Annotated in this window: 54 protein-coding genes and 1 pseudogene (2 of these 55 running past the window's edge); 35 read left to right on the forward strand and 20 right to left on the reverse strand. The window is 57.3% G+C overall.

Annotation, left to right across the window (positions count from 1 at the left end):
- Together proW and BK667_RS12930 are read right to left on the reverse strand one after the other, a co-directional pair.
- Positions 1–759, reverse strand: the 5' portion of a protein-coding gene (gene proW, locus BK667_RS12925) for a glycine betaine/L-proline ABC transporter permease ProW (RefSeq protein WP_123597828.1). The gene continues 207 nt to the left of window position 1, outside the view; only the first 759 of its 966 coding nucleotides appear in the window; the start codon lies at positions 757–759; its stop codon lies beyond the left edge, outside the window.
- Between the two features lie 46 nt (positions 760–805).
- A complete protein-coding gene (locus BK667_RS12930) occupies positions 806–1843 on the reverse strand; it encodes a quaternary amine ABC transporter ATP-binding protein (protein ID WP_123508352.1) in 1038 nt (345 codons plus the stop codon).
- A 448-nt stretch (positions 1844–2291) separates the two neighbouring features.
- On the opposite strand from BK667_RS12930, the gene BK667_RS12935 reads away from it, so the two are divergent.
- Positions 2292–3254, forward strand: a complete 963-nt coding sequence (locus BK667_RS12935) for a LysR family transcriptional regulator (RefSeq protein ID WP_185058209.1) — start codon at positions 2292–2294, stop codon at positions 3252–3254.
- Positions 3255–3307: 53 nt separating this feature from the next.
- On the opposite strand, the gene BK667_RS12940 is transcribed toward BK667_RS12935, so the two are convergent.
- Positions 3308–4543, reverse strand: a complete 1236-nt coding sequence (locus BK667_RS12940; protein ID WP_123508397.1) for an aromatic ring-hydroxylating oxygenase subunit alpha — start codon at positions 4541–4543, stop codon at positions 3308–3310.
- A 594-nt stretch (positions 4544–5137) separates the two neighbouring features.
- Here BK667_RS12940 and BK667_RS12945 point away from each other — a divergent pair.
- Genes BK667_RS12945 through BK667_RS12955 form a run of 3 tightly spaced genes read left to right on the forward strand, consistent with a single transcriptional unit; the run spans position 5138 to position 8902 of the window.
- Positions 5138–6049, forward strand: coding sequence for a dihydrodipicolinate synthase family protein (locus BK667_RS12945; RefSeq protein WP_123508351.1), 912 nt, complete (start codon positions 5138–5140; stop codon positions 6047–6049).
- Positions 6042–7559: an aldehyde dehydrogenase gene (locus tag BK667_RS12950; RefSeq protein ID WP_123508350.1), complete on the forward strand. Its 1518-nt coding sequence runs from the start codon at positions 6042–6044 to the stop codon at positions 7557–7559. Before BK667_RS12945 ends, BK667_RS12950 begins: the two co-directional genes overlap by 8 nt.
- The gene (locus BK667_RS12955) at positions 7556–8902 is read left to right on the forward strand and encodes an NAD(P)/FAD-dependent oxidoreductase (RefSeq protein WP_123508349.1); all 1347 of its coding nucleotides are present in this window, start codon (positions 7556–7558) and stop codon (positions 8900–8902) included. The genes BK667_RS12950 and BK667_RS12955 overlap by 4 nt, the downstream gene beginning before the upstream one ends.
- 41 nt (positions 8903–8943) lie before the next feature.
- Here BK667_RS12955 and BK667_RS12960 read toward each other — a convergent pair whose 3' ends face one another.
- Both BK667_RS12960 and BK667_RS12965 read right to left on the reverse strand, forming a co-directional pair.
- A complete protein-coding gene (locus BK667_RS12960) occupies positions 8944–9699 on the reverse strand; it encodes an SDR family NAD(P)-dependent oxidoreductase (protein WP_123508348.1) in 756 nt (251 codons plus the stop codon).
- Between the two features lie 12 nt (positions 9700–9711).
- Complete coding sequence (locus tag BK667_RS12965; protein ID WP_123508347.1) at positions 9712–10479, reverse strand: SDR family NAD(P)-dependent oxidoreductase; 768 nt, start codon at positions 10477–10479, stop codon at positions 9712–9714.
- Between the two features lie 232 nt (positions 10480–10711).
- On the opposite strand from BK667_RS12965, the gene BK667_RS12970 reads away from it, so the two are divergent.
- Together BK667_RS12970 and BK667_RS12975 are read left to right on the forward strand one after the other, a co-directional pair.
- The gene (locus BK667_RS12970) at positions 10712–11419 is read left to right on the forward strand and encodes a TetR/AcrR family transcriptional regulator (RefSeq protein ID WP_123508346.1); all 708 of its coding nucleotides are present in this window, start codon (positions 10712–10714) and stop codon (positions 11417–11419) included.
- Entirely contained in the window at positions 11409–12185 is a 777-nt protein-coding gene (locus BK667_RS12975) for a pyrroline-5-carboxylate reductase family protein (RefSeq protein WP_123508345.1), read from the forward strand. The genes BK667_RS12970 and BK667_RS12975 overlap by 11 nt, the downstream gene beginning before the upstream one ends.
- A gap of 35 nt (positions 12186–12220) precedes the next feature.
- On the opposite strand, the gene BK667_RS12980 is transcribed toward BK667_RS12975, so the two are convergent.
- Positions 12221–14257 carry an NADH:flavin oxidoreductase gene (locus tag BK667_RS12980; RefSeq protein WP_123508344.1) on the reverse strand — a complete coding sequence of 679 codons (2037 nt, stop codon included), beginning with the start codon at positions 14255–14257 and terminating at the stop codon, positions 12221–12223.
- A 210-nt stretch (positions 14258–14467) separates the two neighbouring features.
- On the opposite strand from BK667_RS12980, the gene BK667_RS12985 reads away from it, so the two are divergent.
- Positions 14468–15457 (forward strand): isopenicillin N synthase family dioxygenase, encoded by a 990-nt coding sequence (locus BK667_RS12985; RefSeq protein ID WP_123597829.1) that lies wholly within the window; start codon positions 14468–14470, stop codon positions 15455–15457.
- Between the two features lie 119 nt (positions 15458–15576).
- On the opposite strand, the gene BK667_RS12990 is transcribed toward BK667_RS12985, so the two are convergent.
- The 3 genes from BK667_RS12990 to BK667_RS13005 form a co-directional block, all read right to left on the reverse strand.
- A complete protein-coding gene (locus BK667_RS12990; RefSeq protein WP_123597830.1) occupies positions 15577–16473 on the reverse strand; it encodes an NAD(P)-dependent oxidoreductase in 897 nt (298 codons plus the stop codon).
- Positions 16474–16582: 109 nt separating this feature from the next.
- Positions 16583–16963, reverse strand: coding sequence for a hypothetical protein (locus tag BK667_RS12995; protein ID WP_123597831.1), 381 nt, complete (start codon positions 16961–16963; stop codon positions 16583–16585).
- Between the two features lie 304 nt (positions 16964–17267).
- On the reverse strand, positions 17268–18146 hold the full coding sequence (locus BK667_RS13005) for a LysR family transcriptional regulator (protein ID WP_123597832.1): 879 nt from the start codon (positions 18144–18146) through the stop codon (positions 17268–17270).
- Between the two features lie 204 nt (positions 18147–18350).
- Here BK667_RS13005 and BK667_RS13010 point away from each other — a divergent pair, with 204 nt between their 5' ends.
- The 8 genes from BK667_RS13010 to BK667_RS13045 all read left to right on the forward strand — a co-directional run bounded on the left by BK667_RS13010 (position 18351) and on the right by BK667_RS13045 (position 24294).
- Positions 18351–18776 carry a VOC family protein gene (locus BK667_RS13010; protein WP_046054868.1) on the forward strand — a complete coding sequence of 142 codons (426 nt, stop codon included), beginning with the start codon at positions 18351–18353 and terminating at the stop codon, positions 18774–18776.
- 113 nt (positions 18777–18889) lie between these two features.
- Positions 18890–20149 (forward strand): cation:dicarboxylate symporter family transporter, encoded by a 1260-nt coding sequence (locus BK667_RS13015; RefSeq protein ID WP_123508339.1) that lies wholly within the window; start codon positions 18890–18892, stop codon positions 20147–20149.
- 110 nt (positions 20150–20259) lie between these two features.
- Positions 20260–20841: a TetR/AcrR family transcriptional regulator gene (locus BK667_RS13020; protein ID WP_054045933.1), complete on the forward strand. Its 582-nt coding sequence runs from the start codon at positions 20260–20262 to the stop codon at positions 20839–20841.
- A 57-nt stretch (positions 20842–20898) separates the two neighbouring features.
- Complete coding sequence (locus tag BK667_RS13025) at positions 20899–22005, forward strand: alkene reductase (protein WP_123597833.1); 1107 nt, start codon at positions 20899–20901, stop codon at positions 22003–22005.
- A 79-nt stretch (positions 22006–22084) separates the two neighbouring features.
- A complete protein-coding gene (locus BK667_RS13030; RefSeq protein WP_123597834.1) occupies positions 22085–22828 on the forward strand; it encodes an SDR family oxidoreductase in 744 nt (247 codons plus the stop codon).
- 72 nt (positions 22829–22900) lie between these two features.
- Positions 22901–23281 (forward strand): nuclear transport factor 2 family protein, encoded by a 381-nt coding sequence (locus tag BK667_RS13035; RefSeq protein WP_123508396.1) that lies wholly within the window; start codon positions 22901–22903, stop codon positions 23279–23281.
- A 67-nt stretch (positions 23282–23348) separates the two neighbouring features.
- Positions 23349–23735, forward strand: coding sequence for a nuclear transport factor 2 family protein (locus BK667_RS13040; protein WP_048728942.1), 387 nt, complete (start codon positions 23349–23351; stop codon positions 23733–23735).
- A 118-nt stretch (positions 23736–23853) separates the two neighbouring features.
- Complete coding sequence (locus BK667_RS13045; protein WP_123597835.1) at positions 23854–24294, forward strand: SRPBCC family protein; 441 nt, start codon at positions 23854–23856, stop codon at positions 24292–24294.
- A 112-nt stretch (positions 24295–24406) separates the two neighbouring features.
- Here BK667_RS13045 and BK667_RS13050 read toward each other — a convergent pair whose 3' ends face one another.
- The 4 genes and pseudogenes from BK667_RS13050 to BK667_RS13065 all read right to left on the reverse strand — a co-directional run bounded on the left by BK667_RS13050 (position 24407) and on the right by BK667_RS13065 (position 28538).
- Positions 24407–25219: an oxidoreductase gene (locus tag BK667_RS13050; RefSeq protein WP_123597836.1), complete on the reverse strand. Its 813-nt coding sequence runs from the start codon at positions 25217–25219 to the stop codon at positions 24407–24409.
- Positions 25220–25501: 282 nt separating this feature from the next.
- Entirely contained in the window at positions 25502–26500 is a 999-nt protein-coding gene (locus BK667_RS13055; protein ID WP_123597837.1) for an NADP-dependent oxidoreductase, read from the reverse strand.
- Between the two features lie 97 nt (positions 26501–26597).
- Positions 26598–27385 (reverse strand): annotated as a pseudogene (locus BK667_RS13060) (SDR family NAD(P)-dependent oxidoreductase).
- Between the two features lie 52 nt (positions 27386–27437).
- On the reverse strand, positions 27438–28538 hold the full coding sequence (locus BK667_RS13065) for an alkene reductase (protein WP_123597838.1): 1101 nt from the start codon (positions 28536–28538) through the stop codon (positions 27438–27440).
- Positions 28539–28706: 168 nt separating this feature from the next.
- Between BK667_RS13065 and BK667_RS13070 the strand changes: the two genes are divergently transcribed.
- Together BK667_RS13070 and BK667_RS13075 are read left to right on the forward strand one after the other, a co-directional pair.
- Positions 28707–29306: a TetR/AcrR family transcriptional regulator gene (locus tag BK667_RS13070; RefSeq protein ID WP_123597839.1), complete on the forward strand. Its 600-nt coding sequence runs from the start codon at positions 28707–28709 to the stop codon at positions 29304–29306.
- A 95-nt stretch (positions 29307–29401) separates the two neighbouring features.
- Complete coding sequence (locus BK667_RS13075) at positions 29402–30013, forward strand: dTMP kinase (protein ID WP_123597840.1); 612 nt, start codon at positions 29402–29404, stop codon at positions 30011–30013.
- Positions 30014–30020: 7 nt separating this feature from the next.
- On the opposite strand, the gene BK667_RS13080 is transcribed toward BK667_RS13075, so the two are convergent.
- The gene (locus BK667_RS13080; protein ID WP_123597841.1) at positions 30021–30425 is read right to left on the reverse strand and encodes a winged helix-turn-helix transcriptional regulator; all 405 of its coding nucleotides are present in this window, start codon (positions 30423–30425) and stop codon (positions 30021–30023) included.
- Between the two features lie 48 nt (positions 30426–30473).
- Here BK667_RS13080 and BK667_RS13085 point away from each other — a divergent pair, with 48 nt between their 5' ends.
- Entirely contained in the window at positions 30474–31289 is an 816-nt protein-coding gene (locus BK667_RS13085) for an SDR family NAD(P)-dependent oxidoreductase (protein WP_123597842.1), read from the forward strand.
- Here BK667_RS13085 and BK667_RS13090 read toward each other — a convergent pair.
- On the reverse strand, positions 31235–31630 hold the full coding sequence (locus tag BK667_RS13090; protein ID WP_259698021.1) for a LysR substrate-binding domain-containing protein: 396 nt from the start codon (positions 31628–31630) through the stop codon (positions 31235–31237). The genes BK667_RS13085 and BK667_RS13090 overlap by 55 nt on opposite strands.
- Here BK667_RS13090 and BK667_RS13095 point away from each other — a divergent pair.
- Together BK667_RS13095 and BK667_RS13100 are read left to right on the forward strand one after the other, a co-directional pair.
- A complete protein-coding gene (locus tag BK667_RS13095; protein WP_123597843.1) occupies positions 31559–32473 on the forward strand; it encodes an NAD(P)-dependent oxidoreductase in 915 nt (304 codons plus the stop codon). The genes BK667_RS13090 and BK667_RS13095 overlap by 72 nt on opposite strands.
- Complete coding sequence (locus BK667_RS13100; protein WP_123597844.1) at positions 32463–33221, forward strand: SDR family NAD(P)-dependent oxidoreductase; 759 nt, start codon at positions 32463–32465, stop codon at positions 33219–33221. The genes BK667_RS13095 and BK667_RS13100 overlap by 11 nt, the downstream gene beginning before the upstream one ends.
- A 262-nt stretch (positions 33222–33483) precedes the next feature.
- Here the strand turns inward: BK667_RS13100 and BK667_RS13105 are convergent, their stop codons facing one another.
- The 4 genes from BK667_RS13105 to BK667_RS13120 form a co-directional block, all read right to left on the reverse strand.
- Positions 33484–33990, reverse strand: a complete 507-nt coding sequence (locus BK667_RS13105) for a cupin domain-containing protein (protein ID WP_123597845.1) — start codon at positions 33988–33990, stop codon at positions 33484–33486.
- A gap of 168 nt (positions 33991–34158) precedes the next feature.
- Positions 34159–35202 (reverse strand): alpha-xenorhabdolysin family binary toxin subunit B, encoded by a 1044-nt coding sequence (locus BK667_RS13110; RefSeq protein WP_123597846.1) that lies wholly within the window; start codon positions 35200–35202, stop codon positions 34159–34161.
- A gap of 27 nt (positions 35203–35229) precedes the next feature.
- Positions 35230–36429: an alpha-xenorhabdolysin family binary toxin subunit A gene (locus tag BK667_RS13115; RefSeq protein WP_123597847.1), complete on the reverse strand. Its 1200-nt coding sequence runs from the start codon at positions 36427–36429 to the stop codon at positions 35230–35232.
- Between the two features lie 201 nt (positions 36430–36630).
- Positions 36631–37539 carry a helix-turn-helix domain-containing protein gene (locus BK667_RS13120; protein ID WP_123597848.1) on the reverse strand — a complete coding sequence of 303 codons (909 nt, stop codon included), beginning with the start codon at positions 37537–37539 and terminating at the stop codon, positions 36631–36633.
- A 161-nt stretch (positions 37540–37700) separates the two neighbouring features.
- Here BK667_RS13120 and BK667_RS13125 point away from each other — a divergent pair, with 161 nt between their 5' ends.
- The 13 genes from BK667_RS13125 (at position 37701) to BK667_RS13190 (ending at position 53819) form a co-directional block, all read left to right on the forward strand.
- Complete coding sequence (locus BK667_RS13125) at positions 37701–39059, forward strand: glutamine synthetase family protein (RefSeq protein ID WP_123508304.1); 1359 nt, start codon at positions 37701–37703, stop codon at positions 39057–39059.
- A gap of 161 nt (positions 39060–39220) precedes the next feature.
- On the forward strand, positions 39221–40309 hold the full coding sequence (locus tag BK667_RS13130) for a polyamine ABC transporter substrate-binding protein (RefSeq protein WP_123508303.1): 1089 nt from the start codon (positions 39221–39223) through the stop codon (positions 40307–40309).
- A gap of 14 nt (positions 40310–40323) precedes the next feature.
- Complete coding sequence (locus BK667_RS13135) at positions 40324–41610, forward strand: NAD(P)/FAD-dependent oxidoreductase (protein ID WP_259698024.1); 1287 nt, start codon at positions 40324–40326, stop codon at positions 41608–41610.
- Positions 41611–41814: 204 nt separating this feature from the next.
- Positions 41815–42411, forward strand: coding sequence for a paraquat-inducible protein A (locus tag BK667_RS13140; protein ID WP_123597850.1), 597 nt, complete (start codon positions 41815–41817; stop codon positions 42409–42411).
- The gene (locus tag BK667_RS13145) at positions 42408–43064 is read left to right on the forward strand and encodes a paraquat-inducible protein A (protein WP_123508301.1); all 657 of its coding nucleotides are present in this window, start codon (positions 42408–42410) and stop codon (positions 43062–43064) included. The genes BK667_RS13140 and BK667_RS13145 overlap by 4 nt, the downstream gene beginning before the upstream one ends.
- Entirely contained in the window at positions 43045–44700 is a 1656-nt protein-coding gene (locus BK667_RS13150; protein WP_123508300.1) for a PqiB family protein, read from the forward strand. The genes BK667_RS13145 and BK667_RS13150 overlap by 20 nt, the downstream gene beginning before the upstream one ends.
- A gap of 17 nt (positions 44701–44717) precedes the next feature.
- Entirely contained in the window at positions 44718–45266 is a 549-nt protein-coding gene (locus BK667_RS13155; protein WP_123597851.1) for a PqiC family protein, read from the forward strand.
- A gap of 415 nt (positions 45267–45681) precedes the next feature.
- Complete coding sequence (gene pmrG / locus BK667_RS13160) at positions 45682–46317, forward strand: lipopolysaccharide core heptose(II)-phosphate phosphatase PmrG (RefSeq protein WP_123597852.1); 636 nt, start codon at positions 45682–45684, stop codon at positions 46315–46317.
- Positions 46318–46477: 160 nt separating this feature from the next.
- Positions 46478–48202: a lipid IV(A) 4-amino-4-deoxy-L-arabinosyltransferase gene (arnT, locus tag BK667_RS13165; RefSeq protein ID WP_123597853.1), complete on the forward strand. Its 1725-nt coding sequence runs from the start codon at positions 46478–46480 to the stop codon at positions 48200–48202.
- 139 nt (positions 48203–48341) lie between these two features.
- Positions 48342–49844, forward strand: coding sequence for an ArnT family glycosyltransferase (locus BK667_RS13170; RefSeq protein WP_123597854.1), 1503 nt, complete (start codon positions 48342–48344; stop codon positions 49842–49844).
- Positions 49845–50154: 310 nt separating this feature from the next.
- Positions 50155–51168, forward strand: a complete 1014-nt coding sequence (locus tag BK667_RS13180; protein ID WP_123597855.1) for an iron ABC transporter substrate-binding protein — start codon at positions 50155–50157, stop codon at positions 51166–51168.
- 3 nt (positions 51169–51171) lie between these two features.
- Positions 51172–52770 (forward strand): ABC transporter permease, encoded by a 1599-nt coding sequence (locus BK667_RS13185; RefSeq protein WP_123597856.1) that lies wholly within the window; start codon positions 51172–51174, stop codon positions 52768–52770.
- Positions 52767–53819, forward strand: coding sequence for an ABC transporter ATP-binding protein (locus tag BK667_RS13190; RefSeq protein ID WP_123597857.1), 1053 nt, complete (start codon positions 52767–52769; stop codon positions 53817–53819). The genes BK667_RS13185 and BK667_RS13190 overlap by 4 nt, the downstream gene beginning before the upstream one ends.
- Before the next feature lie 6 nt (positions 53820–53825).
- On the opposite strand, the gene BK667_RS13195 is transcribed toward BK667_RS13190, so the two are convergent.
- The gene (locus BK667_RS13195; protein ID WP_123508292.1) at positions 53826–54764 is read right to left on the reverse strand and encodes a site-specific integrase; all 939 of its coding nucleotides are present in this window, start codon (positions 54762–54764) and stop codon (positions 53826–53828) included.
- Between the two features lie 374 nt (positions 54765–55138).
- On the opposite strand from BK667_RS13195, the gene arnB reads away from it, so the two are divergent.
- Together arnB and arnC are read left to right on the forward strand one after the other, a co-directional pair.
- The gene (gene arnB / locus BK667_RS13200) at positions 55139–56287 is read left to right on the forward strand and encodes a UDP-4-amino-4-deoxy-L-arabinose aminotransferase (protein WP_123597858.1); all 1149 of its coding nucleotides are present in this window, start codon (positions 55139–55141) and stop codon (positions 56285–56287) included.
- Positions 56284–56539, forward strand: partial view of an undecaprenyl-phosphate 4-deoxy-4-formamido-L-arabinose transferase gene (gene arnC, locus BK667_RS13205; protein ID WP_123508290.1) — the 5' end (the start) only. 764 nt of this gene lie beyond the right edge of the window; 256 of the gene's 1020 nt are visible here — the first part of the coding sequence; the start codon lies at positions 56284–56286; the stop codon falls past the right edge of the window. The genes arnB and arnC overlap by 4 nt, the downstream gene beginning before the upstream one ends.

The raw sequence follows: 56539 nt of genomic DNA on the forward strand, positions 1-56539 counted from the left end.
GCGACCGATCCCGCGCAGCACCATCATTCCCAAGCCACCCACCGAAATCATCGAGGCGATGACCACCATCGACAGTGACAACATCAATGACTGGTTCAGGCCGGCCATGATCGTCGGCGCCGCCAACGGCAGTTGCACGCGCCTCAGCATTTGTCGCGGGGTACAGCCGAACGCACGGGCGGCCTCGACCTTGTCTTCCGGCACTTGTCGAATGCCCAGATTGGTCAGCCTGACCAGCGGGGCGATCGAAAAGATGATGGTGACCAACACCCCCGGCACGTTGCCGATACCAAACAACATGACCACGGGCACCAGATAAACGAATGCAGGCAGTGTTTGCATGGCGTCGAGCACCGGGCGCAGCAGCATCTCCAACCGGTCACTGCGGGCGCACAAGACCCCAAGCGGTATGCCAATGACCGCGCAGAAAAACAGTGAAGTGAGCACCAGAGCGAGGGTGATCATCGCGTCATTCCAGACACCAATTACGCCCAGCAGCGTCAGCGTGACAAAACAGAGGATGCCTATTTTCTTTCCACCCACCTGCCAGCCAAACAACGTGGCAACAATGATAAATATCGATGGGGGAATGGACAGCAAGCCAAACTGAATACCATTGAGTACTTGGTCGATTGGCCATCTGATCGAACGGAATATATCGCGGAAGTTATGAACCAGATAATTAAGGATAACTTCTACCCATTGGCCCAGAGGAACGTTGATAGATTGAAACGGGTCTAGAAGATTGAATTCGTTCATGCTAATCACCTGAATGTCTGAGCCTGGCAAGCCAGCAAGTAACGCCTTAGTGGCGGCTCATTGTCTGGAGCAATAGGCTCTTGGAGATCGTGCCTTTGAACACTCCCTGGCGATCCAGCACGGCAACCGGATTAACCGCATCTGCAACAATGTGGAAGATGTCTTGAAGTAGCACATCATCACGCAGCGTAGGCGTGGCTTGATCCTTCGCGTAAGGGTGTTCCGCACAGATCCTGGCAACGTCGCCAGCCTTCAGGATCTTTGATGCATCGAAACCTTTGAAGAATGCCCTGACGTAATCATTCGCCGGGTGACACAGCAGCTCCTGGGGCGTGCCGATCTGCACGACCCGGCCGCCTTCCATAATCGCAATGCGATGGCCGATTCGAATCGCTTCGTCGATGTCGTGTGAAATGAAGATGATCGTGCGGTGTTGCTCTGCTTGCAGGCGAATCAATTCGCCCTGCATTTCGCTGCGAATCAGCGGGTCGAGTGCCGAGAAGGCTTCGTCCATCAGCAGGATGGCCGGGTCATTGGCCAGCGCTCTGGCCAGGCCGACCCGTTGCTGCATACCGCCCGACAATTGATGCGGATAGCTGTAGGCGTGTCCGTCGAGGCCCACCTGTTTAAGGGCTTCCAGCGCACGAAGATGACGCTCGCTTTCTTCGACCCCCGAGATTTCCAGGCCGAACGCCACGTTGTCGATCACGCTCATATGAGGCATCAGCGCAAATGACTGAAACACCATGCTCATGTCTTTGCGTCGAACACTCAAAAGATCCGCGTCCGATAGACCGGTGATTTCCTGGCCATTGAGATGGATAGTGCCCGAGGTCGGTTCGATCAGTCGGTTGAACAACCGAACCATGGTCGACTTCCCGGAGCCGGAAAGTCCCATGATGACGAATATCTCTCCGCGTTTTACTGAAAAACTGGCGTCAAAAACACCGACAACTTGGCCCGTCTTGCTGAAGATTTCATTCTTATCCGCGCCGCGGGCGAGCATGTCCATGGCGAGTTTTGGTTGCGTGCCAAAAACTTTATAAATGTTTTTTACCGAGAGTATCTCGTCACCAAGACTCATAACCCCTCCTGCTGCAATTACGACATAAAATCAAGACTTTGCGGTACGTATCTTGATCAGTTAAGACGGCGCGTGTGAGGGCAGTCAAGCTGAGAGAAGGGACGGGAATTAGTCATTGTGACTTTCCTCATTATTATGTGATGTTTATTGTTTTTCTTTTGTCGGCGCTGAATTGAACAGTTCCTTGAGGTCCAAGTTATTACCTAATAAGGTCAGCGTCTAACAACATTTCTTCTGACCTATCAATAACCCTATGTTATCGATTGCGAACAGACTGGCATTTCCGTTTGAACAGCATCGTTTTATGCACTCAAGCGCTGTTTCCCGCTGTCGTAGACGCTTTGTTTCAGCTACTCTCGGGCTTGCGCTGTGGGTGGAACCTTGCCGCTGATTTCATCTCTCAAGGCCCTTCCAGGGGCCCCTGACCAGGCATTCAATACTCTAGGTTATGGTTAAGCACATCGATCCAGATATGACGCTGCTGAAAATGCCGTCGCTCAAAGCGGTCAAGTCATTCGTTGCCGCTGCCAAATACCAGAGTTTCACCCGTGCGGCTGAAGCACTGTGTGTGACCCAGGCAGCGATCAGTCGGCAGATACGAGAGCTTGAGGCGTACCTCGGAGTGGACCTGTTCAAGCGAGTGGGGCGGGCGGTCGAGCTGACGGAAGCCGGTTCGATATTTTTCGATGCCGCACAGTTATCTTTCGTGAACATCTCCCAGGCCGCCGAGCGGATTCGCACCAACAATGCCGGCAAACGCACGTTGACGCTGTGCTGTTCCCCCGCGTTTTCAGCCCTCTGGCTCGCCGCCAAGCTGCCGGGTTTTTTCACCAAGAACGCAGACATCGACCTCAACCTGGTCACCACTCAAAACTTCCTGTCGATGGAGCCGGGTGTCACTCCGGACATTTTCATCACCAAAATGGCCAGGGTTCAGGATGGCTATCGGAGTTATCCGCTGTTTCATGACGTCATCTATCCGGTGTGCACGCCTCGCTATAAAGATGAGCACCCAGAGCTTTCCAGCCTGGAGGGTTTGCGCGACGGGGTGTTGCTGAACCTCAGCCCCTATGGCAGATCCCAGGTGGCAGAGCACGTCGATTGGGGCGTCTGGCTGGCTTATCACGATGTCGATATCGAAAAACGCCCCCACGACAGCCCGCACGTTTTCAACGCGAATGACTACAACCTGGTGATCAGCATGGTGTTGACCCATCAGGGCGTCGCCCTCGGCTGGAATCACCTGGTGGCAAACCTGATCGCAAATGGCACGTTGATTCGGCCGGTCGAGGAGGAGGTGGTCCTGCATGAAAGCCAGCACTACCTGACTTTTCGCGAAGACCGAATCAATGACGATGCTTGTTGCCGGCTTAGGGACTGGATTCTTGCGCAGTTCTCCCGAAGCGATTAGACGGGGATGCCAGCGGTGGCCCTGCAGGGTTCTCACCGCCGGCAAAGGCGCACTTAGCCGACCGACCTTAATGTGATCGTGTCGTTGAGTTGCTCAAGCATCGTCTTGCAGTACCAATCATCAAACTGGCACACGCCAATTTCGCTGGCCACCGACAGCGGGCCAGGCTCGAAAGCCGGCGAGTTGACGCCGACCTGAGCGCCTTCCACCAAAATGCGGTCCTGGTCATTGGTGGCGAGCCAGACTTTGGTCAGTCGATCGATGTCGTAGTCGACGCCTTCCTGCGCGGTCTTTTTAACAATCCATTTGGTGGTGACCATCGTCTCGTTCGGCCCGATCGGCAGAACACGGAAGCTCAATGCGTGATCGCCGAGGAAGTGGTTCCAGGTTGAGGGATAGTTGAAATACAACAAGGCGCCGATATTGGCTTCGCCGGTGGTGTCCAGGCGACCGGCTACCGCAGGCTTGCCGTCCATGGTGTAGCTGACGGCCCCCGAAAACAGTGGGATGCGGGTCATGCGGAACCGGCCCTTGTCGTCCATGACCAGCCGACTCGGCAGGCCGGCCGCTTCGCAGCGGTCCCAATGTTCCTTGAGTTCGAGGTCTTCATCGCCACCCGCGCCGCCCACTGACGGGTTGTCGACGAAGGAGTGCATCAGTTCCGGGTGAGTGAAGTCGCAGTGGTAACACTCGCGGTTGTTCTCGAATACCAGTTTCCAGTTGCCTTTTTCGATGATGTTCGACTCGAACGCGACTTTGCAGTCGTCCAGGTAATGCGGCGCCACGAAAGGGGTGACGGATTTCCTGAATGACGAAAAGTCCGGGGCGATGTCCGCCACGCACACATAGATGTAGGTCTCGACGACCTCGCAATGCACCGGTTTCAATCCAAGCTGGGACTTGTCGAAATCGTCCCCCATGTTGCCGGCGAACAACAATTTACCGTCCAGCTCATAGGTCCATTTATGGTAAGGGCACACGAGTTTGGCGACCTTGCCGCTGGCTTCCGGGCACACCTTGGAACCGCGATGACGGCAAGCGTTATGGAACGCCCGAATCTGTTTATCGGCGCCACGCACGACAGCGACAGGGTAGTCGCCCACTTGCAGCGACAGGTACTGGCCTGGCTTCTCCAGCTCGAAGGTGTGTCCGGCGAAGATCCAGCTTTTGTGCCAGATCTGTTCCAGGTCCTGCCGGTAAACGTCCGGGTCGCTATAAAGGGCACCTGGCAGCGCGTAGTCAGGCTTGCGCTGCGCAATAAGATTTGAAACGGCCGATTTAGTGCTCACGGTCAACACACTCCAGATTACCAAGGGGGCGACATATCCAGCCTGCTCAGCGTGATGAGGCTGAAGGTCACTTGTTTCGTTTATTTGTCCATGTGTGCATGTATAGCAATATTTTTATATCCGCTTATTCGAGCCCGATCAGCAGATTCAAACTAATGAGATGGGCGTGCGGAAAAACTTCGCCGTTTATTCGTTGATAAAATATCGCTGTTGTAAGGCTACGACCCCAATCATCTATCAACAAGAAACTTTTACGCTGAGCAATGCATAAACAAATGTTATCGATTGAGGTTGCGGCTTCGGCACCTGTTTTATAAGTGATTGAAATTAAACGTATAAAAATCAGGCAGGGTTTGGCACTCTGATGTTTAAACACCTGCAAGCAAGAAATACACTCTATTGACCACCTTCCTGCCCCATGCCAGTCTGGATTCAAGAGTTATTCCTGCCAGTCGGTAAACCACTTCGGATCTACGGACATCATGACGCTTTATTGAAGCCTATGAACGGCGCGATAAAAGTACCGTCGTTATTCCCGTGTCTGAATATTGGCAACGTTGATCTTCCATACAACCCACATTCGGAGCATTTATCTTGAAATTTGAAGGTATCTATACGCCAGCAGTTACCCCCTATAAACCCGACGGGGAGATCGACTGGAGTGTGTATTCGGAAGTTTTGGAGTCGCTGATTGAAGCGAAGGTGCACGGCATTATTATCGGCGGCTCGACCGGTGAATATTATGCGCAGACGTCGGAAGAACGGACTGAGCTCGCGGCCTACGCCAAAGATGTCATCGGTACTCGTGTGCAACTGATCGTTAGTACCGGGGCCATTCGCACCGAAGATGCCGTCCAGTACGCGAAGGACGCCAAGGCGATCAACGCCGACGCCATACTCGTCACGTCGCCGCCTTACGCACTGCCAACCTCCCGGGAAAACGCGATCCACGCGCTGACCATCGACCGCGCCGCCAACTTGCCGATCATGCTTTACAACTACCCGGGCCGCATGTGCGTGTCGATGGATGAGGAGTACCTGACCCGCGTGAGCGAGTCGCAAAACGTGATTGCCATTAAAGAGAGCTCCGGCGACATGGGCCGGGTGCATTTGCTGGCGCGGCAGTTTCCGAATATCGGACTGTCATGTGGCTGGGATGACCAGTCGCTTGAGTTTTTTGCCTGGGGCGCCAGGAGCTGGGTGTGCGCCGGTTCCAACTTCCTGCCCCGTGAGCACGTAGCGCTTTATGAAGCCTGCGTAATCGAAAAGAACTTCGACAAGGGCCGTCAGATCATGTCGGCGATGATGCCGCTGATGAATGCCTTGGACGGCGGCAAGTTCGTGCAGTCGATCAAGCACGGTTGCGAAATTGCCGGGTTGAACGTAGGCGACGTGCGCTTGCCGCTGCAGCCACTTGAAGCCGAAGAACAGCAAAGCCTGGCCTCAGTCATCGCCGAACTTAAACGCAATGTAGCCAACATTACTTCGGGAGCCAGCCATGGGTGATCTTCTCAGCAAAGCCGAGTATGCCGCCCTGGCGAAAGACATTTCGCTGCCCTCCAAGGCGTTTATCAACGGCGCGTTCAGACCGGCGATCTCGGGCCAAACCTTCGCGACGCACAACCCGGCGACCGGTGCGTTTTTGACGGACGTCGCGGCGTGTTCGGCCGAGGATGTGGACCTTGCGGTGAGTAATGCCAAAGAGGCGTTCGAGGATGGACGCTGGCGCTCGATTTCCCCTCGGGAACGCAAAGCCGTCCTACTGAAATTTGCCAGCCTGCTGGAAAATCATCAGCACGAACTGGCCGTCCTTGAGAGTCTCGACAGCGGCAAACCTGTGAGTGAATGCCAGTTGGTGGACGTGCCGGACACCATCCACACGCTACGCTGGCACGCGGAATTGATCGACAAGATTTACGACAACACCGCTCCGGTGGGCAGCGACGCGCTGACCCTGGTAGTCCGCGAGCCCATCGGCGTGGTGGGCTGCGTATTGCCGTGGAATTTCCCGCTGTTGATGCTGGCCTGGAAAATCGGTCCGGCGCTCGCGGCCGGTTGTTCGGTCATCGTCAAACCGGCCGAGCAAACCTCGTTGACCACCTTGCGCGTGGCCCAGCTCGCGTTTGAAGCCGGGATTCCCGCCGGCGTGTTGAACATTGTGACCGGCACGGGCAAGGAGGTCGGTGAGCCGATTGGCTTGCATAACGACGTGGATATGGTGAGTTTCACCGGCTCAACCGCGACCGGCCGCCGATTCCTGCATTACGCCGCCGATTCGAACCTGAAACGCATCGTGCTGGAGTGCGGCGGGAAAAACCCGGCGGTAGTGATGGATGATGCGCAAGACCTGGATCTCGTCGCCCAGCATGTGGTCAACGGTGCGTTCTGGAACATGGGCGAAAACTGTTCCGCGACTTCGCGCCTGATTGTGCATGCCTCGGTCAAGGATGAACTGCTGGAACGCATGGGCGCCTACATCCGCGAGTGGAAAATGGGCGACCCGCTCGATCCGGAAAACCGCGTCGGGTCACTGGTCAGCCCGGAACATTTCGCCAAGGTGAAGTCGTACCTTGAGCACGCGACTGCCGGGAATCTCAGCGTCGTGTACGGTGGCGCCACCCAGGACGGCGCCTTTGTCGAACCGACCGTGATTGACGGTGTGGAGCGCAATAGCCGGTTGTTCCAGGAAGAAATCTTCGGCCCGATCCTGTCGGTCACCACGTTCAATACGCTCAGCGAAGCGATTGCCCTGGCCAATGACACGCTATACGGCCTGGCGGCCTCGGTTTATACCGGCAGCTTGCGCCGGGCGATCAAGTTGTCGCGGGAAATCCGCGCCGGCATCGTCACCGTGAACTGCTTTGGCGAGGGCGATGCGTCGACCCCGTTCGGCGGCTACAAGGAATCGGGTTTCGGCGGTCGGGACAAATCGATTTTTGCCCATGACCAGTACACCGAAATCAAAACCATCTGGATCGATGTGTCTGATCGGTCGGATGAAGAGACCGAAAAATGAGCACCCATACCATCAAGCGCCTGCCGGTCGACACCGGGGTCTCAGGTTGGGAGGCGATTTCCGTTCGCACTGCGCCCGTGCGCAGGCTTGATGGAAACGTGATGGCGGACTGGCTGATTATTGGTGCCGGTTTTGCCGGCCTTTCCGCTGCGCGCAGGCTTTCGCAGCTGCACCCCGGTGACCGCATTGTGGTGGTCGATGCGCATGAAGTGGCCAAGGGACCGGCCGGCCGCAACTCGGGTTTCATGATCGATGTGCCGCACAGTCTGTCGTCCGGTGAATACTCCGTGGCAAGCGGGTCGGCCACGGCGCTGGAGATCACGCAAAATCGCTTTGCGATCGAGTTCGCGGCCCAGGCGGCACGCGAGTACGGGATGTCAGCCGAGACGTTCGACCCTTCAGGGAAGATCAACGCGGCCGCCACCGAGCGCGGATTGAAACTGAACGTCAATTACGCTCACTCCCTTGAGAGTATTGGCGAAAAGTACGAGATGCTGGATGCCGCGCAGATGCGTGAAATCACCGGCTCGACCTATTACCACGGCGGGATCTACACCCCCGGCGCGGTGATGATTCAACCCGCGCAATACATCCGGGACCTGGCCGCGGGACTGGCCGGGAACATCACGCTGTATGAGTGTTCGCCGATTGTTGAATTGTCGAAGCAAGGCAGCGACTGGGTGGCTCGGTCGCCAGACGGGTCAGTGCATGCACCCAAGGTCATACTCGGGGTTAACGGTCACATTGAAGATTTTGGCCACTATCAAGGACGCTTGCTGCACGTCTTCACTTACGCCTCCATGACGGCAGCGTACAGCGACGAGGCGTTCGGCAAACGGGTGTCGGGCAAAGCCAAGTGGGCCTTGTTACCGGCGGATCCCATGGGCGCGACGGTGCGCAAGATCTCTGCGGACGGTCAATCGCGCATCGTCATCCGGACCAAGTTCACCTATGACCCGACGATCCAGGTAACGCCAGAACGTGTGGCGGCGGTTGCCAAGGAACAGCGGCATTCGCTGGATGCGCGCTTTCCCGAGCTGCAATCCACGGCATTGGAGTTCAGCTGGGCAGGGCGTCTGTGTTTGAGCCGCAACAGTGCCGCTGCGTTTGGGGAGATTGAAGAAAACCTTTACTCGGCATGCTGCGAAAATGGATTGGGTACCGTCAAGAGCACCCTGGCAGGGGTGATGGCGGCGGAGTTGGCGTCGGGTACGCGGTCGGAGTTTCTGAACAGTTTCAGTCACGCACCAGGACCCAGCAGGCTGCCACCCAAACTGATCACCAAGTTGGGGGTGAGTTCGGTGATTCGCTGGCATGAGTTCTGGGCCGGGCGGGAAGGTTAAGGGGAGGGGGCGAACGCCCCCTCCGTTTGCAACTTATGCGTTCAAAACGGCAACGGCAGTTTCGCGGTGCGGCCGCCATCCACCACCAGCACTTGGCCGGTGATGAAGGCCGATAACTCGGAGGCGAGGAACACCACGGCGCCGCCAATGTCCGTCGGCATCCCGGTGCGCCCGACCGGATGAAGTCGCAGCAAGGCCTGACGCGCCGCTCGCGGATCAGCCTGGGTGGCGAGATACGCATCACTCAACTCGGAATTGATCCACCCGGGGGCGATGGCATTACAGCGAATGCTGTCCCGCCCAAGATCGACCGCCAGCGCCCGGGTCAATCCGTGGATGCCGGCCTTGGAGGCGCAATAGGCGGCATGTTCAGGGTTAGAACCGATCCCTTCGATCGACCCGATGTTGATGATGCTGCCTGCGCCTCGGCGCCGCATCTGAGGCACGAGCGCCTTGCACAGAAATGCCGGCGCCCGCAGATTGACCGCCATCATGCGATCCCAATCCTGCTCGGTCATGTCATCGATGGTTTTCTCGAACATGAACCCCGCGTTGTTGACCAGCACATCGACGCCGCCGAGTTGCTCCTGAGCGACTTGCGCGATCAATCCCGGGGACTCGATCGAGGCAAGGTCGGCCTCGACGAAATGCACGCGGGGGTGCTTGCGTAATTGCGCGTCCAGCGCCTGGCGCTGAGCGATCAGCACCGAAGCTCCCGCTTCAAGCAGTTTCTCGGTAATCCCCCGGCCAATGCCTCGGCCGCCCCCGGTCACCACTGCATTTTTACCCTTGAGCATCGCGCGTTCTCCTCAACCTGATACCGGCTTGGCGCCGGTGACTTCTACGGTTTCACCGGCGATGTACCGGGCTTCGTCGGACGCCAGAAACGCGATGACATCGGCGATATCCTCGGGCTCGGCGATACGCCCCAGTGGCACGCTCTTGTTCAACTCCTGCACGGCCTTGTCCGGGTCCAGGCCACGCCGCTCAAAGCCGCTGCGGATCATCGGCGTATTGATTTCGTGGGGGCAGACAGCGTTCACACGGATGCCCAACGGCGCACAGTCGCGGCCCAGGTTCTTGGTCAGCGCCGCCACCGCCCCTTTGCTGGTGCAATACGCCACGTGGGCCGGGCCGGGGTAAATGCCCCAGACCGAAGAGGTATTGACGATCGTGGCGCCGGGGCGATTTTTCATGTGCGGTATCGCTGCGCGGCAGATGAAGAACACGGCGTTCAGGTTGACGCCCATGGCGTCGAACCACATTTCGTCAGTGGTTTCCTCAATGGTGCCCCGAGGAATAATGCCCGCGTTGTTCAATACGATATCGATCCCCGAAAAGACATCGACGGCCGTTTGGACGATGGCTTCGCAATATTCTTTGCGGCGCAGATCGCCGGCCAGATAGTGCACTTCGGCGCCGAGTTCTCGGACCTTGGCGGCAATTGATTTGCAACCGGCTTCGTCAAGATCAGACAGGAAAAGCCTGGCGCCTTCACGGGCAAACAGTAACGCCAGCGCCTGTCCCACACCCCCAGCCGCGCCTGTAACGATCACCACCTTGTTATCGAACTTCATGGCACCTACCTATTATTGTTTTTCGGTAGAACCATTATTTGGTTTCACGGCTTCATAGCGTCTAGCAACTTTTTTACCGGGCCAAAGATAACGTGCTGTTATCCAAAAAGAGGGAATTGCAGTCGAGAGGGAGGATCAGCGTCCAAAAAATGTACGCCACTGTACATGGCGTGTACGCCACGGATACTGAGGTGTAGAGTGGCGAAGAATTTTCAAAAGAAGGTGCACGCGGATGTCGCAGGCAGCAAAGGCGAAAACCAAAGGGCAGGATGCAGGCTGGCGCGGCTCCGTCGATGTCTGGCTGGACGCCGCCTACGATGCGCTCAAAGAGTCCGGTGTGGATGCGGTGCGGGTGATGCCGCTGGCCAAACACTTGAACTTGTCACGTACCAGCTTCTACTGGTTCTACACCGACCGTGAACAATTGCTCGCGGCACTCCTGGCTCGATGGCGCGACAAGAACACCGGCGGCATGGTTAACCAGTGCGAGAGCTACGCGGAAAGTATTTCCGAGGCGATCCTCAATATTTTCGAGTGCTGGGTAAACCCTGATCTGTTCGATTCCCAGTTTGAATTTGCGGTGCGCAGCTGGGCCTTGCAATCAGACGAGGTCAAGGACGAAATCGCCCTGGCGGACGAAACCCGGATGAATGCCCTGGCCGCCATGTTCCGACGGTTCGGCTACGAAAACGAGGCGGCGGACGTGCGCGCCAGGACCATCTACCTGACGCAGATCGGCTATATCTCCATGAAGACCACTGAAGACATCGTCGTGCGTTTTCGACGGATTCCCCAGTACGTGAGCGTGTTTACCGGCAAGGCACCCAAGCGCCGCGAGCTGGACCGTTTTTTTGGGAAGTTCGGCTACGCGGAAAAAGAGCCGGGCGTCTTTGTTCCCTTGGTCGATACCTTCGAAGAGTCGACTGCCGATGGCCAATAGAACCCTGGGCGTCATCGGCGGCACCGGTTGGCTGGGGCGCGCCATCGTCGAGGCGCTGCTCGAACAGCATCTTCTGAAGCCTGACGACGTATTGATCTCGAATCGCTCCGGCACAAGCACCTTCGGGCCGGATGTGCGTCTGCTGGCGGATAACCAGCAATTGGTGGACCTCAGTAATGTCGTGGTGCTGTCTATTCGGCCGGAGCAATTTCGTACACTGCAGATCAACGCCAGCGGCAAAGTGGTGATTTCCCTGATGGCGGGTGTCACTGCGACGGACATTCGTGCCGCCAGCGGTGCAGCAGTGGTTGTGCGCGCCATGCCCAATGCCGCCGTGGAAATCCGGCAATCCTTCACGCCTTGGTACAGCGCCGGACCACTGGATGAGCGCGACCGTGCCTGGGTGCAGCGTCTGTTTGAGTGCGTCGGCACGGCGAGTGAAGTGCCGGATGAAGACTGTATCGATTACCTGAGTGCGTTGTCCGGGACCGGGCCGGCCTTTCCGGCCATGTTGCAACTGGCGCTGACCAATCAGGCCGTAGCCGCCGGGATTCCACTTGCCATCGCACAACAGGCGGCACGCGGCGCAGTGGTCGGGGGAGGGCAGATGCTTGCCCGCCACGATCCGCAGCAACTGATCGAGTCGTTGATGGCTTACCGTGGGGTGACGGCAGCGGCATTGCAGTCGATGGCGGATGAAAATATCGAAGCCGTCATCGGCCGGGCCGTGGCGGCGGGTGCTGCAGTGGCGCGGCGCGGGATGTAGCGAGGTGCCCTGATCGCCGGGATCAGGGCATCGCTTCAAATGTCTTTCAGCAGTCGCAGCGCATCGTAAATGGCTGCGTGGGTATTGCGCGCCGAGACGGCATCGCCGATCCGGAACAACTGGAAACGCCCCTCGGGGTTGGTCACGATGTTCTGCGCTTTGCCGGCAATCAGGCTGTGCTGCTCGACCGCCCCGTCATTGCTGGAATGGGGTCGCAGGTCGAAGTACAGATCATCCAGGGGCAGGGTGCCGTGGTTGATCACTACCTGATCGACCACCCGCTGCTTGTGCACCTGGCGGTAATCGCTGCCGAAGTGGGCCACCAGTTGGCCGTCGCGCTTTTCAACGGAATCCACCCGGTACGTAACCGTAAAGGTGACGTTGAGGTCTTGCAGGCTGCGCATGTAAGGCACCAGGTTCATGGCCATCACCTCCGGTGCAAACGACCGGTCAGGCGTGACGATCTCCAGTTTCGCCCCACTGTTGGCAATGACCTCGGCGGCCTGTAGCGCCGCGTGGTCGCCGGCATCGTCGAAGATCAGTACGTTTTGGCCGGGTTTGATGTCGCCGGAAATAATGTCCCAGGCCGACACCACCAGTTCATTGCCATGCTTGAGCACTTCGGTGTGCGGCAAACCACCGGTGGCGACGATGACCACGTCCGGTTCCTCAGCCATGACCGTCGAGGCCTCGGCCCAGGTGTTGAAGTGAAACTTCACGCCCAGCCGTTCGCACTGCGCCATGCGCCAGTCGATGATGCTGATCATCTCGCGACGACGCTCGCTCAGGGCGGTCAGCCGAATCTGTCCGCCGGGTTGGTCGGCCACTTCGAACACCGTAACGGCGTGACCGCGCTCACCGGCCACCCGTGCCGCCTCCAGTCCCGCCGGCCCGGTGCCGATGACGACGACCTTGCGCTTGGTCGCTGCCTTGGGGATTTCGTGGGGCATGGTGGTTTCGCGCCCGGTCGCGGCATTGTGGATGCAATACGCGGCGCCGCCCTGGTAGATGCGATCCAGGCAGTAGTTTGCCCCCACGCACGGACGGATTTCTTCTTCACGCTTTTCGATAATCTTGCGCACGATATGCGGGTCGGTCATGTGCGCGCGGGTCATGCCCACCATGTCGATCTTGCCGGAGGCGATGGCATGCCGGGCGGTGGCGACGTCGGGGATCTTGGCCGCATGGAAGGTCGGGAAACCTGTCGCCGCGCGGATCTCACCGGCGAAATCCAGGTGCGGCGAGTTGCGCATGCCCTGGATGGGAATCACATCGGTGAGGCCGGCATCAGTATCAATATGCCCGCGCACCACGTTAAGGAAATCAACCAGACCGCTGTCCTTGAGCATGTGCGAAATCGCGATGCCTTCCTGCGCGCCAAATCCACCGGGAAGATCCTCGTCCCCGGTGTAGCGCACGCCGAGCAAAAAGTCCTCGCCGCATTGCTTGCGGATGCCGCGCAGGATATCGAACGTAAACCGCAGACGGTTTTCCAGGGAACCGCCGTAGGGGCCTTCAAGATCATTGGTCAGCGGCGACCAGAACTGATCCATCAAATGCCCGTAGGCCTGGAGTTCCAGGCCATCCAGCCCGGCTGCTTTCATGCGCTCGGCCGCATCGACGTAATCCTTGATGATCCGTTCGATATCCCACTCTTCCATCTTCTTGGGAAAGGAGCGGTGCGACGCTTCGCGACGGTGAGACGGCGAAACCACCGGCAGCCAGTCGGCCTTGTCCCAGCGGGTGCGCCGACCCAAGTGGGTCAGTTGGATCATCACCGCAGCGCCGTGTTCATGGCACTCATCGGTTAAATCCTTCATCCAGCCGACCACTTCGTCCTTGTACGCCAGGATGTTGTTGAACACCGGCGGGCTATCGCGCGACACCGCAGCGGAACCAGCGGTCATCGTCAGTGCCACGCCAGCCTTGGCACGCTCGACGTGATACGCCCGATAAAGCTCCTTGGGCATGCCATCGACCGGATAGGCCGGTTCATGGGATGTGGTCATGATGCGATTGCGCAGCGTCAGGTTTTTGATTTTGTAGGGTTGCAGCAAGGGATCGCTGGACATGTATTGCGCTCCTCGAACAGAACATCATGCAGGGTTTGACATGACGGTAAGTCGAATGTTCATGAGTGTCAATCATGATGTACACCTGTGTACATTTTGCTTGCGTGCCAAAAAATCCAGGACTAAGATCCGGCAAAACATGGATTGAAGAGGGCGCAGCCGTGCTTTCTCAATCTTCCGCCTGATGATGTGTTGGAAAGGAGTGCATACGTGACTGAGTTATTCGATAGCCGTCTGGCCAGCAAGCAAACCGCGTTTACCGAGATTCCAATCATCGATATCTCGTCGCTGCTTAATGGCGAGAATCCGCTTCAGGTGGCCCGGCAAATTGGCGATGCCTGCGAACAGGTCGGGTTCTTTTACATAAAGAACCATGGCATCGAGCAGCCATTGATCGATGAGATGTACCGGCTCACCAAAAGCTTCTTCAAGTTGCCTTACGAAGAAAAGAACCGGCTGAACATCGTCAACTCCGGGCCGACGCTACGCGGCTATATTCCGATGTATGCGGAAAACGTCGATCCCGCCAACACCCGGGATTTCAAGGAGTGCTTTGATTGCGGCGCTCATTACGAGGAGGTTTCGCCGTTTTTCGGGCCGAATCTGATGCCCTCTACGTTGCCGCAATTCCAAGCGGTTGCCGAGACTTATCACAGCGCTGTGCTGTCGCTCGCCAGAACACTCATCGGCGGGATCGCGCTGAGTCTGGACTTGCCACAAAATTACTTTGAACAGCGTCAACGCAAACCCATCACGATCCAGCGAATCCTGCGTTACCCACCGCAGATGGGAAAGGTGACCCAGGAGGAAATCGGTATTGGGGCGCACACGGACTACGGTTTCCTGACCGTCCTGTCTCAAGACGCCGTCGGCGGTTTGCAAGTGCGCAATCGTGCCGGCGACTGGGTGACGGCTCCACCGGTTGAAGGCACGTTCATCGTCAATATTGGTGACCTGGTGCAAACCCTCACCAACGATCGCTACACCTCGACCATGCATCGCGTGATCAACACCAGCGGTCTGGAACGCTATTCCATTCCGTTCTTCATCGATCTGGATTTCGATGCCGTCGTTGAACCGGTGCCCACCTGCGTCAGCGAGGCGTTACCTGCGAAGTACGCCGCCTACACCTGCGGCCAGCATAAATTTAAACGCTTCGTCGATAGCTATGCGCACCTGCAGGACGTTGCGGCGGTGTGATTGCTCTTTTGCTTATTGCCCGTCTGCCGTGCTTGAGCGGCGGACGAGCAATAAATCGCGGTGGCAAGAGGGGGTGATGACACTTGGTTCCTCTTGCTTGATCGCCCCGTAGGATCGGCTCAATCAGGTGCTGTTTGTCCCGCCGCTGCCAATGTGCGCCTTTCCTCGACTTCGGCCAGTACGGCGAGATCCTTATCGCCTTCACCATGGGCGATAGCATCCAGCAGGTTGGCGCGGATCAGGTCTGCTGTCGGCAGCTGGATCGATACGTCGGCAGCGGCGGCGAGGATCAAGTCGACGTCTTTGAGCCCAAGGGACGCCTTGAAAGCGGCCGGTTCATATCGGCGCTCACCGATCAGGGCGCCGTAACCTTGATAGACCGGGCCGGTGAAGATAGTGGTCGATACCAGATCGATCAGCGCGGCGGAGGGCAGATCGTGACGGGTCACCAACACCGCCGCTTCACTCATGGCTTGTACCGCCGACACCAGCAGGAAGTTGGTGGCCAACTTCATGGCGTTGGCGCTCGAGGCTTTATCACCCAGGCGCCAGGTTTTTCGCCCGATCAGATCAAGAAGCGGTTGGACACGATCGATAGCCGCCTCCGGTCCGGCGACCAGGATGTTGAGTTGAGCCGTGGCCGCGACGTTGGGGCGACCCATCACTGGCGCGGCGATGTAGTCGATGCCCTGGGCTTCATGCAGGGCGGCCAGCTCCTCGGCGAAGGCCACGGCAATCGTCGCCAGGTTGACGTGAATCAGCGGCCCCTTGAGCTGGGCCAGCAACCCGGAGTCCAGTAACACCGCACGCAGTGCCTTATCGTCGGCCAGCATGCTGAACACGATATCTGCGGTGAAGGCCTGGGTCGGGGTCGCCGCGGCGTGGGCGCCAAGCTCGACCAGTTTCTGCGCCGGTTCCGGTGAGCGATTCCACACCCACACTTCGTGACCACTTTTCAAAAGATTGGCAGCAATCGCCTGGCCCATGCTGCCAAGCCCCAGGAAACCGATTTTCATAAGTTGTGCTCCTTGTCTGCGAGAGTCCAAATGAATCAGCCGAGATGATCGTTCATAACACCAGAAGCTAAAACGTCACAGTCTCGGCTTTGCGGATGTAAGCAGGCAATCAATACCGCTGATATTTCGAGCCGAACTCAGGGCGGTTTTCTGCGACGACCACACCGGTGTGCGCTGCATTGCCTGGGCTGAACAGCGCGACACGTTCGCGCAGCACTTGCAGGCGATCGGCGCCGCCTTCGGCGACACGATTCTGGATCAGGCGATCCGAACCACCCTCGGCGACACGATTCTTTTGCAGGTTTTCAGAGCCATATTCCGCAACGCGATTCTGTTGCAGCCGATCCGAACCACCTTCCACCAGCAGTTGCTGGGCCGAGCTGTGGGCGGCAGCGCCCAAGGTGTTGGCCGAGGCCAGGTTCGACAGGCCGAGGCCGCCAATCAATGCTAGACCGAGTACCAGGGACGAGACTTTCGAGAAGTTGAACATGGGTGATGCTCCGTGCGTTTAGTTTGAGTGGGTCGGTAGCTGCTGCTATCCGGTGAACACAGTTAAACGCTCGGGTGTATCGGTGATGTGTGCGTGGACGCCGCGAAATCGGGTGTTGCGTATCTAGCGCGGGGTTTTATACAGACGGATACAAATCTGTTACCCACACCTCAAAGCCAGAGGGGAGGGCAGGGTCATTAACTTCGCCTCGTTGGCCGGTGTGAACGGCTTGCAGGATACGCCCTTACAACATGGCGAAGGAGGCGGTACGTGCCACCAAGTCAGGCCTTTTTCCTGTGTGGATTTATTCAGAACCGGTCCTGACTTGCTCACTGATCAGTTGGGCCAGTATCCGTACCGGTTCGGTGAAGCTCTGTCGAGACCTGTGTACGAGCCCGATATCACGGTGGAAGGTGTGCTGTCCGAGATCGAACGCTCGTACACCTTCGGGCCATTCCTGATCGGTTGCGGTCTGCGGCACCAGCGCTACACCGACGCCGTTCTCCACGAGCTTGATGATCGCCTCCAGTTCATCCAGCTCGCAAACTTCGCGTAAGGTGAAATGCATCTGCCGAAGGAAGCGATCCACCTGCCGGCCCCCGAAGGATGATCGGTCGTACCGAATGAATGGTTGGCTTGAAAGCAGTTTTGACCAATCGTCTCCCGGCACGTCGCGCGGTACGATCAGCCGGTAGGGTTCAAGCGCCAGGGTCGTCCAGCGTAGATCGCTCTGGAGCGAGAAGGGTGGGCGAATGATGGCGGCCATGTCGATCTCGCCGGCATCCACGAGGTTCACCAACTCCATCGATAGCCCCGGAATTACGCGGGTTCGGCACTGCGGGCATTGTTGGTGAAACCTGGCCAGTGCATCTGGAAGATAGGATCGCTGTACGGAAGCGATGGCACCGATGTTCACCAGCACGCTCGCAGGAAGTCCGATCGTGGTTGAGCCCAGATTGTCGTAAAGCCGAAGCAGCTCTTGCGCTTGCAGGAGTATTTGATGGCCCATCCTGTTCAGGTGGGCCGAGCGTCCCTTCCTGTCGAATATCTCGAAGCCGAGCTCGGCCTCCAGACGCTGAATCTGGGCGCTCACCGCTGCCTGGGTGAGGCCGATTTTGTTCCCGGCAGCGGCAAACGTACCTTCCCGTGCAACGGCGATGAGTGTTTTGAGTTCTTTGATCATTCACAAATATTAATTGTGTTTCTAAGAAAATTATATTGATTTTTTTGTTTTGTGAGGCGCCCTACGATGTACCTGTCCCCCGGCAACAGCCCGAACCTAGGAGCCGATGTCGGTGGGACGACGGAACTTGAAGCGTCGCGAAAAACCAACGGCCAACATTCATGAGTTCCGTCCTTTACCAACAAAAACTGTATTGGAGTTCTGATGAGCCTCTCGCCTTTCCACCTCGCAATCCCCGTTTACAACCTCGCTGGCGCGCGCACGTTTTACGGCGAAGTGTTCGGCCTGGAAGAAGGTCGTTCCAGCAACCAGTGGGTCGACTTCAACTTTTATGGCCACCAGTTGGTTATTCACGAACACCCAAAAACCGCGTCTCAGGAAAGCGTCCATAGCAACCCGGTAGACGGCCACGACGTACCTGTTCCGCACTTCGGCATCATTCTGGGCTGGGAAGAGTGGGAAGCGCTGGCCGAGCGCCTGAAGTCCTTTGGCACTGAGTTTGTGATCGAACCCTACATTCGTTTCAAAGGGCAGGTCGGCGAGCAAGCCACCATGTTTTTGTTTGACCCTTGCGGTAATGCCCTTGAGTTCAAGGCCTTCAAGGATATGAGCCAGCTTTTCGCCAAGTAAGAACCGTGTTGGCACAACAGCGTTGTGCCATTTGAACTCAAGTGAGCTGGAAGCTCATGAATCTAGCAACTGCCTATTAATGCAGTCCTTTCATTCCAACAAGAAGGCTAGACATGAAACGTATTCCCTTGGTGTGGCAAATCATTGCCGGGCTGTTGCTTGGCGTGCTCGTCGGTTGGTATTTCAATACCCATCCGCAGTATCAATTGTGGGTTAGCGCGGAAATCCTGAAACCGCTGGGCGATATCTTCATCAAGATGATGAAGATGGTCGTTGTTCCGATCGTGTTTTGTTGCATGATCCTGGGCATCGCAGGAGGCGGAGATAACAAGTCATTTGGTCGCATGGGCATCAAGTCGCTGGGGTACTTTTTTGCGATAACCGGCCTGGCGATTGTGATGGGGCTGTGTTTCGCGAATGTATTCGCGCCTGGCACAGGCACTGATATTTCCGGCATTACGCATAGCGCTGCGTCCATCACGATGGAGCCTTCGAAGGGCGCTCTCGTGATTGTGCAGAACATCGTTCCGGACAATGTCTTTGTGGCGATGTCGGAAGCGAAGTTGCTGTCGGTGCTGTTCTTCGCTGTCCTGTTCGGCATGGCATTGAACTCGCTACCCAGAGAGAAAAGCGCGCCAGTGGTCGCGGTGGTTCAGGGTATTTCCGATGCGATGTTCAAAGTCGTTTCAATCGTCATGGCTTACGCGCCAATAGGCGTGTTCGGCATGATCGGCGCTACCGTCGCAACCTTCGGCTTTGCCTCGCTATTGCCTTTGCTCAAGCTGATTGGTGTGGTCTACCTGGCACTGATTGTCTTTGCATTGGTGGTACTTGGCGGTATTTGCTATCTGATCGGCGAGAACATTTTCAAGCTGATCAAGTATTTCCGGAATGAGCTGATTCTTGCGTTCTCGAGTGCCGCATCGGCAGCGGTCATGCCGCAGTTGATGAGCAAGCTGGAGAGCTATGGAGTCCCGCGCCGAATCGTCAGTTTTGTGGTGCCGGTGGGGTATGCGTTCAATCTGGATGGTGCATCGATTTTCCTGGGCGTTGCGACGATTTTTGTCGCTCAGCTTTATGGCATTGACCTGTCGCTGTCTCAGCAGATCTTGCTAGTGGTCACGATGGTGCTGACCTCCAAAGGTGCTGCAGGGGTGCCTGGATTCGCCATCATTATCTTGTCTGCGACGTTGGCCTCTGCCGGTCTTCCATTGGAAGGGGTAGCGCTTATCGCGGGAATCTTCAGGATTATCGATAGCGGAACCACCACGCTGAACGTGCTGGGTAATGCCATTGCACCCTTGGTAATCGCCAAATGGGAGAGGGCGTCCCTTGAGCCTTCACGAGTCAATCAGGCAGTGCAAAAAGCATAACAATCCGCAAGAAGGCGTTCGACAGGAAACGCTAACGATTGAGTCGGTTCATTAGATGCAGGCAGGAGTTTCTAGACGACCGGTCTAGTTTTGTGTAGGCTGCCTTCCCTATGAAGAAACCTATCCAAGACATGCGACAGCACATCATCGATGTGGCCAAGTCGCTGATGACCAACAAGGGTTACACCGCCGTGGGGCTGTCGGAAGTGCTGACAACCGCTGGCGTACCCAAAGGGTCGTTCTATCACTACTTCCGCTCGAAAGAAGAATTCGGCCAGGCGCTGCTCGAAGAATATTTTCAGGAGTACATCGGGCGCGTCGATATCGTCATGGCCGCAGAAGGAACAGGAGCGGAGCGGCTGCTGGGCTATCTGCACTATTGGGCAAAGACGCAAGCGTTCGATCATCCCGAGGAGAAATGCCTGGTGGTGAAACTGGGCGCTGAAGTCTGCGACTTATCGGAAGACATGCGCACGGTGCTGGAGGAGGGCACCGCGCTGATCATTCAGCGGATCATGCGTTGCGTCGAGCAGGGCATGGCCGATGGTTCCATCTCGCAGACTCAGGACGCGGCGATATTAGCCGAATCGCTCTATCAGCTATGGCTGGGCGCCTCGCTGTTGGTCAAGGTCAAGAAGACCATGGCCCCGTTTGAAACCGCACTGATCACAAGTAAACGCCTGCTGGCCTAGGGGCGTTTTTTTTAACCAATTTACTAGACGACCGGTCTAATATTTGAGGTATTCAACATGATTGATAACAGTCATAACACCGACCTTTTTTCGCCCACGCGGATGGGCGCCTTGCAACTGGCCAACCGTATTGTCATGGCTCCAGTGACACGCAGCCGGATGGCGGAGGACGGCGTGCCGAATGAACTGCACGCCACTTACTACGCCCAACGTGCCGGCGCAGGCCTGATCATCGCCGAAGCCACGAACATTTCTGCCCAGGGCCGCGGCTATGCCATGACGCCAGGTATCTGGTCGGAAGAACAGGTGGCAGGCTGGAAAAAAGTCACTGACGCGGTACACGCAGCAGGCGGCAAGATCGTCAGCCAGCTATGGCACGTTGGTCGCTTCTCCAGCGTCGAGCTACAGCCAAACGGCGAGGCACCGGTCGCTCCCTCGGCAATCAAGGCCGAAGGTACGACCTACACCAACAATGGCATGGTCGAAGTGTCCATGCCTCGGGCGCTGGAGACTTCAGAGATCCCGGGGATCATCGAGCAGTACCGGCATGCGGCTGAAAATGCAAAGCGAGCCGGTTTTGACGGTGTGGAAGTCCATTCTGCCAACAGCTATCTGCTCGATCAGTTCCTGCGTGATTCCACCAACCAGCGCACTGACCCGTACGGCGGGTCCATCGAGAACCGGACGCGGTTGACGCTTGAAGTCACCGAAGCCGTGGTCGCGATCTGGGGCAGTGACCGGGTCGGCATCCGCCTTTCGCCGGTGACACCTGACGCAGGTAATACGCCCCCTGACAGCAACGTCATGGCGACTTACGGCTACCTCATTCAGCAGTTGAACAGATTCAACCTGGCCTATCTGCACTTCGTCGAAGGCGCCACCGCCACTTCTCGCACCGTTCCGGAAGGGGTGGATCTGGACGCGCTGAGTGCGCAGTTCGAAGGGCCGTTCATTGGTAACAACAACTATGACCTGGATATGGCGCTGGAACGCCGGGCGCAAGGCCGGATTGACGCGGTAGCGTTCGGTCGTTTGTTCATTGCCAATCCAGACCTTGTAGAGCGCCTGCGTCGTGGAACCGAACTGACCATCGCGCCACGTGAGAGTTATTACGGCGGAGGCGCCAAGGGCTACACCGATTGGCCAACGGCCAACGCCAACTAATGAGAGGTTCCCCTTGCGTCGACTCGGCGCGGGGAGGCTCCGTCGCGAGCGCATTTCGCCGCACAAGAGGTACTCAAATATGAATTATCTGCAAAACAAGGTCGCCATCGTCACTGGCGCATCTTCCGGCATCGGCGCAGCCACCACTCGTGCACTCGCGGCACAGGGTGTCCGCGTAGTAGCGGCAGCACACGATCAGCATGGGCTGGAAGCGTTTGTTGCAGAACTGCGTGAGTCAGGCAGCGATGTGGTTGCCTTCACCGCAGACGTTACCCATCTGGATCAAACCAAAGCGCTGGCGAAGTTTGCACAAGACACCTACGGCGCCGTGGACATCTTGGTCAACAACGCCGGCCTGATGCTCTTTTCCAACTGGGTCGATCTGGCCGTGCAGGATTGGGAAAAGATGATCGATGTGAACATCAAGGGCTACCTCAACGGTATTGCGGCTGTATTGCCGTACATGCTTGAACAGAAATCCGGGCAGATTCTCAACATGGACTCTGTTGCAGGTCATCAGGTCGGGCCGGCGGCGGGTGTTTACAGCGCAACCAAGTTTTTCGTCCAGGCCATGACCGAATCCATGCGCAAGGAGTTGGGCGTGCAGCATGGCATTCGCGTCAACACCGTCAGCCCCGGCGTGATCAATACCGGTTGGGCGGACAAGGTCAGCGATCCTGAAGGGCGCAAGGCTGCTCAGGAGCTGAACCGGATTGCCATTGCGCCTGACGATATCGCCCGCGCTGTGATTTACGCGCTCAACCAACCGGGAAACGTCACCGTCAACGATCTGATCATCTCGCCGACACGCCAGGATTGGTGATTGTTGGTGGGCCATGCCCACGCCCATCCAGAGCTGATGGGCAATCGGAAATTTCTCAATCAGGAGTTCATCATGAGCCATCCAACTTACGTCCAGGAATACAACGCGATCGTCGACGTGCTGAGCCAATACAACGAAGGCGGTGCCAAGGCTGACAGCGCTTTGATGAAGCCTGCGTTCAACGAGCAGGCCACCATGTTTGGGGTCGATGGCGACAAGCTCGTCGGCGGTGCGATCCAGAATCTGTACGACGTCATCGACAACGCTTTCCGCCCATCTCCCGAAGCCAAAGCCGCGATCGTTCGCATCGACATCGTGGGCACTGCCGCCAGTGCTCGCGTCGATACCGACAACGTTTCGGGATTTCGTTTCACCGATTTCTTCAACCTGCTGAAGGTAGACGGCAAGTGGACGATCGTCAGCAAGATTTACCACACCCATCCGAGCGCTTGAGCACTCGAGCACTCGAGCGCCTCTGGCGAGGTGTGCTGTACCTCGCCTCTAATAAACGGAGAGAACCATGTCCAAGAACATCAAGGCAGTACCGACTTCCGAGTACAACGCTGTCATCGCTACCGCCAATCAATACGTTGAAGGTCTGCGTGTGGGCAGTGCAGAAGGCGTTGCGCAAGCATTCCATAAAGACGCCGTGATGTACGGTTTCACAAACGGTGAGCTGCTTGGCGGCCCGATCAAGAATCTGTTTGATTTCGTTCAGAAGAACGGCAGTGCCCCAGAAATTACGACTCGGCTCGACATACTGGCGATCACACCCACGACAGCCGTGGTGCGTGTCGATATGGAAAAGGATGCGATCGGCGCCGACTACAACGACTACCTGACCCTGATCAAAATCGACGGCACCTGGAAGGTCATCGCCAAGGTTTATCACCAGTTCGAAGGTTGAGCGTGCACCGATCCCGGTTGAATCAAAGCCGGGATCGGAGCTCGTTCATCATCGACGGCGCTGGCAAAAGCCGAAGTTAGCTATTTTCAAAAACAGATCATTTGAAGGGAGATACACGATGCCGATGGTTGAGTTTTCCGCTGTCCTGGACAGCGATGCAGGACACGCCTGGGGCGTATTGAAGAAATTTGGTGAGATACATAAATGGCATCCCTCGATTGTCGAAAGCAGCATTGAGGACAACCAACCCGATGGATTGGTGGGCTGTATTCGCAAACTCACGTTGGCCGATGGCGCAGTTGTCAGGGAGCGCCTGTTATCGGTCGATGATCGCAATACAACGCTGTCCTACCGCTTCGAGGAAGCTCCATTGCCGCTGGATAACTATGTGGCCACGGTAAAATTGGCCGCTCTTACTGGACAGTCCAAGACGTTCGTCCATTGGTCTGCAAGCTTCGATCTGCAAGATCTGAAGACCGCAGAACAGTACCAGGAACTTATTCGAGGACTGATCGTGGATGGCCACAACAGTCTTCAGTTGTTTCTTACTCAGCGCTGAGCATTCAGGCAGGCTCCTGATAGCGTCGAGTCCTGGCTGGCCAGGTGATTTGGTTTGAGTAAAGAAGGGCCTTTGATGGCCCTTTTTTGGTTCAACTTTTACTGCGCCAGCGTCAAACCGGTAGGCGAAATTGTTTGCGCAAGGCTTTATCAAAAATCTTTGCGGGGGCAAAACGGCGCAGCAGACTGATTTGTCGCGCGGCCTTGCCCGCAGTGTAGCGATGCTGAGGCCGGACATCGGTCGCCGCTTTCACGACAACAGCAGCCGCGACTTCTGGAAGGTCGGCTTTAGGCATCACATCGCCTAGCAGTGCCTTGAACCCGGCTCGAGCCTGATCGTATTCCTTCAACTTCGAGTCCGGCTCAATGCCGTTTTGATCGAAGACTGTACGCACGAATGCCGGCTCGATAACCGATACTCGAATATTGAAGGCACGAACTTCGTGATCAAGAGATTCCGAGTAGCCCTCTAAAGCATGTTTGACCGCCGAATAATGAGCGGAGTAGGGCGCAGGTACTAACCCTAGAATCGATCCGATATTGATGATGCGCCCTTGTCCACGTTGCCGCATCGACGGCAACACCGCATTGGTCATGCGGATAACTCCAAACAAATTCACATCGAACAGTGCCTGCACCTGCGGGATCGAGAATTCCTCTGCGCCCCCAAGTAAACCAACACCCGCATTATTGACCAAGAGATCGATCCGCCCGGTCTGCGCGAGTACGGTGGAAACGAGCGCACTGACAGATTGATCATCCGTCACATCGCAACTGAGCATGGAAACCTGCGTTGGACTGTCACCAGCCTTGCGACTCGTGCCAAACACGGTATACCCGGCTCGTGCCAGAGCTTCAGCAGTAGCGCGACCAATACCGGATGATGCACCGGTCACTATCGCGGTTTTTTCGGAAGATGTTTTCAATTGATACTCCAGTGTGTCCGTGAGTTGCTTTCGGCGATAGCAAGCAGCTGGTTCGACGCTATTGCTCCAGCATTAATTTTCGCCAGATTATTGTTGAAGGCGCTGGCGCAGCGGGTTGGGACTGCAACTCAACTTTTCCCGGTGGTGAAGTCGGGTTAATACAGGACACTTCTGATAAGTGACCTTCACGTATAACTGAACCAGGAGTCTCGTCCGGCAGGCTGGTCGAGTTACAGATCAATAACTCGACGCAGCAGCGACCGTTTTTGGGTACCTGCTTAGTCATATGAGCTTGATGACCACTTTACCTTTGGCTCTGCCCCGCTCGACGTAGCTCAATGCCTCAGCCGTTGACTCAAACGGGAAGGTTCGGTCGATCACAGGTGTGATAACTCCAGACTCGACAAGCGCAGTGATTTTCTTCAATTGAGCACCGCTCGCACGCATGAATACGAACGCATATCTGACGTCCTGTTTGCGCGCTTTTCTGCGGATGCCGCTGCTCAACAGACGCATTACCCAACCCAGTCCCCAGAACAGCTTTTGCTCTTGTGCGAACTCTGGTGTCGGTGGACCCGAGATGGAGATAAGTTGGCCACCAGGTTTGAGAATGCTGAGTGATTTTTCCAGCTCGACAGGGCCGAGGCTGTTCAATACGACGTCGTAGTCGCGCAAGACGCTTTCGAAGTTTTGCTGCTTGTAGTCGATGACGACGTCCGCTCCCAACGCCTTGACCCAACCCACGTTACTTGTGCTGGTCGTCGTCGCAACGAAGGCGCCAAGATGCTTTGCAAGCTGGATGGCAATTGTGCCGACGCCACCGGAACCCGCGTGGATAAAGACTTTTTGCCCCTTTTCCAACCGGGCTGTTTCAACCAGCACCTGCCACGCAGTCAGTGCAACCAAGGGGAGGGCAGCAGCCTGTTCCATGGAGATATTTTTGGGTTTCAGCGTAAGAGCACTTTCATCCACCGCAATCAATTCGGCAAAGGCGCCAATGCGTGATTGAGGAGGGCGGGCATAGACCTCGTCACCGGCCTTGAAGTTGTGCACGCCTGATCCCACGCGAACGACGACGCCGGCCAAGTCATTACCCATAATCAAAGGGAATGAGTACGGCAGGATCAGTTTGAATTCACCTTTGCGGATCTTCGAATCCAGCAGATTGACGCTGCTGGCATGCACCTCAACCAGGACATCGTTAATTCCAAGTTGAGGTACCGGTACCTCGCCAATACGTCCATGACTCTTGCCGTAACGGTCGATCAAGAAGGCTTTCATGATTCAGTTCTCATGGTTTTAATGGGATGGCAGCCTGGCTGTGCCACGCATCCACCTAATGAAAAACCCGGCAGGATCAGCATCTGCTGCATGACAATCACGCCTCGGCTTGATAGCGCTCGGCGACTGCAGATTGGCGAATCTCTGAAAGCAAACCTTGGCGGGCAGCCTGCAGAGCATCCCAACGAGCGGCGTCTTGTAACGGCGGAATGGTCACCGGCTCGCGACGATCAAAACCGACCAGCGCGGCATCGACCAGATCGCCCACGTCCATGATTTCGCTGAGGGTATTGATGTCGATGCCCGCACGTTCCCAGATTTCCGTGCGAGTGGCCGCTGGCAGAACAGCTTGCACGTAGACGCCTTTAGGCGAGAGCTCAAGGCTCAGTCCTTGCGATAGAAACAGGACAAATGCCTTGGTAGCGCCGTAGACGGTCATCCCGAATTCCGGTGCCAGTCCAACGACGGAGCAATGTTGATAATCGCGCCACTACCTGCTTGTGCCAGGCGCGGGGCGATTGCGCTGGCGAGTCGTACCAGTGCAGTGGTGTTGAGCGCGACCAGGTTGGTAACGCTGTCGGTGGATTGTTCGATGAAACTGCCGGATTGGGCGGCTCCCGCATTATTCACAAGGATGCCAATGCTGGCGTCATCGCGCAGGCGAGCTTCGACAGTCGTCAAATCAGTGATTTGAGTCAGATCAGCTTGAATAACGTCAATGGCCACGCCGAATTGCTCACGTAGCCGGGAGGAAAGTGCGTCTAACCGTTTTTTGTCGCGGGCAACCAACACCAGATTGTGCCCGCGTTGGGCAAAGCGCTCGGCGTAAGTGGCGCCAATGCCCGTCGAGGCGCCGGTAATGAGTACGGTTTCAGGGATGCTCATAAATAGATTCTCTTGAATGGATGTCGATAAGCGATTCAGTCTCTGTGACTGTTCAGCCCTGTGCGGCGCTGGACTCGGCAAGCGTCGGGTAGTCGATGTAGCCCGCTGCGCCACCGCCATACAGGGTTGCAGGATCGAATGCTGATAAAGAGGCAGCTGTTTTGAGTCGTTCAACCAAATCAGGGTTGCCAACAAAGGGACGCCCAAAGGCGATGAGATCCGTCTTATCTTCGATGAGTTTCGAGGTGGCCAGATTCAGGTCGTAGCCATTGTTGGCGATGTAGGTATTTTTGAAGCGTTGACGCAGGGAGCCGAAGTCGAAGGGCGCAACATCACGCGGGCCGCCGGTTGCGCCCTCGACCACATGGAGGTAAACGAGGCCCATGGCGTCGAGTTGATCGACAACGTAGTCGAATTGCGCTTGCGGTTCGGTGCTGGAAACACCGTTGGCAGGGGAGACAGGTGAAAGACGGATACCCGTTCGTCCAGCACCGATCTCGTTCACCACAGCCGCAGTGACTTCAAGCAACAAGCGAGCGCGATTTTCGACCGAACCACCGTAGGCATCAGTGCGAACGTTGGCACCGTCCTTGAGGAACTGATCCAGCAAATACCCGTTTGCACCGTGGATCTCTACGCCGTCAAACCCCGCAGTGATGGCGTTCGACGCTGCCTGGCGAAAGTCGTTTACGATCCCAGGAAGTTCGCTGATATCAAGGGCTCGCGGTTCCGAAACATCCACAAAGCTATTGTTAACGAATACTTTAGTCGTTGGACGCAGAGCAGAAGGGGCTACCGGTGCTGCACCGTTCTCCTGCAGGCTCGTGTGGGAAACACGCCCGACATGCCAAAGTTGCAGGAAAATTCGTCCGCCTTTTTCATGTACGGCTTCAGTGACTTTGCGCCACCCATCTATCTGCGCCTGCGTATAAATTCCGGGCGTATCTTGATAGCCCTGTCCTTGCTGCGAGATCTGGGACGCCTCGGAAATCAGCAGGCCTGCGGACGCTCTCTGGCTGTAATAGGTCGCAGCGAACTCGCTCGGTACAAAGCCCTCACCAGCACGGTTACGGGTCAACGGCGCCATTACGATTCTGTTGGAAAGTGTCAGCGAGCCGAGTGTGTAGGGCTCAAACAACGTCTTATCGTTCATATCGTTTCCATAATCGTTGATCAATGACGGCGTCGTGCGCCGTGCCCGCGAAGATTCGCGATGACGGGATTTATGATGTCGCTCGAACTCAAAACTGTCAACGCTTTTGATTACGATCAACATCAGAGTATGATGCGGGCATTGTTTTGAGATGCAGAGGTGCACGAAATGAAAATTACCAAGACGCAGTCACTCGCTAACCGAGCTCATATCGTCGAGACGGCTTCCGAGCTATTTCGTGACCGTGGCTACGATGGCGTGGGGGTGGCGGAACTGATGGCTGCAGCCGGTTTTACGCAAGGAGGTTTTTACAAGCATTTCGGCTCAAAAGCCGATTTGATGGCAGAAGCAGCTGAAAATAGCCTTTCAAAATCCCTCTCGAGTACCTGCGATCTGGACGTTACCGGATTTGTAAATCTGTACGTGTCGAGGGATCACAGAGACGGCAGGGGAGTGGGTTGTACCATGGCAGCACTGTGTGGTGACGCTGCTCGTCAGTCGAGTGAGTTGAAAGCGACCTTTGCCGACGGAATAGAAAACACGCTGGCAGCGCTCGAAGAAAAGTACAAGGTTGGTCAGGACACGCTGCACGAAGGAGCGCGAGCAAAGATGATCGACCTGCTAGCGCATGCGATCGGTGCGGTCATGTTGTCGCGCGCTTGCCCGGATGATTCTTCACTCGCTGATGAAATACTCGAAGTTTGCCGCGCCGAGATAATCGCGTCATTGCCGTTGTCTTCAGCTAATGATCCGCAGGAGAGCACCTGACGACAGGCTCATAAGTGGCTGTAATCCCGGTTTTGAGACCCGGTAGCCAGAAACCGGGTTAGAGTGTTCATCAATTATCAATCGTTATGTGAAGAATGAATCGACCGCTGTTTGTTTCTCTGGATGGCCCCAAGGGTGCCGGCAAAACCACACTGTTGGAAGCCGTTACGAAAGTACTGAGGGCTGACAACAAAAAGGTGATCCGGCTTAGCGAGAGTAAAAGCGATCCCTACAGGGGTGAAACAATGGCCCTCGTTAACCAGCTCGTCAGAAACCCCAGCAGGGATCTGGAGTTGAGGGTTTGTGAGCGCTTTGCGGACAGCCGTGCCTGGATTTCCCAGCAGGTACTGACTCAACAGCCACCCGACAGCATCATCCTGATTGATCGCTGGTACCCGTCTGATGCTGCGTTTCGCCGGATAGTCCCGTTTGCAGAGATTCTACAGTTGAACATTGATAGAAACGTGCGAGTGCCAGACCTGCATGTCGGGGTTGTCACCGACCCTGAAATCTCATGGGCGAGGGCCGCGGCACGATCGCGTGGGCTGAGCAGTACGGTGATCCACAAGCTGGAAGAACATGTCGTTTGCACCGAGGCGTTCGAACGAGCGATTGCAGACCACGGCTGGGTGTTGTGCCGTAATGAAGGAACGATCGAAGACGCAACGATGCAGGTGGTTTCTGAGATCTACAAAGTCCTTCGATAAGACTTGTTCAAATTTCCTCTGACGACTCGTCAGCTTCGGGTGGATGGCTTGTCGAAAATCTGCGCGCCGCAATGAGAACCGGAAGAAGCTGGCGCCCCATTTCCGACATCTGATACTCGACACGCAAAGGCTTCTCACCGAAGTCGATTCGCTCGATCAAGCCATCGCTGGCCAGTTCGCGCAGATGAGCAGTCAGCATCTTCTGGGAAACGCCAGGCAGATCGCGCTTCAATTGCAGTGTGCGGATCGATGGGTCGGCGTAGAGCCTGAACAGAATCGGCAGTTTCCATCGACTCTGGATCATTTTGATCACCCGAGCCACGTGCCAGGCCGAACCCTCGGGCCCAAGACAAATCTCACGTTGCTCCTGGGTGATAGGCACATAAAAGTGCGTACTGGTTTCATCCATCATCTCTATTTACCTTGCGACGTTGGCAATACGTGAATAGGGGGTAGGTACATGGACTTGCAACTGAGCGGTAAGAACGCGCTGATCACCGGCAGCAGCAAAGGCATTGGCGAAGCGATTGCCAGAAAACTCGCTGCTGAGAAGGCAGTCGTCATCGTTCACGGGCGCGATAGAGCTCAGGCAGAACGAGTGGCCAGCGACATTATCACGCTGGGCGGCAGAGCCTTTGTGGTGGTGGGTGATCTGACGGACGATGACCAGGTCCGGCAACTGGTCGACACCGCGCAACAACTGGCGGGGCCAATCGACATCGTGGTCAATAATGCCGGCGGCTCGGGCGGCACAAAAGACAGCTGGAATACTACAGGGCCTGAAACCTGGACGGCTGCTTATGATCGGAATGTGCTCGGAGCCCTGCGGGTCACCACGCGCTTACTGCCCAAGATGCAGGAAGCGCGTTGGGGACGCGTCATCAACATCTCCAGCCTTGCTGCAACGATGCCGCCACCCACTGCGCCTGACTATTCCGCGGCCAAAGCCGCTATGAACGCAATGACGGCTTCCATGGCGAAAGCATTGGCCGCAGATGGGATAACGGTCAACGCCATTTCTCCCGGCACGATACACAGTGCCGCCCTTGAGGCTCGGTTTCGTGAGGTTGCGCAAGAACGTGGCCTGACGAATAAAGATGCGCCATGGGAAGAAATCGAGCGCTTGGTCCTGCCGATATTTGCTCAGGTTCCTCTCGGCAGAGTCGGTCGTCTGGACGAAATCGCGGCCGCGGTGGCGTTTCTGTCCAGTCCGGTTGCTGGCTACATAACCGGTGTCAATTTACGTGTTGATGGGGGGCTTTCTCCGGTTATCTGAGTACCGATCATTTCTCCCGCGAGATCGGCTAGGGCGCGGAGCCTATCCATGTGCCTCATGTCGTGGTGATACCCCATCCAGATATCACGTCCGGGTGGTGCATTGCCAACGTCTACCAACTTCAGACTGGACAATTGGTCGCCTAACGCGCGTGGCAAAACTGCGACACCTAATCCGCGGCTGCACATCTGCGCCTGTACGGTGCGGCTGCCTCCCGTTGCAACCCCGTCTCCCCGCACACTTGATCCCTCTACGAAGAGGGGCTTTACATGAATATTGGATTTGTAGGTGTCGGGAGCATGGGGCAAGCCATGATTCCGCTGCTCGTTCAGGCGGGCCATCGGGTGAGTGCATGGAATCGCAGTGCCGACGCGCTCTGCGGGTTAAGTGAAATCGATGTGCTTGCGTGTGCGGCGACTGCATTTCAACAGCCGGTGGTCATCAGCATGCTCGCCGATGACACGGCGGTGCACGAGGTATTGCTGGAGTCAGCGGCACTGAAAACAGCCTGTGCAGGCTGCATCCATATCGTCATGTCGACGCTGTCGCCGGCGTTGATGGAGCAGTTGCAAAAAGAACATGACGAGGCGGGGCTGATGCTCATCGCCGCGCCGGTTTTCGGCATACCTGCTGTCGCGGCCAAGGGTGAACTGAACATTCTGGCGGCCGGACCTGAAGCCGCGATTGATCGCGTTCAGCCACTGTTTGAAGTGCTCGGTAAAAAGACCTGGAGGCTGGGCAATCAGCCCGTGCAGGCCTGCATCGCAAAAATCGCGGGCAACATGATGATCGCCCAGTCCATCGAATCATTGGCCGAAGCGAGCTTACTCGCTGAGCAATATGGCCTTGGCGCGTCAGCATTTATCGAAGTCGTCACCCAGACCCTGTTCGCTTGCCCCAGTTACCAGCGCTATGGGCAAAACATCGTCACCGATCACTACGAACCAGGTTTCAAGCTCTCCCTTGGCTTGAAGGATGTGAACCTTGCGTTGCAGGCAGCCGAGGGGAGGGGAGTCAGCCTGCCCGCCGCGCGCGTGGTGCGTTCGAGAATGGAAGCGGCCGTAGCGGACGGACTGGGTAACAAGGATTGGTCTGTGTTTTCAATCATGGGCAAACCTCCTTCCAGTGCCAAATTTTCAACTAACCATCAATGCGTTACTCAGGAGTCAAAACATGTCCGGTAAATTTATCAACCAAGTAGCAGTCGTCACGGGTGGCTCGACTGGAATCGGCTTTGCGATTGCCCAAGCACTGTTGGCGGAGGGCGCTAAACGCGTCTATATCACCGGACGCTCGGCGGCAACGTTGGACGCTGCGGTTACCGCACTGGGCGAAAATGCCGTGGCGGTGGTGTCTGATGTCGCTCGGCAAACTGATCTCGATTCGCTTAAGGCATTGGTCGAAGGACGGGATGGTCAACTCGATATGGTGTTTGCCAATGCCGGTATATGCGAAAAAAATCCAGTGGGCGAAACGACTGAAGGCGCTTACTACAACATGTTCGATATTAACGTTAAGGGCGTATTTTTCACTGTTCAGACGCTGTTGCCGTTAATGAAGGATGGCTCGTCAATCGTTCTGACTGCCTCCATTTGCTCCAGCAATGGGATGGAAGGTCTGAGTCTTTATAATGCTTCAAAGGCTGCGGTGCGTTCATTTGCACGTACTTGGGCCAATGAACTCAAAAGCCGAAAAATGCGCGCGAACGTGCTCAGTCCTGGCTTTACCAGAACACCGTTAATGGACAACGGGCTGAAGATGGACGAGAGCCAGATCGAAGCACTCAAAAATCACGTAGGACAAATCGTGCCGCTGGGCTACATGGCCCAACCGGAACAAATAGCGGCGTCCGCACTTTTCCTTGCATCCGTTGACGCCAGTTATGTCAACGGCGTGGAGCTGATGGTTGACGGTGGGCTTTCACAAATCTGAGGGCATGTCTGTCTGCGCAACTAATCGAGTCTGTCGGGGGCAGGGATTCAGAAGTGCGCAGACTCCAGCGCAGCGATCAGGACCTGTGTGCAGCTCTAGGGTAATACATGATTTAACATAATATACATTACACGTAACAAGATGTTTCAGGATTGGCATGGTTGCCCACAGATTGTGACCTGGCAACGCCAGGCCCTTCACTCACAAATGCTGCTGAGCTCACGGCCTGAACGACTTCTCGATCACGACTACCTGCATCACGTTATCCCTGCGTCATTTTCTCGATCAGTTCCGCATGCTCGGGAAACTGCGCCGTGAGTTTCTGGCGGTCGCTCATTTCCATATCCGCGTAATCAAACCCTGGCGAAACCGCTTCACCGATCAGACCGTAACCCACAGGCCCATCGATAATCTGCGAAGCCTTCCAGATGCCACCGGGCACATGCAGTTGTAAAAGCTGACCCGCAACAACATCGCTGCCCATCACCACAGTTTTTAATGTGCCGTCCGGGAAAATCAGGTTGTACTGAATTGCATCGCCCAGATGGTAGTAATGCACGATGTCGGATTGGTTGAAGTGAAAATAACCAATGGGTGAATCCCGGGTTAGCAAGTAATAAATGGAGGTCATCAGGTAGCGCTGGCCGCGCTCGGTCTCGACCATTGGGTGGCGATCAGATTGATAGGTTCTACGGTAATAACCGCCTTCCACGTGTTCTTCCAATCCGAGAAATTTGATCAGTTCCAGTGCATTGGGTCGGCTGTGCATTTCCTGTGTCCTTCTTCCATATGAGCACTGATATAAAGGTATTTATTATAACTAAACTAAACGGTCATTTAGTGTAGTTATTATTTTATGATATATGCTTGTGTAAACCATGCGCTCCACAGCGTCAATTAAAGTGCGGTCAATCCGTAGATCAACCGCACATTTATATCAGTGAATCATGATGCTGTTGTAGTCAGCGCTCAGCGCCTCCAGATGGGTTTTGTAGCGATTCAGGAATCTCGATAACTCAGCCTGGGTGTAATCCGTGCGTTTCAGGCTATCCAGATTCAGCGAAAACCCCAGCCATACGCCGGCTACGGTAATGATTTCCTCACCGACCACACGACGTTGATGGCCAATTTCCACGACCGCGCAAATATCGGATAAAGCATCTTCAGCCGTTTTAAGCTCCCGGTTCAGCCCTTCCATCAATAAAGTCAGGCTCTGGATTTCTTTATCCAGATTGTTCCGTGAAGTCGCGAATTCGCTGTATTTGATGCCTTCTGACACAACACCCAGCACCTTCCTGACCAGTTCAATCCCCTGCTTCACCGCTTCTTTCTTCGGGTTCTCCATGTCCAGGCCATCGAGTTCTTTGCCTTCAGGGATGTAGTTCTTATACATCTCAGCCAGGTTGAACTCGCGAATCACGTCCTGCGCCTTGATCAACGCGTCTCGCTGTTCCGAGTATTTCGCTTTGCTCAGGGTGTGGTCGTTCAAGTCCCGCAGGATCCTGGCTTTATGCGCCCTCGCCACTTTCAGTGGTTCATCCGCCCGCTCGCCAATTTCGACTCTATATAAGCTGCGAACTTCGTTCTCGAGAAACCGCGAACGATCGGTAAACTTTGCCTCGACACTTTCGAGCATCGACTCAATGTTGCGTTTGATGTTCGAGACTTCCTCGCTGACCATTTGCCGATCCAGCGCCGTCAGGTCATTCCTGGCCAAGGCGTCGTTCAGCTCTGCAAGGGCATCGAAATAGTTTTGCCCTGAGGCGCTGTTCAATGCGGTCAGTAGCACCGGGAAAGATTCGCGCATGGTTTTATCCAGATTGTTCAGATACGCAGAAACCCGCAGCGCCCTCTCCTGCAATACGTCGGACCGGTCTTGTCGGAAACTGGCCAGCCTCGAAATATCGCGAATGGTTTGAATGATTTTTTTAACGTCGATGTCGGGAATAAGCGCGTTATCGATCGGTGTCACATTAGTCATGGCAGTCATCCTTTGGTCGCCGGGTAATCAATTGAAGTTCTTTTTGTATTCTTCCAGGGCTTCATTAAATACAGTCACCAACTCTCCAGCGGTGTTTTTCACATCGCGCCACGGGTCTATGACCATCGCGAATTCCGCGACAAATGAGGTCAGGCGCAAGGCATCGTTGATCCGTCCGAATTGTTCGGCGGATGCATCAATCTTGCTCAGGATGGTTTGCCACATGGTGTTGAGGATATTCAGTGCCGCTTCAGCGCCGGCCATGCGAATGCCGATATCGCCGAAGTTCGACAAGGAACTTTCCATGGCACTTTGCAAGCCTTCCTTGCCGCTGACGGACAGCTCCAGCGCGTCAACTTCGCTCTTCAGCGCGTTGCGCTCTTTGCGAGCGGCCTCGGCTTTCGGGCCAAAGATAGAACCGGAAATCGGCCAGAAAATCGGCAAGCCACCGGAAAACGACATACCCACGTAATAGTCGTAATCCTTATCCAGCTGGGTGATCCGGTCTTTTTTGGTACGGATGGTTTCTTTGGAACTGGCGATGGATTCGAGCAGACTGTTGCGCTCCATCAAGTCGTACTTGGCCTTGACCTCGGACTGCAAGCCAAAGGCCCGCTTGCCGGTCGACAACTCGCCACCGGCCAGCTCGATCTTGAAGTTGGAAATACGATCCTTGAGCTCTTTGGTCGCGCCTTGCTGGCGTTTGATATCGACCTTCATCAGCTCGATGATTTCACCCACCGCCGACGCGACTTCACCGTCATCCGAGGTATATCGGATGCCTTCCAGCTCATCTTTGCTTCGTTGACCCAGGGTCGTCCGGACCCGCTCCATGATCGGCATTTCCTTGATCACCGAAATGATCTCTCCACCACTGCTGACAATGTTTTTAGCCGCCGAACTCAAGTCGATGCTTTGCTGGATGATCTTGTTTTCGACCGCATCCCAACTGGCGGCATGTATGCGGATTTTCTTGAATAACACCTGGATATCACTGGGCTCCAACCCGGGAATATCCAGTTTGGTGTATTTCAGGTAAGACTCGACTTCCGGCAGTTCGCTGGGTAGCGACAGGCCCTTCTTTACATACTGTTTTATCTTGATGACATCTTCTTTGGTAAATACCCCGGCACTGCGCGCCACACCGGGATATTCACCCGAGATCAGATGAAGTACGGCTTTGGGAAGATCATTGCTGATTTCTGCATCTTTCAACACAACAGACATAAGTTTGCCTCGGTTCATTTATGTCGATAGCGACGAACAGAAGCTAGATGAGGGTGATGCTTCGTCAAATAATAGAAATGCCTGGAGAAATCCCTAAGTCTTTGATATGCAAAGAAACAGCTCCAAGAATTGACCGGCCTGGAAACATCAAGCTACATATGCAGGAAAGGTCCTACAGATAATTACTAATTGTCGGCTTAGTTACACTCTGCTTCCACGCTTGAGCGTTTCGCTCGGCAACTCTTTAAATAGCGCGTAATAACTGCTGGAAAACCGCCCCAAGTGCCAGAACGACCAATGCATCGCCACTTCGGCAACCGTGGTTTCCATGGTTGTACGGCTGAGCAGTTCACGGTGGGCGCTATTGAGCCGGCGCAGGCGCAACCAATGGGTCGGTGTTATCCCGGTAAAAGCCTTGAACGCATGCTGCAACTGACGAAGCGAAACTCCCGCGACCTGGGACAGTTCCAGGAGATTGAGGGTTTCTTCCGGCGCATCAGCGGCCCACTCTCCCACTCGCTTCATGATCGTCCGCTCTTCGGCACGTTTCTGAAGGCCGCCGCGATCCAGGCGCACGCAAGCGTTGTCGAGGATGTACAGACAGTCTTCCAGCAGTTGCAGGGTCAGCGCCTCGCGACTGGGCGGATCGAACGTCTGCGCCAATTGGGTCAGCGTTGTGCTTAGCCAGCGACTGAACAGCGCGTTCTGCTGGCAATTGAGCGGCGACATGAACAAGCCTTCCAGCCGCGCCACATTCAAGCCATGGCGCTGGACGAACTCGGGCCCGAACACCACGGCGATCTCCTGGTAATTCTCCGGGGTGATCCAGATGTTGCGACTTTCGCCATTCAACACGTACAGCGAGTTGTCGCTGCGATCGAAACAGAACGCCAGCGAGCCTTGCGGCGCACTGAAATTCTGCTCGACCCGGGTGTTCATGTGTTCTTCGTAAATCTCCACGCCCTGCAGGTCCAGATAGCGCACCAGTCCGGCGAAATGCCCCGGCGACATCTGCTGGTAATGCTGCACCCAACCCGGTGTGGCGCGGATTTGCTCGGCGACATCGGCGGTGTTGAACGCTTGGACTTGTAACGGATTGCACGCTGTCATGGGTGACCTTACGCACTCGTTTGGTGCGTTTTGGTGCTGCTTAAAGTGGATAGATGGAACCGCAAGGCTCGCCCAAGATAGTCGTCAACGCGCTTCAGGGGAAGTGTCTGTCGGATGCGACCGCCCTCCCCGGCGTTACTAAAACCAATAACGAGGTCTTTATGAATGTCCCTTTCGATCAGCTGTTCACGTGGCTGAAAGATCACAAGATTACTGAGGTCGAGTGTGTGGTCAGCGACTTGACCGGCATCGCTCGCGGCAAGATTGCACCGACTAACAAGTTCCTGAATGAGCGAGGCATGCGCCTGCCGGAAAGTGTGCTTTTGCAAACAGTAACCGGGGATTTTGTCGACGACGACATCTACTACGACCTGCTCGACCCGGCCGACATCGACATGATCTGCCGCCCGGTCGCTGATGCGGTCTACGTGATTCCATGGGCGATCGAGCCGACCGCTATCGTGATCCACGACACCTTCGACAAGTTCGGCAACCCGATCGAGCTGTCGCCGCGCAACGTGCTGAAGAAAGTCCTGCAGCTCTATACCGACAAGGGCTGGAAGCCGATTGTCGCGCCGGAAATGGAGTTCTACCTGACCCAACGTTGCGAAGATCCGGACTTGCCACTCAAGGCGCCGCTGGGCCGTTCCGGTCGTGCGGAAAGTGGTCGGCAGTCATTCTCCATTGACGCCGCCAACGAATTCGATCCGCTGTTCGAAGACGTCTACGACTGGTGTGAACTCCAGGGCCTGGACCTCGACACGCTGATCCACGAAGACGGCCCGGCGCAGATGGAAATCAACTTCCGTCATGGCGATGCCCTCGATCTGGCCGACCAGATCACCGTGTTCAAACGCACCCTGCGCGAAGCGGCGCTCAAGCACAACGTGACCGCGACGTTCATGGCCAAGCCGATTGGCGATGAGCCGGGCAGCGCCATGCACCTGCACCAGAGCGTGGTCGATATCGCCACCGGCCAGCCGATCTTCGCGGATGCCGAGGGCAAGATGAGCGAGCTGTTCCTGCACCACATCGGCGGTCTGCAAAAGTACATCCCTAAAGTGCTGCCAATGTTCGCGCCGAACGTGAACTCGTTCCGCCGTTTCCTGCCGGACACCTCGGCACCGGTGAACGTCGAGTGGGGCGAAGAAAACCGCACCGTCGGCCTGCGCGTGCCGACCTCAACACCCGAGGCCATGCGCGTGGAAAACCGTTTGCCCGGCGCCGACGCCAACCCCTACCTGGCGATCGCCGCGAGCCTGTTGTGCGGCTATTTGGGGATGATCGAGAAGATCGAGCCGAGCGCTGCGGTGCAGGGGCGTGCCTATGAGCGTCGCAACTTGCGCTTGCCGATCACCATCGAAGATGCGCTGACGCAAATGGAAGAATGCGAAACCGTCGGCCGTTACCTGGGCAGCAAATTCGTGCGCGGGTATGTCGCGGTGAAGCGTGCCGAACATGAAAACTTCAAACGCGTGATCAGCTCTTGGGAACGGGAGTTCTTGTTGCTCAGCGTCTGATCTTGATCGTCATGATCGTTCCCACGCTCTGCGTGGGAACGCCTCAAGGGACGCTCCGCGTTCCAATGGGACGCAGAGCGTCCCGGGCTGCATTCCCACGCAGAGCGTGGGAACGATCACGTGCAAACGCCTAAAAATCCAACAACTCATTGAGGTGTCGAATGCGTCTATTGAAATCCGTGGTTCCCGTCGCGCTGGCGATGTTGTTCAGCGCCGTTGCGCAAGCTCAGCCACAGGTCAGCGTCTACAACTGGACCGATTACATCGGCGAAACCACCCTCGCCGACTTCCAGGGCAAAACCGGGATCAAGGTGATCTACGACGTCTTCGATTCCAACGAAACCCTTGAGGGCAAACTGCTCGCCGGCCGCACCGGGTATGACGTGGTGGTGCCGTCCAACCATTTCCTCGCACGCCAGGTGAAGGCCGGCGCGTTCCTTAAACTGGACCGCTCGCAACTGCCGAACTTCAAGAACCTCGACCCGAAACTGCTCGCGCTGCTGGAGAAAAACGATCCGCAGAACGCACACTCGGTGCCGTACCTGTGGGGCACCAACGGCATCGGCTACAACGTCGACAAGGTCAAGCAAGTGCTGGGCATCGACCATATCGATTCCTGGGCCGTGCTGTTCGAGCCGGAGAACATCAAGAAACTCAGCCAGTGCGGCGTATCGATGATGGACTCGGCGGATGAAGTGTTCCCGGCGATCCTCAACTACATGGGCATGGATCCGCGCAGCGAGAATCCCGAAGACTTCAAAAAGGCTGAAGCCAAACTCCTGAGCATCCGCCCGTACATCACCTATTTCCACTCGTCGAAGTACGTTTCCGATCTGGCCAACGGCGATATCTGCGTGGCCTTCGGCTACTCCGGCGACGTGTTCCAGGCCGCCAACCGCGCCAAGGAAGCCAAGAACGGCGTCAACATCGCCTACGCCATTCCGAAGGAAGGCAGCAACTTGTGGTTTGACCTGTTGGCCGTTCCCGCCGACGCCGCCAACCCGAAAGAAGCCCATGCCTTCATTAATTACCTGCTGGACCCGCAAGTGATCGCCAAGGTCAGCGCCTCGGTGGGTTACGCCAACCCGAACCCGGCGGCCAAGCAATACATGGACGAGGCGTTGGTGAACAATCCTGAGGTCTATCCTTCCCAGGCCGTCCTCGACAAACTCTACATTTCGACCACCCCGCCCCAGGCGATCATGCGTCTGATGACCCGTTCCTGGAGCAAAGTGAAGTCCAATAAATGAAACAGGTAAGTGCAATGGAACATGCCCGCTCCTACTACGCCGCGACCGCCAAGTCGCTGGCGCCCTACCCCGCGCTGGCTTCGGATCTGGATGCCGACGTCTGCGTGATCGGCGGCGGGTTTACCGGGGTCAACACCGCCATCGAACTGGCCCAGCGCGGGCTCTCGGTGATCCTGCTGGAGGCCCGGCGCATTGGCTGGGGCGCCAGCGGGCGCAACGGTGGGCAGTTGATTCGCGGCATCGGCCATGATGTCAGTGGGTTTGCCCGCTATGTCGGGCAAGAAGGCGTGCGTTACATGGAGCGCGCCGGGGTTGAATCCGTGGCGCTGGTGGGCGATCGCATCCGCGAGCACGGGATCGACTGCGACCTGCGCTGGGGTTTCTGTGAGTTGGCCAACACGGCGGCGCAGTTTGCGGCGTTCAAGGCTGAGCAAGCTGACTTGATTCAGTCCGGATATGCCCATGAAACCCGGCTGATCGGCCCCGAACAGATCCGTCAGCAGGTGGTGAATTCGGGTGTGTATGCCGGCGGTTTGATCGACATGGGCTCGGGGCATCTGCATCCGCTCAATCTTGTCCTCGGCGAAGCGCGACTGGCCGAATCCCTTGGGGTGCGGATCTTCGAACAGAGCCCGGTGCTGGAATTGATCCATGGCAGCACCGTGCAGGTTCGCTGCGCGGGCGGCACGGTCCGCGCCGGCAGTGTGGTGCTGGGTTGCAATGCGCATCTGGAAGAACTGGAACCGAAACTCAGCGGCAAAGTGCTGCCGGCCGGCAGCTACATCATCGCCACCGAACCGTTGTCAGCCGAGGTCGCCGCGCAACTGATCCCGCACAACCTCGCCTTGTGCGACCAGAAAGTCGGCCTCGATTACTACCGGCTCTCGGCGGATCGGCGCTTGCTGTTCGGCGGCGCCTGCCATTACTCCGGGCGAGACCCATCGGACATCGCGGCCTATATGCGCCCGGCCATGCTCAAGGTGTTCCCGCAACTGGCCAACGTGCGCATTGATTATCAATGGGGCGGCAAGATCGGCATCTCGGCCAACCGTTTCCCTCAAGTCGGGCGCTTGAGCCAGCACCCGAACGTGTTTTACGCCCAGGGCTATTCCGGCCATGGCCTGAACGTGACCCACTGGTGCGCGAAGCTGCTGGGTGAAGCGATCCATGCCGGGCACAGCAAAGGTTTCGACGTGTTCAGCGCCGTGCCGCACATGACCTTCCCCGGTGGCCGCGCCCTGCGCTCACCGCTGCTGGCCCTTGGCATGTTCTGGTATCGCCTGCGCGAGATGCTCGGTTAACCCCCTCCCGCCGACGACAACACCAAATCTGTAGGAGCAAGGCTTGCCCGCGATAGCGATTTCAAGGACGCCATCGCGGGCAAGCCTTGCTCCTACAGGGGGGGCAGCGCATGCCCTTGAACCGCCTTTTAATTTGCTCTATCGCAAGGCACTTCTATATTGAGGAGGTGCTCTGACTTTTCTGCCTCCTTGCGAATGCGACCCATGGCCAAGACTGACCAGTTGATCATCTGCGAGCACTGCGACTGCGTGTATCAAAAAGTCACGCTCGCCAAACATCAGAAAACCCTGTGTACCCGCTGCGGCGGTGTGCTCCAGCGCTATAACGGCCTGACAATGGAGCAGCGCCTGGCCTTGACCCTCACCGCGCTGATGCTGTGGATCTTTGCCAATTTCTACCCGGTCATGAGCATCAGCCTCAAAGGCCTGAAAAACAGCGCCACGCTCTGGGATTCGGTGCTGGCCCTGAGCCTGGGACCGATCACGTTCATCGCCATGGTGGCCGCGATTTCGATGATCATCGCGCCGATCTTCCAGTTGTTGTTGCTGATCTGGGTCTTGGGCTTCGCCCTCAAGGGCCGGCGCTCGCCGGGTTTCAGGTTCTGCATGCGCTGGCTGGAAACGCTTCGGCCCTGGAGCATGCTGGAAGTGTGTCTGCTGGGCGCGATGGTCGCGGTGATCAAGCTCGCCGGGTTACTCGATGTGCTGCCCGGCATCGGTCTGTTCGCCCTGGCCATTCTCAGCCTGATGATGATCCGTATTGCCGGGCGCGATATCCGTGAGCTGTGGGACATCCTATGACAACGCCTCCGGTCGCCAGCGAACTCGGCCTGTGCCTGTGTCACAGCTGCGGCCTGGCCTGTGACATGACCAACGAGCCGCATGAATGCGAACGCTGCGGTGCACCGCTGCATCGGCGCAAGACCAACGCCCTGGCGCGGACCTGGGCCTACATGTTCACCGCCCTGGCGTTTTACGTTCCGGCCAATCTGTTGCCGGTGATGAACACCAAAATGGTCGGCAACGGCGCCGACAGCACCATCATGAGCGGCGTGCTGGAGTTCTGGGAGGCTGGCGCCTGGGACATTGCCCTGATCATTTTTATCGCCAGCATCGCCGTGCCGGGCATCAAATTCGTTGCCTTGACGCTGCTGCTGGTGACCGTTCACCGCGACAGCCTGTGGGCGCGCAAAGAACGCTCGAAGCTGTACCGCTTCGTCGAGGTCATCGGCTACTGGTCAATGCTCGACGTGATCGTCGTCGCGCTGGTCGCGTCCCTGGTCAAGTTCCAGGCCCTGGCCGATATCGAACCGCGCGCGGGCATCCTGTTTTTCGGCCTGGTGGTGGTGTTCACCATGCTCGCGGCGATGAGCTTCGATCCCCGGATGATCTGGGATAAAGAGCCGGATCCATCACAAAACGAGGAGGACATGGATGAAGTCGCAAGCCACTGAAGGGCCGCAAGCCCCGGGCCAGGCCAGTATCAAGACTCGTCGTTTCAGCGTTTCGCTGGTCTGGATCGTGCCGATCGTGGCGGTGCTGGTGGGGATTTCCCTGGTGGTGCACAGCCTCATGCAGGAAGGCCCGACCATTGTCGTGACCTTCAAGACCGGCGATGGCCTGACCGCCAACAAGACTGAAGTCAAATATCGCAACGTGGTGATCGGCCATGTCTCGGACGTGGAATTGAGCAACGACCATAGGAGCGTCGATGCTACGATCAAGCTGTCCAAAACAGCCGAAACCTTCACCCGCGAAGACTCGCAATTCTGGGTGGTGCGCCCGCGCATCGGTGCGGGCGGCGTTTCGGGTATCGATACCTTGCTGTCCGGCGACTACATCGGCGCCGATATCGGCCACGGCGACGGTCGCGCCAAGAACTTCAAAGGCCTGGAAAATCCGCCGCCCATCACCTACGGCGAGCCGGGCAAACGCTTCACCCTGCATTCCCAGGATTTGGGTTCGCTGGACATTGGCTCGCCGGTCTACTACCGCAAGATTCCGGTCGGCCAGGTGGTGGCCTATGCGCTGGATGCCGATGGCAAAGGGGTGAATCTCGAAGTTTTTGTACACTCGCCCAATGATGCCTATGTCACCGAAAACACTCGGTTCTGGAACGCCAGCGGCATTGACCTGAACATTGGTGCCAACGGTTTTGCGGTAAAAACTGAATCGCTGTCCTCGTTGCTGGTGGGCGGCATCGCTTTTATCGCCCCGCAATACAGCCCCAACGATCAGCCGGCCACCGAGGAGAAAACCTTCGAGCTGTTCGATGACCAGACCACCGCCCTTGCCCCACCTAATGGCAAGGCGCAATACCTGAGCCTGCGTTTCGACCAGGCCCTGCGCGGGCTCAAGGTCGATGCGCCGGTGGAATTCCTCGGCATGGAAATCGGCAAGGTGGTGGCGATCAATCTGGACTTCGACGAGAAGAAACGCAGCTTCCCGGTCAACGTCGGTATCGTGATCTACCCGCAACGGCTCGGTCAGGCCCACACCAAAATGGTCAAGGCGCTGATGCATGACCCGAATGACGAAGCGGCGGGCGTGCGCCTGATGGGCACCTTTATCGAAAACGGTCTGCGCGCCCAGGCCCGCAGCGGCAACCTGTTGACCGGTCAGTTGTACATCTCGCTGGATTTCTACCCGAAAGCCGAAAAAGTCGCGTTTGATCCCGATGCTCGACCGGTCAGCATTCCGACCATCCCTGGCAGCCTCGAGCAATTGCAGGAAAAACTCGAGGCTATGGTCAACAAGATCAACCAACTGCCAGTGGAACGGATTGCCGGCAACCTCGACAGCAACCTCGTCGAGCTGCGCAAAGGCTTGGCGCAATTCAACGCCAAGACCCTGCCCGGCGTGCAAACCACCTTGGCGGACGTCAGCAAGACCCTGAACTCGGCCAGTTCGACCCTGGCCGAAGACTCGCCGCAGCGCGAACAACTGACCCAGACCCTGGACGAACTCAAACGCATGTCGCGTTCCCTGCGTGAACTCTCGGATTACCTCGGCCGGCACCCGGAATCGCTGATTCGCGGCCGCCCCGACAACGCCGCGCCGGCCGACCTGCAAGGGCCACCGCGTAACTGACCACAGGAGCAACATCCATGGCTTTTTCGCCGAAGATCACCTTGGTCGCTGCGTTGTTGCTGCTCGCGGCGTGCCGCAGTGACCCGATTCACTTCCACACCCTCACCCCGGCACAACCTGCCCGGACCAGTGGCGAGGAGATAAAGATAGAAGGCATCAGCGTGCCGCCGCAGGTTGATCGTCCGCAAATAGTCATTCGCCAGGGCAACAGCGGCCTGGCGATTCTCGAAACGGATTGGTGGGGGGCGAGCCTGTCGGATGAGTTGCGCAGCGCATTGGTAGATCAATTGTCCAACAGCAACCCCCAGCGCAAAGTGTCGTTGCGCGTGGATGTGCAGCGCTTCGACTCGATTCCCGGCCAGTACGGCTTGATCGACGTCAAATGGCGTTTGCGGCCTCTCGGTGCCGGCGATAACTCGCTGGTCACTTGCCGCAGCACTTTGCAGACACCGTCGGGGCCTTCTATCGAGGATTTGGTGACCGCCCAGCAGAACAACGTCAAACGTCTGGCTGCGGTGATCAGTCAAGCGGCGGCAGCGCTGCGGGGTTGCCCGGCTTCGCCCTGAAAATGCGGTAGCCCCTCCCTGCATCAGCCCGATGGCTCCGTGACGGCCGTTGGGTTGTTATCGACCAACATGAGCGCCAGCAACATCTGGTAATAATACTGCTCATGTATTTGATATTAGTTTTCAAATACCTCGTCTCCCAACTGCTTAGTCAACTACGCTCTGCCCACTGAAACTAAAAGGAAGCAGTTTCGTGAGCAGCAGCGCAATTCTCCGCAAATTTTTCACATCCGTTTCACCGGGTTCATACGCACTCCCCCTTAGTGTGTTGGGCATTGTAGAAACTTTTACTAATCAACTTAAAAACCGCCGACATTTTCCCGGGTCAGGCGGTGTTGTGCACAATTTTCGGGTTATCCAAAGGGGCAAGTCCGTGTTCGAATCAGTGTCATCTGCCATACCCTCCAGACGATGGATGCCCTCGCGACTCACCAGGATTGTCGGCGTGTCAGCCTTGGTTACGGTGGCTGCATTGGTCACGGGGTTCGTCATCTGGCATCGCTCCCCGGCCGACCTGGGCAGTGCGAATGCCCAGACGCATGCCGAATTGCTCCAGCACTGGCGCGCCGGCGACGTGGTGGTGTTGGTGCGTCATGCCGAGCGCTGCGACCGCTCCAGCAACCCATGCCTGGGCCCGGCGGACGGCATCACTCAACTCGGCAGCCAGTCGGCCTCCGCCGTGGGCCAAGGCTTTGTGCGCCTGGGCATGGCACAGACCGATGTCTTCGCCAGCCCGGTCACTCGCACAGAGCAAACCGCGCATTACATGTTTGGAAAGGAAGCGACGAACCAGGAATGGCTGGCCAGTTGTGGCAAAACCCTGCGCGACGATGTGATCGCCCACAAGGTGGCCCATCGCAACACAGTGCTGGTAACTCACAGCGGTTGCATCAGCGATTTCGAAGTCCAGACCGGTTTCAAGCATGCGAAAGCCAGTGAATACAGCAGTTCATTGTTTGCAAGCATTGGCACCGATGGACAACTTAAAGTGCTAGGCATCTTGAATGCCGATGATTGGCATTCGCTGTTGAGCGATAAAGCCTTGAAGTAATGTTCCCCTACCGTTAGTTGCCTAACGTTAAAACGCTTAGTTTGGCGCTTTACCGCGCGTTCGTAAAAAACTTGTCTGGTTTAAATTCCTTCAGGAACTGTTCAGTCAGGAAGGTTGATAGTTCTCTGGAGCCACAGCGTCCCTGCGTTAAGGTCGAGTGATGACGTCCCACAACAACGTGTTGCAACACCCTGCGGGCAAGATGTCCCGCCGCCCCGCACCTGCCACGACTGCCGTCGAACGCTGGATCGTTCCCGGTTTGCTCCTGGCCTTCGTGCTGTTCTATTTATTGCCGCTGGTGAGCCACGGCTTGTGGATCCCCGACGAAACCCGCTATGGCCAGATCGCCCAGGAAATGCGCCTGAGCGGCGACTGGATCGCCCCGCATTTCATGGGTATCCGCTATTTCGAGAAACCCATCGCCGGCTACTGGATGATCGCCATCGGCCAGGCCCTGTTCGGCGACAACCTGTTCGGCGTGCGGATCGCCTCGGCGCTGAGCACTGGATTGAGCGTGTGGCTGACGTACCTGATCGCCCGCCGACTGTGGAACGACCCGCGCAAAAGCGGTGCCTGTGCATTGCTCTACATGAGTTTCGGGCTGATTGCCGGGCAAGCTGGTTATGCCAATCTCGATCCGCAGTTCACGTTCTGGGTCAATTTGAGTCTGGTGGCGTTGTGGTTTGCCATCGACAGTCCCTCGGGTAAACAGCGACTCGCAGCCTGGGCCGTGTTGGGTGCGGCTTGCGGCATGGGCTTCATGACCAAGGGTTTCCTCGCCTGGCTGTTGCCGGTGCTGATCGCCCTGCCCTACATGTTATGGCAGAGACGCTTGGGTGAACTGCTGCGTTATGGACCGATTGCGCTGGTGGTCGCAGCGGCGGTGAGCCTGCCGTGGGTGCTTGCCATCCACCATCAGGAACCGGACTTCTGGCGGTTTTTCTTCTGGAATGAGCATATTCGCCGGTTTGCCGCCGACGATGCGCAACACGCGCGGCCGTGGTGGTTCTACCTGCCGTTGCTGGTGGTTTCGAGCCTGCCGTGGGCAGCGTTGTTGCCGTCGACCTTTATCCAGGCCTGGAAAAACAAGCGTGAACCGGCCCTGGGTTTCCTGCTGTTGTGGTTGCTGTTGCCCCTGACCTTTTTCAGCCTGAGCAGCGGCAAGTTGCCGACCTACATCATGCCGTGCCTGCTGCCGCTGGCGTTGCTGATGGGGCATGCCGTGATGGGCCTGATCGATCAGGCGCAAGACCGGGCCATTCGTTTCAACGGTGCCATCAATGTAGTGTTGGGCTGCGTTGGCCTGATCGCCTTGATATACATCCAGGCAACCAAGGAAATCTTCGAAAACACCGAGATGTTCAGCCTTTCCCTGGCCTATATCGTGTTGGCCGGCTGGATCATCGCCAATGCGTTGCAAGTCTCACGCCCCTTGCAGTTCTGGGCTGCGCCGGCGTTGGGCAGCTGGCTACTGGTGGCGCTGCTGCCGGCGGCGATGCCGGCGACGATCGTCAACAGCAAGATGCCTGACCAGTTCATTGCCGAACACCTGGATGCGTTGAGCCAGACCTCCTCGCTGCTCAGTAACGACCTGGGCGCGGCGTCGGCCCTGTCCTGGCGCCTGAAGCGACCCCAGGTTGACCTGTTCAACACCATTGGCGAGCTGAAATATGGTCTGGACGATCCGGCCATGGATTCGCGCAAAGTCACCAAGGACAGCGTTGGCCAATGGATGACTGAAGCACGCAAGAAAGGCTCGGTGGGGGTGGTGATGCGGGTCAACAGTGTGCAAGAGGTCCAGGAAGTCGAGTTGTTGCCGGTGGATGGCAAGCGCTATGAGCGTGGCAATCTTGAAATTCTGATTTTCCCGCAAAGCAAACCTTAAACACCAAACCCTTGTGGGAGCGGGCTTGCTCGCGAATGCGGTTGTTCATTCAACATCAATAGTGACTGACCCTCCGCCTTCGCGAGCAAGCCCGCTCCCACAGGGGCACGCGGTGCTACTTAAAATCGGGAAACCCTCCATGAAGTTCCACGCAAGTGACAGGGCCGCGCTGTGGCTCCTGCTGGGCGCGACTGCCCTGATGTTGTTGTTGGGTTTAGGCTCGCGCGAGCTCTGGGGCGCGGAAACCCGCTGGGCCAACATCGCCTTGCAGATGCTCCAGAGCGGTGACTATTTTGATCCGTACCTCAAGGGCGGGCCGTATTACGACAAGCCGTTGCCGTCCTATTGGCTGATCACCGCCACGGCGTGGTTGACCGGCGGCCTGGGAAACTGGTCGCTGCGCCTGTCCTCGGTGATTTCGGCGTGGTTGAGCGTGTGGCTGGTGTACCTGCTGGGTGAGCAATTGTTTCGCAAAGGCACCGGGCTGATTGCCGGCTGGATGCTGGCGACCACCTTCTACTTCGTGTTTTGGGCACGGGTGGCCACGGCCGACATCCTGACCGTTTGCGGCGTACTCGCGGCAGTGTGGTGGTACTGGCGCGGGCCGGACGACACCCGTCTGGGCCGCTACCTGGTGTTTTTCCTGTTGCTGTCGCTGACGTCGCTGTTCAAAGGCCTGATCGGCTTCATTCTGCCGGGCTTGCTGCTGTTGCCTCATCTGCTGCAGGACGGTCGCTGGAAACGTCACCTGAATCTGCGGTTGTGTCTGGCGCTGGTGATGGCCGGCGCGTTCTACATGACGCCGTTTATCCTGTCCCATTTCTACGGAGCCCCCACCTACGGCGAAAGTGGCCTGGGCCTGGTGTTGCGGGAAAACGTCGTGCGGTTTTTCCAGCCGTTCGACAACATTGGGCCGATTTACACCTACCTGATTTACCTGCCGGTCTACACCCTGCCCTGGGCGCCGTGCTGGATCATCGCGGCGTGGGTCGCCGTGCGGCACTGGCGCGGCGTCGAACCCAATACCCGCTGGCTGATCTGGGGTCTGGGTTTGTTGATGTTGTTCTTCACCGCCAGCGGCAGTCGGCGCAGTTACTACGTGTTGCCCCTGGTGCCATTTGCGCAATTGCTTGGGGCTTGGTGGATCACCCAACGCAACCCGGTGAGTCGTGGCTGGAAGATCGGTTTCGGCGCGGCCACCGTGTTATTGCTCGCGGTGCTGGGCGTGCTCTATCCGTGGACCAACGGCGGTGGCGGCGTGGTTCAGTTCGGTGAGGCGGTCAAGTTTGAGGCGAGCAAGCGTGCGCCCCTCAAGGACTGGCGCCTGGTCATGATCGAAGTCGATAACAAAGTGCCGATGTACCTGCAAACCGGCGGTGCGCCCTTCTATTACGTGCAGGAAAACCAGGACTTCCCACGCACGGGTGACAGTGCTGCGTTGATGAACTGGCTGGACACCACCAGCGGCCAACACTGGGACCCGCAACGCACCATCATCGTGGCGCAATTTCGCACTGGCGATGCTTTGCCGCTGTCCTACCTGAGCGCCGACCATCAGGTCATCACCACAACGCCGACTAATGGCGAGCGGCTGTTTCATGGGCGGGAGGACCAAAGCGTGGCGTTTGTCCCCCAGTCCTGACCAACACCAATAATCCCCTGTGGGAGCGAGCCTGCTCGCGAAAGCGTCGTGTCAGTCAACATGGATGTTGGATGTGACGGCCTCTTCGCGAGCAAGCCCGCTCCCACAGGTTTTTTCTGCGCTCATCACCTTCTCGGCCATGACAGGAATTAACGGTTTTTTTAACGTTTTTTTCTCATTCCGCGCTCTACATTCGCCGCGCCTCAAACATGCAAATGATTCCTATTGATCTACAGTTATTGAGAACCCTCCTCGTCAACACTGTGGACGGCGATGGCAAAAATCAAAAAAAAACTGGAGCGCGCAGCGCATGACTTCCCGTATCCCTTCGTTTCTTAAAACCGCACTGCTGACCGCCGCACTGGTCAGCGCCGGGCATGTGTACGCCGCCGACGCCGACGGCATCGTGGTCTACAACGCGCAACACGAAAGCCTGACCAAATCCTGGATCGAGGGTTTCACCAAGGAAACCGGGATCAAGGTCACCGTGCGCAATGGCGACGACACCGAGATGGGCAACCAGATTGTCCAGGAAGGCGCAGCCTCCCCGGCGGATGTGTTCCTGACCGAAAACTCGCCAGCCATGGTGTTGGTGGATAACGCCGGACTGTTCGCCCCGGTCGCGCCCGCCACCCTCGAACAGATTGGTGCGCCTTATCGTCCGGCTCACGGCAAATGGGTCGGCATCGCCGCGCGCTCCACGGTGTTTGTCTACAACCCGAGCAAACTGGCTGAAGCTGATCTGCCCAAGTCGCTGCTGGACCTTGCCTCGCCCAACTGGAAAGGTCGCTGGGGCGCTTCGCCGGGCGGTGCCGACTTCCAGGCGATCGTCGCCGCCGTGCTCGAACTCAAGGGCGAAGCCGCCACCCTCGACTGGCTGAAAGCGATGAAAACCAATTCCACGGCGTATCGCGGCAACAGCGCGGTGCTTAAAGCCGTGAATGCCGGGCAGATCGACAGCGGTGTGATCTACCACTACTACCGCTTTGGCGATCAGGCCAAGACTGGCGAAAACAGTAAGAACACCTCGTTGCACTACTTCAAGCACAAGGATCCGGGCGCGTTTGTCAGCATCTCCGGTGGCGGCGTCCTGGCGTCCAGCAAACACAAGGAACAAGCCCAGGCTTTCCTGAAGTGGGTGACGGGCAAGGACGGCCAGGCGGTTTTGAAGAACGGTAACTCGTTCGAGTACGCCGTGGGCCAGAACGCCGAATCCAACCCGAAACTGGTGCCGTTGGCACAACTCGATGCACCGGCCGTCGACGCCTCCAAGCTCGACAGCAAAAAAGCGGTGGAACTCATGACTCAGGCCGGACTGCTCTAATTGATGCCTGAAACCCTGCCGTCGGGTGTCGCTTCGGCGATCCCCGCGAACTCGCTGCGACGCTCCCGTGGTCTGTTTACGGGCCGTGGTGGCGCGTGGGTGATGGGTTTGTCGGTGCTGGTGTCGCTGCTGGCGCTGTTGCCCATTGCCTTTGTGATTGGCGTATCCTGGCAAACCGGTTGGGCGGCCATCGAGAAACTGGTGTTCCGGCCTCGGGTCGGCGAATTGCTGGTCAACACCGTATTGCTGGTGGCGATCACCCTGCCCTTGTGCATTGCGTTGGGCGTTGCGCTGGCCTGGCTGACCGAACGCACCAATCTGCCAGGGCGACGTGGCTGGTCGTTGCTGGCCACCGCGCCACTGGCAGTGCCGGCATTCGTTCACAGTTACGCGTGGGTCAGCCTGGTGCCGTCGATTCATGGGTTGCCGGCCGGCGTATTGGTGTCGGTGATTGCCTACTTTCCGTTCCTGTATCTGCCGGTGGCCGCGACCTTGCGCCGGCTCGATCCAGCCATCGAAGACGTGGCCGAATCCCTCGGGCTCAAACCCTGGGCGGTGTTTTTCCGGGTGGTGTTGCCGCAACTGCGGCTGGCGATTTGCGGCGGCGCATTGCTGGTCGGCCTGCATTTACTGGCCGAGTACGGTTTGTACGCGATGATCCGTTTCGACACCTTTACCACGGCGATTTTCGATCAATTCAAATCGACCTTTAACGGTCCGGCCGCGCAGATGCTGGCCGGGGTGCTGGCGCTGTGTTGCCTGGCCATGTTGACCGTCGAATCGGCGGCTCGTGGCAGCGCCCGGTACGCCCGTGTCGGCTCGGGCAGTGCCCGGGAGCAGCGGATTGTGCTTCTGGATGGCAACACCACCCGGCTCGCCCTCGCCCTGCAAGTCGTGACCTGCCTTCTGGCGCTGGGCGTTCCGCTGATGACCCTGGGCAAATGGTTGATCGCCGGAGGCAGCGAAGTCTGGCAATTGAGTGAGTTGCTGCCGGCCCTGGAACAGACGCTGCTGCTCGGGGTCGCTGGCGCCGCCCTGACCACCTGCGCCGCGATTCCGATTGCGTGGCTGTCGATTCGCTCGCCGGGTCGTGTGCAACGGGTGCTGGAAAGCTGCAATTACATCACCAGCTCGTTGCCCGGCATCGTGGTCGCCCTGGCCCTGGTGACGGTGACGATTCACTTCGCCCGGCCGATCTACCAGACCACCATTACGGTGTTGCTGGCGTATCTGCTGATGTTCCTGCCCCGGGCGCTGGTGAGCTTGCGCGCCGGCATCGCCCAGGCCCCGGTGGAACTGGAAAACATGGCCCGCAGCCTCGGTCGCTCCCCCGGCCGGGCCCTGTGGCTGATCACTTTGCGCCTGGCCGCACCGGGTGCCGCGGCCGGCGCCGCCCTGGTGTTTCTGGCGATCACCAATGAGTTGACCGCCACCCTGCTACTGGCCCCCAACGGTACACGCACCCTGGCCACCGGTTTCTGGGCCATGACCAGCGAAATCGACTACGCCGCAGCGGCGCCCTACGCGCTGATCATGATCTTGCTGTCGCTGCCGCTGACCGGACTTCTCTATCATCAATCCAAACGCACGGCTGGCCGATGAACGCCCTCGAACTGAACTCGATCTACAAATCCTTCGGCACTCAGCGCGCCCTGGAAGACATCAGCCTGTCAGTGCCCACCGGCAGCCGTACGGTGATCGTCGGGCCGTCCGGCTCGGGCAAAACCACTTTGTTGCGGATGATCGCCGGCTTCGAATTTCCCGACACCGGCAGCCTCTCGCTCAACGGCCAGACCCTGGTCGACAGCACGCACTCGGTGCCGGCGCACCAGCGTTTGATCGGATACGTGCCCCAGGACGGCGCGCTGTTCCCGCACATGACCGTGGCCGCCAACATCGGTTTCGGTTTGACGGACAAAGGCCCGGCCCGGCAGGAACGCATCGCCGAGTTGATGGACAGCGTCAATCTGGACGCGAACATGGCCAAGCGTTGGCCCCATGAACTGTCCGGCGGCCAGCAACAACGGGTGGCCCTGGCCCGGGCGCTGGCGCAGCAGCCGCGGTTGATGCTGCTGGATGAACCGTTCTCGGCCCTCGACACCGGGTTGCGCGCAGCCATGCGCAAGATGGTTGCGCGATTGCTTGAGGCTGCCGGCGTGACCACCATTCTGGTGACCCACGATCAAAGCGAAGCGTTGTCGTTCGCCGATCAATTGGCGGTGATGCGTCAGGGCCGGTTGGTGCAGTCGGGGCACCCGATGGACTTGTACCGCTATCCCGAAGATGAGCAAACCGCACTGTTTCTCGGCGACGCCGTGGTCATGCCGGCGCGAATCGAGGCCGGTTGGGCCCATTGCGACTTGGGGCGGATACCGGTCAACAATCAGGGCAAAAACGGCTCGGCGCAGATCATGTTGCGACCCGAGCAATTGCAGGTCGGTAACTCAGCGGTGGATGCCCTCGGCTGTCCCGGCGTGGTCACCGAGCGCGACTTTGGTGGCAACACCTGCACTTTGACCGTGGAATTGCTGCCCGGTGAATTCGAGCCGGGCCGATCCTTGCTGGTGCGCAGCTCCGGCATGCACGCGCCACCCGCCGGCAGCGCGGTGCATGTCACCACCCTCGGCCATGCCCATGTGCTGAGCGACTGACAGCGGTCACAGATCGAAGCGGTCTACCGCCCGGCGCCGTTCATTGTCATTGCGCACATCGTAGTTGGCGGTGGTCTGGATGTTGCTGTGATGCGCCAGTTTCTGGGCGATCGACAGGTCGTGTTCTTCGATCACCCGAGTGATAAACGAACGACGGAAATCATGGGGCATGATCTTCACCCCGACCTGGGCGCCACGTTGCCGGGCAATGTAATAGATCGCATGTTTGGTGATGCGCTCGCGGGTGATGTGACTGCCGCGACGGATACGGTTGAACAGGAATGGATCGTCCTCCAGCCCTTCCCCCAGTTGAGAACGCCGCAACTCCAGCCATGCGTCCAGTTTGGCGAACGCCCAGGCTGGCGCGTATTTGATCAACTGCTTATTGCCCTTGGCCGTGACCCGCAGGCTGCGCTCGCTGAAATCCACCTGGTTCAGGTCCAGGTTCACCGATTCCGACTTGCGCATGCCCGAACCGTACAACACCGCAATGATCGCGGCGTCCCGCAGGCCTTGTGGCCGTGGGTCGGCGGCACAGACTTCCATCAACTCCTGAATCAGCGTGCGCTTGAGGTTGCGCCCCTGGGACAACCGCGTGCCGGCAATGCCTTTGACCGAGCGCATTTTCAGCAAGTGCTCCTGGCTGATCAGGCTCATGCGCCAGGCTTCGTTCATGACGCCTCGTACGGCGTTCACATACAGCGAAGAGGTGTTCGGCGCGTAACCGTCGGTGCGCAAGGCCGCCACTAACGCGACGACATCCTCAGGCTGGAGTTCGTACCAGGGAATTTCCTCGATGTTCATGTCTTCGAAGCCCAGGCGATCCGCCGCGTCTTGCAGGACATAGCGCATGGTCAGTTGGCTGGACGGCGCCAAGCGCGCCAAATACACGATCAGCGGGTTGGTTTTTGTAATCTTGGTGTCATCAACAGGTAAGTCAATCAAACGAAAAAGCCTTGAATGAAAACGGTTCAACACAACAACTAAGAGTTCGGTTACTTGCTGTAAGGAATAGCAAGCGTCGGGATTAGCGCGATAAACGGTCGAAGGCTGAACTCTAGCTGTCTGAACTTCAGATAAACGATTCGCCGACCGGTTTTTCATGTCCCTTTCACATTTTCGCGCTTAACCTTAATGAGTCGGGCCACCGGTAGTCAGCCAGCACAACCTGACGAGCCGGCAGTCAAAAGTCAACCTAGACAATTTGTCACATTTCTCTAGTAACTAATTGATGCAGCTTTCATTTTAGCGACTACGCTTAAATTGGATCCGAATCACTGCACCTGAAATTCCGTTGCTGTCTATGCCCCGAGGTCTCCATGAGTCAGGCTTTTCTCCCCTTCTCTCGCCCCAGTATTGGCGATGAAGAAATCGCAGCCGTAGAGCAAGTATTGCGCTCTGGCTGGATCACGACCGGGCCAAAAAACCAGGCACTGGAAGAGCACTTCGCTAATTACGTCGGTTGCAAACATGCGGTGGCATTGTCCTCGGCTACCGGTGGCATGCACATCACCTTACTGGCCTTGGGCATCGGTCCCGGGGATGAAGTCATTACCCCGTCCCAGACTTGGGTGTCCACCGCCAACATGATCTGCCTGTTGGGGGCGACGCCGGTGTTTGTCGATGTCGATCGCGACACCCTGATGACAGACCTGGACAGCATCGAAGCGGCGATCACGCCTCGGACCAAGGCAATCATCCCGGTGCATTACGCCGGTGCCGCGTTCGATCTTGACCCCCTCTATGCCCTGGCCGACAAGCACGGGATTGCGGTCATTGAAGACGCGGCCCACGCAGCAGGCACGTTTTACAAGGGACGCCACGTCGGTTCCCAAGGCACGGCGATTTTCTCCTTCCACGCGATCAAGAACATGACCTGCGCCGAAGGCGCGATGTTTGTCAGCGACGACGAAGCCCTGGCCAGCCGGGTGCGCATGCTCAAGTTCCACGGTTTGGGCGTTGACGCCTATGACCGTTTGACCGGTGGCCGCAAACCCCAGGCCCAAGTCATCGAACCCGGTTTCAAATACAACCTGGCCGACATCAATGCGGCCATCGCCCTGGTGCAACTGGAGCGGCTGGACGAGATCAACGCCAAGCGCACGCAACTGGCCCAGACCTACGTGCAACGGCTCGAAGGCCTGCCGGTGCAGCCATTGGCGATCCCGACCTATCCGCAGCAACACGCCTGGCACCTGTTCATCCTGCGCATCGACGCCGAACGTTGCGGGATCGACCGCGAAGCGTTCATGAAGGCCTTGCAGGAGCAGAACATCGGCACCGGCATCCATTTCATCGCCACCCATCTGCACACCTACTACCGCCAGCGTTACCCGGACATCTACCTGCCCAATACCGAATGGAACTCGGCCCGGCTGTGTTCGATCCCGTTGTTCCCCGACATGACCGGCGACGACGTCGAACGTGTTGTCGACGCCATTGCAAACATTATGGACAGAAGCCTTTGAAACCTTACCCAATCAATTGCGTGTCGATCGTCATTCCGGTCTACAACGAAGAAGAAAGCCTGCCCGAACTGCTGCGTCGCACCGAAGCGGCCTGCGCTCAATTGCATTACGAGTACGAAATCGTACTGGTGGACGACGGCAGTCGTGACGATTCGGCGCAGATCCTCGAGGACGCCGCCAATCGTGAAGGCAGCCGGGTGGTCGCGGTCATTCTCAACCGTAACTACGGCCAGCACGCGGCGATCATGGCCG

Source organism: Pseudomonas frederiksbergensis (genome assembly GCF_003732705.1).
Lineage (GTDB): Bacteria > Pseudomonadota > Gammaproteobacteria > Pseudomonadales > Pseudomonadaceae > Aquipseudomonas > Aquipseudomonas frederiksbergensis_F.

Excerpts from the sequence above, each read along its gene's own strand:
- BK667_RS12930 (WP_123508352.1), bottom strand. The coding sequence starts at position 1,843 with ATGAGTCTTGGTGACGAGATACTCTCGGTAAAAAACATTTATAAAGTT.
- BK667_RS12935 (WP_185058209.1), top strand. The coding sequence starts at position 2,292 with ATGGTTAAGCACATCGATCCAGATATGACGCTGCTGAAAATGCCGTCG.
- BK667_RS12950 (WP_123508350.1), top strand. The coding sequence starts at position 6,042 with ATGGGTGATCTTCTCAGCAAAGCCGAGTATGCCGCCCTGGCGAAAGAC.
- BK667_RS12955 (WP_123508349.1), top strand. The coding sequence starts at position 7,556 with ATGAGCACCCATACCATCAAGCGCCTGCCGGTCGACACCGGGGTCTCA.
- BK667_RS12960 (WP_123508348.1), bottom strand. The coding sequence starts at position 9,699 with ATGCTCAAGGGTAAAAATGCAGTGGTGACCGGGGGCGGCCGAGGCATT.
- BK667_RS12965 (WP_123508347.1), bottom strand. The coding sequence starts at position 10,479 with ATGAAGTTCGATAACAAGGTGGTGATCGTTACAGGCGCGGCTGGGGGT.
- BK667_RS12970 (WP_123508346.1), top strand. The coding sequence starts at position 10,712 with ATGTCGCAGGCAGCAAAGGCGAAAACCAAAGGGCAGGATGCAGGCTGG.
- BK667_RS12975 (WP_123508345.1), top strand. The coding sequence starts at position 11,409 with ATGGCCAATAGAACCCTGGGCGTCATCGGCGGCACCGGTTGGCTGGGG.
- BK667_RS12980 (WP_123508344.1), bottom strand. The coding sequence starts at position 14,257 with ATGTCCAGCGATCCCTTGCTGCAACCCTACAAAATCAAAAACCTGACG.
- BK667_RS12990 (WP_123597830.1), bottom strand. The coding sequence starts at position 16,473 with ATGAAAATCGGTTTCCTGGGGCTTGGCAGCATGGGCCAGGCGATTGCT.
- BK667_RS12995 (WP_123597831.1), bottom strand. The coding sequence starts at position 16,963 with ATGTTCAACTTCTCGAAAGTCTCGTCCCTGGTACTCGGTCTAGCATTG.
- BK667_RS13005 (WP_123597832.1), bottom strand. The coding sequence starts at position 18,146 with ATGATCAAAGAACTCAAAACACTCATCGCCGTTGCACGGGAAGGTACG.
- BK667_RS13010 (WP_046054868.1), top strand. The coding sequence starts at position 18,351 with ATGAGCCTCTCGCCTTTCCACCTCGCAATCCCCGTTTACAACCTCGCT.
- BK667_RS13015 (WP_123508339.1), top strand. The coding sequence starts at position 18,890 with ATGAAACGTATTCCCTTGGTGTGGCAAATCATTGCCGGGCTGTTGCTT.
- BK667_RS13020 (WP_054045933.1), top strand. The coding sequence starts at position 20,260 with ATGAAGAAACCTATCCAAGACATGCGACAGCACATCATCGATGTGGCC.
- BK667_RS13025 (WP_123597833.1), top strand. The coding sequence starts at position 20,899 with ATGATTGATAACAGTCATAACACCGACCTTTTTTCGCCCACGCGGATG.
- BK667_RS13030 (WP_123597834.1), top strand. The coding sequence starts at position 22,085 with ATGAATTATCTGCAAAACAAGGTCGCCATCGTCACTGGCGCATCTTCC.
- BK667_RS13035 (WP_123508396.1), top strand. The coding sequence starts at position 22,901 with ATGAGCCATCCAACTTACGTCCAGGAATACAACGCGATCGTCGACGTG.
- BK667_RS13040 (WP_048728942.1), top strand. The coding sequence starts at position 23,349 with ATGTCCAAGAACATCAAGGCAGTACCGACTTCCGAGTACAACGCTGTC.
- BK667_RS13045 (WP_123597835.1), top strand. The coding sequence starts at position 23,854 with ATGCCGATGGTTGAGTTTTCCGCTGTCCTGGACAGCGATGCAGGACAC.
- BK667_RS13055 (WP_123597837.1), bottom strand. The coding sequence starts at position 26,500 with ATGAAAGCCTTCTTGATCGACCGTTACGGCAAGAGTCATGGACGTATT.
- BK667_RS13065 (WP_123597838.1), bottom strand. The coding sequence starts at position 28,538 with ATGAACGATAAGACGTTGTTTGAGCCCTACACACTCGGCTCGCTGACA.
- BK667_RS13070 (WP_123597839.1), top strand. The coding sequence starts at position 28,707 with ATGAAAATTACCAAGACGCAGTCACTCGCTAACCGAGCTCATATCGTC.
- BK667_RS13075 (WP_123597840.1), top strand. The coding sequence starts at position 29,402 with ATGAATCGACCGCTGTTTGTTTCTCTGGATGGCCCCAAGGGTGCCGGC.
- BK667_RS13080 (WP_123597841.1), bottom strand. The coding sequence starts at position 30,425 with ATGATGGATGAAACCAGTACGCACTTTTATGTGCCTATCACCCAGGAG.
- BK667_RS13085 (WP_123597842.1), top strand. The coding sequence starts at position 30,474 with ATGGACTTGCAACTGAGCGGTAAGAACGCGCTGATCACCGGCAGCAGC.
- BK667_RS13095 (WP_123597843.1), top strand. The coding sequence starts at position 31,559 with ATGAATATTGGATTTGTAGGTGTCGGGAGCATGGGGCAAGCCATGATT.
- BK667_RS13090 (WP_259698021.1), bottom strand. The coding sequence starts at position 31,630 with ATGGCCCGCCTGAACGAGCAGCGGAATCATGGCTTGCCCCATGCTCCC.
- BK667_RS13100 (WP_123597844.1), top strand. The coding sequence starts at position 32,463 with ATGTCCGGTAAATTTATCAACCAAGTAGCAGTCGTCACGGGTGGCTCG.
- BK667_RS13105 (WP_123597845.1), bottom strand. The coding sequence starts at position 33,990 with ATGCACAGCCGACCCAATGCACTGGAACTGATCAAATTTCTCGGATTG.
- BK667_RS13110 (WP_123597846.1), bottom strand. The coding sequence starts at position 35,202 with ATGACTAATGTGACACCGATCGATAACGCGCTTATTCCCGACATCGAC.
- BK667_RS13115 (WP_123597847.1), bottom strand. The coding sequence starts at position 36,429 with ATGTCTGTTGTGTTGAAAGATGCAGAAATCAGCAATGATCTTCCCAAA.
- BK667_RS13120 (WP_123597848.1), bottom strand. The coding sequence starts at position 37,539 with ATGACAGCGTGCAATCCGTTACAAGTCCAAGCGTTCAACACCGCCGAT.
- BK667_RS13125 (WP_123508304.1), top strand. The coding sequence starts at position 37,701 with ATGAATGTCCCTTTCGATCAGCTGTTCACGTGGCTGAAAGATCACAAG.
- BK667_RS13130 (WP_123508303.1), top strand. The coding sequence starts at position 39,221 with ATGCGTCTATTGAAATCCGTGGTTCCCGTCGCGCTGGCGATGTTGTTC.
- BK667_RS13135 (WP_259698024.1), top strand. The coding sequence starts at position 40,324 with ATGGAACATGCCCGCTCCTACTACGCCGCGACCGCCAAGTCGCTGGCG.
- BK667_RS13140 (WP_123597850.1), top strand. The coding sequence starts at position 41,815 with ATGGCCAAGACTGACCAGTTGATCATCTGCGAGCACTGCGACTGCGTG.
- BK667_RS13145 (WP_123508301.1), top strand. The coding sequence starts at position 42,408 with ATGACAACGCCTCCGGTCGCCAGCGAACTCGGCCTGTGCCTGTGTCAC.
- BK667_RS13150 (WP_123508300.1), top strand. The coding sequence starts at position 43,045 with ATGAAGTCGCAAGCCACTGAAGGGCCGCAAGCCCCGGGCCAGGCCAGT.
- BK667_RS13155 (WP_123597851.1), top strand. The coding sequence starts at position 44,718 with ATGGCTTTTTCGCCGAAGATCACCTTGGTCGCTGCGTTGTTGCTGCTC.
- pmrG (WP_123597852.1), top strand. The coding sequence starts at position 45,682 with ATGCCCTCGCGACTCACCAGGATTGTCGGCGTGTCAGCCTTGGTTACG.
- arnT (WP_123597853.1), top strand. The coding sequence starts at position 46,478 with ATGACGTCCCACAACAACGTGTTGCAACACCCTGCGGGCAAGATGTCC.
- BK667_RS13170 (WP_123597854.1), top strand. The coding sequence starts at position 48,342 with ATGAAGTTCCACGCAAGTGACAGGGCCGCGCTGTGGCTCCTGCTGGGC.
- BK667_RS13180 (WP_123597855.1), top strand. The coding sequence starts at position 50,155 with ATGACTTCCCGTATCCCTTCGTTTCTTAAAACCGCACTGCTGACCGCC.
- BK667_RS13185 (WP_123597856.1), top strand. The coding sequence starts at position 51,172 with ATGCCTGAAACCCTGCCGTCGGGTGTCGCTTCGGCGATCCCCGCGAAC.
- BK667_RS13190 (WP_123597857.1), top strand. The coding sequence starts at position 52,767 with ATGAACGCCCTCGAACTGAACTCGATCTACAAATCCTTCGGCACTCAG.
- arnB (WP_123597858.1), top strand. The coding sequence starts at position 55,139 with ATGAGTCAGGCTTTTCTCCCCTTCTCTCGCCCCAGTATTGGCGATGAA.